This window comes from Oceanisphaera sp. W20_SRM_FM3 (assembly GCF_052119705.1).
Taxonomy (GTDB): domain Bacteria; phylum Pseudomonadota; class Gammaproteobacteria; order Enterobacterales; family Aeromonadaceae; genus Oceanimonas.
Window position 1 is genome coordinate 1 of sequence record NZ_JBGQOP010000021.1, and the last position, 55,891, is coordinate 55,891.

The 55,891-nt window shown below is 51.7% G+C and carries 50 protein-coding genes, 1 rRNA gene and 1 riboswitch; of the genes, 41 read left to right on the top strand and 10 right to left on the bottom strand.

Annotation, left to right across the window (positions count from 1 at the left end):
- The first annotated feature begins 150 nt into the window (after window positions 1–150).
- The 10 genes from rrf (at window position 151) to ACEN2G_RS11155 (ending at window position 12,976) form a co-directional block, all read left to right on the top strand.
- Window positions 151–265: ribosomal RNA gene (gene rrf, locus ACEN2G_RS11110) — 5S ribosomal RNA — on the top strand.
- Between the two features lie 904 nt (window positions 266–1,169).
- Window positions 1,170–1,634 (top strand): bacterioferritin, encoded by a 465-nt coding sequence (bfr, locus tag ACEN2G_RS11115; RefSeq protein ID WP_442021554.1) that lies wholly within the window; start codon window positions 1,170–1,172, stop codon window positions 1,632–1,634.
- Between the two features lie 12 nt (window positions 1,635–1,646).
- Window positions 1,647–2,114 carry a bacterioferritin gene (gene bfr, locus ACEN2G_RS11120; RefSeq protein ID WP_442021555.1) on the top strand — a complete coding sequence of 156 codons (468 nt, stop codon included), beginning with the start codon at window positions 1,647–1,649 and terminating at the stop codon, window positions 2,112–2,114.
- Between the two features lie 480 nt (window positions 2,115–2,594).
- Window positions 2,595–3,719: an S-(hydroxymethyl)glutathione dehydrogenase/class III alcohol dehydrogenase gene (locus ACEN2G_RS11125; protein WP_442021556.1), complete on the top strand. Its 1,125-nt coding sequence runs from the start codon at window positions 2,595–2,597 to the stop codon at window positions 3,717–3,719.
- A 377-nt stretch (window positions 3,720–4,096) separates the two neighbouring features.
- The gene (fghA, locus tag ACEN2G_RS11130; RefSeq protein WP_442021557.1) at window positions 4,097–4,930 is read left to right on the top strand and encodes an S-formylglutathione hydrolase; all 834 of its coding nucleotides are present in this window, start codon (window positions 4,097–4,099) and stop codon (window positions 4,928–4,930) included.
- Window positions 4,931–5,158: 228 nt separating this feature from the next.
- Window positions 5,159–7,186 carry a UvrD-helicase domain-containing protein gene (locus ACEN2G_RS11135; protein WP_442021558.1) on the top strand — a complete coding sequence of 676 codons (2,028 nt, stop codon included), beginning with the start codon at window positions 5,159–5,161 and terminating at the stop codon, window positions 7,184–7,186.
- A 200-nt stretch (window positions 7,187–7,386) separates the two neighbouring features.
- Window positions 7,387–8,766, top strand: coding sequence for a sodium-dependent transporter (locus ACEN2G_RS11140; RefSeq protein WP_442021559.1), 1,380 nt, complete (start codon window positions 7,387–7,389; stop codon window positions 8,764–8,766).
- 444 nt (window positions 8,767–9,210) lie between these two features.
- Window positions 9,211–10,617 carry a cytochrome ubiquinol oxidase subunit I gene (locus ACEN2G_RS11145; protein WP_442021560.1) on the top strand — a complete coding sequence of 469 codons (1,407 nt, stop codon included), beginning with the start codon at window positions 9,211–9,213 and terminating at the stop codon, window positions 10,615–10,617.
- Window positions 10,598–11,608: a cytochrome d ubiquinol oxidase subunit II gene (cydB, locus tag ACEN2G_RS11150; RefSeq protein ID WP_442021561.1), complete on the top strand. Its 1,011-nt coding sequence runs from the start codon at window positions 10,598–10,600 to the stop codon at window positions 11,606–11,608. Before ACEN2G_RS11145 ends, cydB begins: the two co-directional genes overlap by 20 nt.
- A gap of 366 nt (window positions 11,609–11,974) precedes the next feature.
- Window positions 11,975–12,976, top strand: a complete 1,002-nt coding sequence (locus ACEN2G_RS11155) for an META domain-containing protein (protein ID WP_442021562.1) — start codon at window positions 11,975–11,977, stop codon at window positions 12,974–12,976.
- 88 nt (window positions 12,977–13,064) lie between these two features.
- Here ACEN2G_RS11155 and ACEN2G_RS11160 read toward each other — a convergent pair whose 3' ends face one another.
- From ACEN2G_RS11160 to ACEN2G_RS11170, 3 genes are all read right to left on the bottom strand, one after another.
- On the bottom strand, window positions 13,065–13,400 hold the full coding sequence (locus tag ACEN2G_RS11160) for a 4a-hydroxytetrahydrobiopterin dehydratase (RefSeq protein WP_442021563.1): 336 nt from the start codon (window positions 13,398–13,400) through the stop codon (window positions 13,065–13,067).
- A 479-nt stretch (window positions 13,401–13,879) separates the two neighbouring features.
- Window positions 13,880–15,076, bottom strand: coding sequence for a nicotinate phosphoribosyltransferase (gene pncB, locus ACEN2G_RS11165; RefSeq protein WP_442021564.1), 1,197 nt, complete (start codon window positions 15,074–15,076; stop codon window positions 13,880–13,882).
- Window positions 15,076–15,729 (bottom strand): isochorismatase family protein, encoded by a 654-nt coding sequence (locus ACEN2G_RS11170; RefSeq protein ID WP_442021565.1) that lies wholly within the window; start codon window positions 15,727–15,729, stop codon window positions 15,076–15,078. Before ACEN2G_RS11170 ends, pncB begins: the two co-directional genes overlap by 1 nt.
- A 325-nt stretch (window positions 15,730–16,054) precedes the next feature.
- On the opposite strand from ACEN2G_RS11170, the gene ACEN2G_RS11175 reads away from it, so the two are divergent.
- Complete coding sequence (locus ACEN2G_RS11175) at window positions 16,055–16,396, top strand: DUF2750 domain-containing protein (RefSeq protein WP_442021566.1); 342 nt, start codon at window positions 16,055–16,057, stop codon at window positions 16,394–16,396.
- A gap of 593 nt (window positions 16,397–16,989) precedes the next feature.
- Here ACEN2G_RS11175 and ACEN2G_RS11180 read toward each other — a convergent pair.
- Window positions 16,990–17,346 carry a hypothetical protein gene (locus ACEN2G_RS11180; protein ID WP_442021567.1) on the bottom strand — a complete coding sequence of 119 codons (357 nt, stop codon included), beginning with the start codon at window positions 17,344–17,346 and terminating at the stop codon, window positions 16,990–16,992.
- Window positions 17,347–17,390: 44 nt separating this feature from the next.
- Window positions 17,391–17,864, bottom strand: coding sequence for a DeoR family transcriptional regulator (locus tag ACEN2G_RS11185; RefSeq protein ID WP_442021568.1), 474 nt, complete (start codon window positions 17,862–17,864; stop codon window positions 17,391–17,393).
- A gap of 200 nt (window positions 17,865–18,064) precedes the next feature.
- On the opposite strand from ACEN2G_RS11185, the gene ACEN2G_RS11190 reads away from it, so the two are divergent.
- The 8 genes from ACEN2G_RS11190 to ACEN2G_RS11225 all read left to right on the top strand — a co-directional run bounded on the left by ACEN2G_RS11190 (window position 18,065) and on the right by ACEN2G_RS11225 (window position 26,079).
- Window positions 18,065–18,655: an anthranilate synthase component II gene (locus ACEN2G_RS11190; RefSeq protein WP_442021569.1), complete on the top strand. Its 591-nt coding sequence runs from the start codon at window positions 18,065–18,067 to the stop codon at window positions 18,653–18,655.
- Window positions 18,656–19,037: 382 nt separating this feature from the next.
- Window positions 19,038–20,252 carry an aspartate aminotransferase family protein gene (locus ACEN2G_RS11195; RefSeq protein WP_442021570.1) on the top strand — a complete coding sequence of 405 codons (1,215 nt, stop codon included), beginning with the start codon at window positions 19,038–19,040 and terminating at the stop codon, window positions 20,250–20,252.
- Window positions 20,253–20,405: 153 nt separating this feature from the next.
- The gene (gene astA, locus ACEN2G_RS11200) at window positions 20,406–21,440 is read left to right on the top strand and encodes an arginine N-succinyltransferase (RefSeq protein ID WP_442021571.1); all 1,035 of its coding nucleotides are present in this window, start codon (window positions 20,406–20,408) and stop codon (window positions 21,438–21,440) included.
- A gap of 286 nt (window positions 21,441–21,726) precedes the next feature.
- The gene (gene astD / locus ACEN2G_RS11205; protein ID WP_442021572.1) at window positions 21,727–23,214 is read left to right on the top strand and encodes a succinylglutamate-semialdehyde dehydrogenase; all 1,488 of its coding nucleotides are present in this window, start codon (window positions 21,727–21,729) and stop codon (window positions 23,212–23,214) included.
- A 268-nt stretch (window positions 23,215–23,482) separates the two neighbouring features.
- Window positions 23,483–24,355: an NAD(P)-dependent oxidoreductase gene (locus ACEN2G_RS11210; RefSeq protein ID WP_442021573.1), complete on the top strand. Its 873-nt coding sequence runs from the start codon at window positions 23,483–23,485 to the stop codon at window positions 24,353–24,355.
- Window positions 24,356–24,834: 479 nt separating this feature from the next.
- On the top strand, window positions 24,835–25,107 hold the full coding sequence (hupA, locus tag ACEN2G_RS11215; protein WP_086965131.1) for a nucleoid-associated protein HU-alpha: 273 nt from the start codon (window positions 24,835–24,837) through the stop codon (window positions 25,105–25,107).
- A gap of 126 nt (window positions 25,108–25,233) precedes the next feature.
- The gene (locus ACEN2G_RS11220) at window positions 25,234–25,662 is read left to right on the top strand and encodes a hypothetical protein (protein WP_442021574.1); all 429 of its coding nucleotides are present in this window, start codon (window positions 25,234–25,236) and stop codon (window positions 25,660–25,662) included.
- Window positions 25,663–25,722: 60 nt separating this feature from the next.
- Window positions 25,723–26,079, top strand: coding sequence for a sirohydrochlorin chelatase (locus ACEN2G_RS11225; RefSeq protein WP_442021575.1), 357 nt, complete (start codon window positions 25,723–25,725; stop codon window positions 26,077–26,079).
- A 182-nt stretch (window positions 26,080–26,261) separates the two neighbouring features.
- On the opposite strand, the gene ACEN2G_RS11230 is transcribed toward ACEN2G_RS11225, so the two are convergent.
- The 4 genes from ACEN2G_RS11230 to ACEN2G_RS11245 form a co-directional block, all read right to left on the bottom strand.
- Window positions 26,262–26,645, bottom strand: a complete 384-nt coding sequence (locus ACEN2G_RS11230) for a COG4315 family predicted lipoprotein (RefSeq protein ID WP_442021576.1) — start codon at window positions 26,643–26,645, stop codon at window positions 26,262–26,264.
- 270 nt (window positions 26,646–26,915) lie between these two features.
- Window positions 26,916–28,202 carry a phosphoribosylamine--glycine ligase gene (purD, locus tag ACEN2G_RS11235; protein WP_442021577.1) on the bottom strand — a complete coding sequence of 429 codons (1,287 nt, stop codon included), beginning with the start codon at window positions 28,200–28,202 and terminating at the stop codon, window positions 26,916–26,918.
- Between the two features lie 237 nt (window positions 28,203–28,439).
- Window positions 28,440–30,023, bottom strand: a complete 1,584-nt coding sequence (purH, locus tag ACEN2G_RS11240) for a bifunctional phosphoribosylaminoimidazolecarboxamide formyltransferase/IMP cyclohydrolase (RefSeq protein ID WP_442021578.1) — start codon at window positions 30,021–30,023, stop codon at window positions 28,440–28,442.
- A gap of 252 nt (window positions 30,024–30,275) precedes the next feature.
- Complete coding sequence (locus tag ACEN2G_RS11245) at window positions 30,276–31,235, bottom strand: LysR substrate-binding domain-containing protein (RefSeq protein WP_442021579.1); 960 nt, start codon at window positions 31,233–31,235, stop codon at window positions 30,276–30,278.
- Window positions 31,236–31,397: 162 nt separating this feature from the next.
- Here ACEN2G_RS11245 and ACEN2G_RS11250 point away from each other — a divergent pair, with 162 nt between their 5' ends.
- The 6 genes from ACEN2G_RS11250 (at window position 31,398) to ACEN2G_RS11275 (ending at window position 37,566) form a co-directional block, all read left to right on the top strand.
- Complete coding sequence (locus ACEN2G_RS11250; protein ID WP_442021580.1) at window positions 31,398–31,859, top strand: DoxX family protein; 462 nt, start codon at window positions 31,398–31,400, stop codon at window positions 31,857–31,859.
- Between the two features lie 22 nt (window positions 31,860–31,881).
- Window positions 31,882–32,712 (top strand): DODA-type extradiol aromatic ring-opening family dioxygenase, encoded by an 831-nt coding sequence (locus ACEN2G_RS11255; protein ID WP_442021581.1) that lies wholly within the window; start codon window positions 31,882–31,884, stop codon window positions 32,710–32,712.
- Window positions 32,713–32,853: 141 nt separating this feature from the next.
- Window positions 32,854–34,137 (top strand): purine/pyrimidine permease, encoded by a 1,284-nt coding sequence (locus ACEN2G_RS11260; protein ID WP_442021582.1) that lies wholly within the window; start codon window positions 32,854–32,856, stop codon window positions 34,135–34,137.
- Between the two features lie 109 nt (window positions 34,138–34,246).
- The gene (locus tag ACEN2G_RS11265) at window positions 34,247–34,450 is read left to right on the top strand and encodes a heavy-metal-associated domain-containing protein (RefSeq protein ID WP_442021583.1); all 204 of its coding nucleotides are present in this window, start codon (window positions 34,247–34,249) and stop codon (window positions 34,448–34,450) included.
- Window positions 34,451–34,578: 128 nt separating this feature from the next.
- Entirely contained in the window at window positions 34,579–34,977 is a 399-nt protein-coding gene (cueR, locus tag ACEN2G_RS11270; RefSeq protein WP_442021584.1) for a Cu(I)-responsive transcriptional regulator, read from the top strand.
- Between the two features lie 114 nt (window positions 34,978–35,091).
- Complete coding sequence (locus ACEN2G_RS11275; protein ID WP_442021585.1) at window positions 35,092–37,566, top strand: heavy metal translocating P-type ATPase; 2,475 nt, start codon at window positions 35,092–35,094, stop codon at window positions 37,564–37,566.
- Between the two features lie 89 nt (window positions 37,567–37,655).
- Here ACEN2G_RS11275 and chrA read toward each other — a convergent pair whose 3' ends face one another.
- Window positions 37,656–38,813 carry a chromate efflux transporter gene (gene chrA / locus ACEN2G_RS11280; RefSeq protein WP_442021602.1) on the bottom strand — a complete coding sequence of 386 codons (1,158 nt, stop codon included), beginning with the start codon at window positions 38,811–38,813 and terminating at the stop codon, window positions 37,656–37,658.
- Between the two features lie 269 nt (window positions 38,814–39,082).
- Here chrA and ACEN2G_RS11285 point away from each other — a divergent pair, with 269 nt between their 5' ends.
- The 16 genes from ACEN2G_RS11285 (at window position 39,083) to ACEN2G_RS11360 (ending at window position 55,613) form a co-directional block, all read left to right on the top strand.
- The gene (locus ACEN2G_RS11285; protein ID WP_442021586.1) at window positions 39,083–40,066 is read left to right on the top strand and encodes a FliM/FliN family flagellar motor switch protein; all 984 of its coding nucleotides are present in this window, start codon (window positions 39,083–39,085) and stop codon (window positions 40,064–40,066) included.
- A gap of 112 nt (window positions 40,067–40,178) precedes the next feature.
- The gene (gene fliN, locus ACEN2G_RS11290; protein WP_442021587.1) at window positions 40,179–40,553 is read left to right on the top strand and encodes a flagellar motor switch protein FliN; all 375 of its coding nucleotides are present in this window, start codon (window positions 40,179–40,181) and stop codon (window positions 40,551–40,553) included.
- Window positions 40,543–41,289 carry a flagellar type III secretion system pore protein FliP gene (gene fliP / locus ACEN2G_RS11295; RefSeq protein WP_442021588.1) on the top strand — a complete coding sequence of 249 codons (747 nt, stop codon included), beginning with the start codon at window positions 40,543–40,545 and terminating at the stop codon, window positions 41,287–41,289. The genes fliN and fliP overlap by 11 nt, the downstream gene beginning before the upstream one ends.
- Window positions 41,290–41,559: a flagellar biosynthetic protein FliQ gene (locus ACEN2G_RS11300; RefSeq protein WP_442021589.1), complete on the top strand. Its 270-nt coding sequence runs from the start codon at window positions 41,290–41,292 to the stop codon at window positions 41,557–41,559.
- Window positions 41,556–42,335 carry a flagellar biosynthetic protein FliR gene (fliR, locus tag ACEN2G_RS11305; protein ID WP_442021590.1) on the top strand — a complete coding sequence of 260 codons (780 nt, stop codon included), beginning with the start codon at window positions 41,556–41,558 and terminating at the stop codon, window positions 42,333–42,335. The genes ACEN2G_RS11300 and fliR overlap by 4 nt, the downstream gene beginning before the upstream one ends.
- A 36-nt stretch (window positions 42,336–42,371) precedes the next feature.
- Window positions 42,372–43,505, top strand: coding sequence for a flagellar biosynthesis protein FlhB (gene flhB, locus ACEN2G_RS11310; RefSeq protein WP_442021591.1), 1,134 nt, complete (start codon window positions 42,372–42,374; stop codon window positions 43,503–43,505).
- Complete coding sequence (gene flhA, locus ACEN2G_RS11315) at window positions 43,502–45,592, top strand: flagellar biosynthesis protein FlhA (RefSeq protein ID WP_442021592.1); 2,091 nt, start codon at window positions 43,502–43,504, stop codon at window positions 45,590–45,592. Before flhB ends, flhA begins: the two co-directional genes overlap by 4 nt.
- A gap of 575 nt (window positions 45,593–46,167) precedes the next feature.
- A riboswitch (cyclic di-GMP riboswitch) is annotated at window positions 46,168–46,255 on the top strand.
- Window positions 46,256–46,371: 116 nt separating this feature from the next.
- The gene (locus tag ACEN2G_RS11320; protein WP_442021593.1) at window positions 46,372–47,235 is read left to right on the top strand and encodes an OmpA family protein; all 864 of its coding nucleotides are present in this window, start codon (window positions 46,372–46,374) and stop codon (window positions 47,233–47,235) included.
- Window positions 47,232–48,662: a sigma 54-interacting transcriptional regulator gene (locus tag ACEN2G_RS11325; protein WP_442021594.1), complete on the top strand. Its 1,431-nt coding sequence runs from the start codon at window positions 47,232–47,234 to the stop codon at window positions 48,660–48,662. Before ACEN2G_RS11320 ends, ACEN2G_RS11325 begins: the two co-directional genes overlap by 4 nt.
- A 1-nt stretch (window position 48,663) precedes the next feature.
- A complete protein-coding gene (fliE, locus tag ACEN2G_RS11330; protein ID WP_442021595.1) occupies window positions 48,664–48,984 on the top strand; it encodes a flagellar hook-basal body complex protein FliE in 321 nt (106 codons plus the stop codon).
- Window positions 48,985–48,993: 9 nt separating this feature from the next.
- The gene (gene fliF, locus ACEN2G_RS11335; RefSeq protein ID WP_442021596.1) at window positions 48,994–50,754 is read left to right on the top strand and encodes a flagellar basal-body MS-ring/collar protein FliF; all 1,761 of its coding nucleotides are present in this window, start codon (window positions 48,994–48,996) and stop codon (window positions 50,752–50,754) included.
- Window positions 50,747–51,775 (top strand): FliG C-terminal domain-containing protein, encoded by a 1,029-nt coding sequence (locus tag ACEN2G_RS11340; RefSeq protein ID WP_442021597.1) that lies wholly within the window; start codon window positions 50,747–50,749, stop codon window positions 51,773–51,775. Before fliF ends, ACEN2G_RS11340 begins: the two co-directional genes overlap by 8 nt.
- A complete protein-coding gene (locus ACEN2G_RS11345) occupies window positions 51,775–52,581 on the top strand; it encodes a FliH/SctL family protein (protein WP_442021598.1) in 807 nt (268 codons plus the stop codon). Before ACEN2G_RS11340 ends, ACEN2G_RS11345 begins: the two co-directional genes overlap by 1 nt.
- Window positions 52,578–53,960: a FliI/YscN family ATPase gene (locus tag ACEN2G_RS11350; RefSeq protein ID WP_442021599.1), complete on the top strand. Its 1,383-nt coding sequence runs from the start codon at window positions 52,578–52,580 to the stop codon at window positions 53,958–53,960. The genes ACEN2G_RS11345 and ACEN2G_RS11350 overlap by 4 nt, the downstream gene beginning before the upstream one ends.
- Before the next feature lie 549 nt (window positions 53,961–54,509).
- Window positions 54,510–55,076: a hypothetical protein gene (locus ACEN2G_RS11355; protein ID WP_442021600.1), complete on the top strand. Its 567-nt coding sequence runs from the start codon at window positions 54,510–54,512 to the stop codon at window positions 55,074–55,076.
- A gap of 129 nt (window positions 55,077–55,205) precedes the next feature.
- Window positions 55,206–55,613 carry a hypothetical protein gene (locus tag ACEN2G_RS11360; protein WP_442021601.1) on the top strand — a complete coding sequence of 136 codons (408 nt, stop codon included), beginning with the start codon at window positions 55,206–55,208 and terminating at the stop codon, window positions 55,611–55,613.
- The last annotated feature ends 278 nt before the right edge of the window (window positions 55,614–55,891 follow it).

Consider the following 55,891-nt stretch of genomic DNA (forward strand, 5'->3'; position numbering starts at 1 on the left):
GCTTAACCATACAACACCCAAGAAGTGTGAGACCTTGCGTAACAAGGCAACTACAAAATTATTTCAGAAGACATCAGGCAGAAAAATTGCTCCATGCATTTTCTGCACTTCCGCCCTCCATGGCGGTCGCTTTCCAGATTACAATTTATGCCTGGCGGCCATAGCGCTGTGGAACCACCTGAACCCATGCCGAACTCAGAAGTGAAACGCAGCCGCGCCGATGATAGTGTGGCAGATGCCATGTGAAAGTAGGTCACTGCCAGGCAACCAATTCAAAAAGCCCGATTCGAAAGAGTCGGGTTTTTTTTCGTCTGGTTGTTTATGGGTTTTACAGCGGACTTTGGCTTATTTATACCAATCTAATACCAATCTGGAAAACTAACTGATCTATTTAGCTATCTTGTAAAAGTCGAACGAAGGGGCTACTCCACCGACACGCCTTAATAATGCCACTCATCATTTCAGCCTACTGCGAACATTCACTGAATGTTCGCTCAGACTGAAATGGTTCGTCTCGGCGAGGCTAGCTCGCCCCCTGCACGCTCAGCACATGACGTCCGACCGCTAAGGATGGCGGGAGTGTCAGCATTGCAGGAGCCTTTGCTGACCTGTCATGTGCTGGTCGCTTGAGTAGAACCCTTCATCCGCCCCTGTGCTGCGGCGTCGCCTGTGGAAACGCTCTGCAGACAACTCGGTGCTTAAGGAGAGGCAACAGAATTCGGCTCCCACGACCGTGAAATGCCAAGGAAGGCATTTCCCGAGCCCCCATGGATGGTTTATGGCGTGTCGCGGGAGGTGATTCTGTTGCCTTTCGTTCCGAGCTTTAAAATCGATCATATTTTTACTTAGATTGGTATTAGTGGTCATTACTTTAGCTGGAGTTAATTAAGCTGATAGAGACTGCATATTAAAGGATGAAGATCTTAAAGTTCGAGAGAAAAAATTAGGTAACCTATTCATCCAAATCGAATTTTACGGGTAGCTAAAAGCGGGAACTATTCAAGATGATAAGTTAATCTTACGCATAGCGAATGGTTTGTACTTGATAAGTCTAGTTGTTCTCATTTTCACTACGTTACTCAAGTTAAATCAAAGGCTTACATTAAAAGTGATTTGTAAAGCCGATGCTTAACGACTATGCTTACCTCACAATTTAAGGGGAGGGTGTTATGAAAGGCGATAAAAAAGTCATTGAGTACCTGAATCAGGTGCTGGGCATAGAGCTCACCTCCATTAATCAGTATTTTTTGCATGCTCGCATGTTTAAAAACTGGGGCTTACACCAGCTAGATGAACGCGAATACAAAAAATCTATCAAAGACATGAAACAAGCCGATAAATTAATCGAGCGAGTGTTGTTTCTTGAAGGCCTGCCAAATCTACAGCATCTTAATCGCCTGCGTATCGGCGAGAACGCCCAAGAGATGCTGCAGTGTGACAAGTTGCAGGTTGAAGAGCAGTTGGTCGTGCTAAAAGACGCTATCGCCTACTGTGAGTCGATTCAAGAATACGTGTCGCGGGCGCTATTGTGCGAAATTGAAGAGTATGAAGAAGAGCATCTGGACTGGATTGATACCCAACTGGATTTGATTGTGAGTGTAGGGCTTGAAAACTACCTACAATCACAAATGTAAGGGGAGACGAATATGAAAGGTAATGCCAAGGTAATAGATGCGCTAAACGATTTGTTAGCCGGTGAGCTGAGCTCAATGGATCAGTATTTTATTCACTCTCGCATGTACGAAGACTGGGGCTTTCAAAAGCTGTTTGAGCGCATCGATCATGAATTTGATGATGAAAAGGGCCATGCGTCTTTGATCATTCAACGCATCCTGTTTTTAGGCGGCACACCTAACATGGTGAATCGTGCTCCGCTAAACATTGGTAAAGATGTATTGAGCATGCTGCAAAGCGATCTTGATTTGGAATTAAAGGTGATTGTTGATTTGCGTAATGTCATGGCCTTGTGTGAGCAAGTGCGCGACTACCAAACTCGCGACATGCTGCAAGTGTTGTTAGACGATACCGAAAACGATCACACCCACTGGTTAGAGCAGCAAGTGGGCTTAATCGGCAAAATTGGCCTGCAGAATTACTTACAATCGCAGATGTAAATCATCAACGCTAAGCGCCCAGCACCAAGCTTAAAAAACCGCTTTCGCGGTTTTTTTATACCTTGGTAATACTTGTAGGCGCTGCTTCAGCTGCGCAATGTGGCGCAGCCACATCCCAACACCGATATTCCATATGCCGCCGTATTATTTCAAAACCATTCACCGCTCGGGGGAGATTGCATGCACCAGATCCTGCTACGCAGGATTTCGCGGCTAAAGCGCGCGACTACATTCGTGCCATCTGTAAATATCGATACCATTGTTACGTACTAGTAAAAATCATTTCCATTTTAAGTCGTTGTTCCTATACCGTGATGTAATACAATGGCAACAGCAAAATAGTCGATGTGCGGTTAGCCTTGGTTGAGCTTATCTTTAAGCCAATCGGGCTAAACAGAATGCCGCTACTATTACCTACACTTACTAGCCATTATTTCTCTTACTCACCATCTACTACCTGTTAACAATCGGAGCAAATTCATGGACATGATCAAAACACGTGCCGCCGTTGCTTGGGCTGCTGGCCAACCGCTGTCTATCGAAGAAGTTGATCTTATGCCGCCGCAAAAAGGCGAAGTGCTGGTGCGCATTGTCGCCACGGGTGTCTGCCACACTGACGCTTTTACGCTGTCGGGGGATGATCCTGAAGGTATTTTTCCCGCGATCCTAGGTCACGAAGGCGGTGGTATCGTCGAAGCCGTAGGCGAGGGCGTGACAACGCTTGCAGTAGGCGACCATGTGATCCCGCTGTATACAGCCGAATGTGGTGTCTGTAAGTTTTGTACCTCTGGCAAAACTAACCTTTGCCAAGCGGTGCGGGCCACTCAAGGTCAAGGGCTGATGCCCGATGGCACCACGCGCTTTTATAAAGACGGCAAACCGATTTTCCATTATATGGGCTGCTCCACCTTTGCCGAGCGCACCGTAGTACCAGAAATCGCATTGGCTAAAATTAACAAAGAAGCGCCGCTTGAAAAAGTGTGCTTGCTGGGTTGTGGCGTGACCACCGGCATGGGCGCCGTTAAGTACACCGCCAAAGTACAGCCTGGCGATACGGTTGCAGTCTTTGGTTTAGGTGGTATTGGCTTAGCGGTAATTATTGGTGCCGTGATGGCCAAAGCCAGCCGCATTATTGCCATCGATATCAATGAAGATAAGTTTGAAGTGGCCAAGCAATTGGGGGCCACCGACTGCATCAACCCTAATAACTTCGATAAACCCATCCAAGATGTGATCGTTGAGATGACAGACGGCGGCGTCGACTTCTCTTTTGAATGTATCGGCAACGTTAAGGTGATGCGCTCGGCACTGGAAGCCTGTCATAAAGGTTGGGGTGAGTCGGTGATCATAGGTGTAGCCGGTGCTGGCCAAGAAATTTCTACCCGTCCGTTCCAGTTAGTCACCGGTCGAGTCTGGAAAGGTTCTGCCTTTGGTGGCGTAAAAGGTCGCTCACAATTGCCGGGTATCGTTGAACAATACATGAACGGTGAGTTCGAGTTGGATACTTTTATTACCCACACTATGGGCTTAGAAGACATCAACAAAGCCTTTGACTTGATGCATGAAGGCAAGTCGATCCGCACCGTGATCCACTTCGATAAATAAAATCCAGCACTAAGCGCCGAGCACCAAGCTCAACAAAGAGCGCTGTTTATCTTTAAGCCGTCTTCCTGACGAAAGTCAGGATCTCGGTTTGGATTTTAGTGACTAAACCCATTTGCCACACTTTTTTGTTGCGAGAGTCACGGAAGAACACGGAAAAATAGTGATCAGATCCGAAAAGACTTAAATGGTAAGGGCCAACCCCCGAGCCATCCAAGGGAGGGCTCTTACTATGAGAAATCTCTTATCTTTTGTCGCCAGTGAACTGCGTCCGTGAGTTCTGCTCTTTTCCGTGGCAAAAATAGGTTTAGTGTTTGGCTATTAAATTAAACATTCAGCATTCAAAACTCAACATTCCCGCTTTGCGGGCTGGAGCTTCCATGCAAATTGTTCAACAACAAGTCTGTTTTGGTGGTCGTCAAATTCGCTACCAGCATCACTCCAATGTGCTCAAATGCGATATGCAGTTTTCGGTTTTTTTACCACCACAGGCCGAATTGGGTCCTGTGCCAGCTGTGTATTGGCTATCGGGTTTAACCTGTAGTGATGAAAATTTCTCTAGCAAAGCCGGTGCTCAGCGCGTGGCAGCAGAGTTAGGGCTGGCATTGATTATTCCAGATACCAGCCCCAGAGGCGAAGGTGTGGCTGATGATGAACACGGCGCCTACGACTTAGGTTTAGGTGCCGGCTTTTATGTGAATGCCACCCAAGCCCCTTGGAGCAAACATTACCAGATGTATGACTATGTGCTGAGCGAGCTGCCTGCATTAGTCGAAGCTCAGTTGCCGTTATCAAACAAGCGCGCCATCAGTGGCCATTCTATGGGTGGCCACGGCGCCTTAGTGCTAGCACTGCGCAACCCTGAGCGTTTCGTCTCTGTGTCGGCATTTGCCCCTATTTGTAACCCCAGTGACTGCCCTTGGGGCGAAAAAGCCTTAACCGCTTATTTAGGAGAAGACCGTCAAATGTGGTCACATTATGACGCAAGTTTGCTGCTGATGAACAAAGGCTGCAGCTTGCCGATTTTGGTGGATCAAGGTGAGGCAGATAACTTCTTGGCCGAGCAGCTAAAGCCGCAAGCGTTAGTACAAGCGGCCAAGCAAGCCAACGCCGACTTAACGTTGCGCATGCAGCCCGGTTACGATCACAGTTACTACTTTATCGCCAGCTTCATCGAAGATCACCTGCGCTTCCATGCCAAGCACCTTAGCTAAGTCTGTTTAATTAAGCATTAAGCTCAATCCTGTTAATCAAAGCCGCTTTGCGGCTTTGTTATTTTTTAAAATCCAAATCTAAAACTGAATAGTTAGGTGTTATTTTGAGCATTTAACGTCTCTGCTAGGTAATTCTGATATATTAGTCCGCATTAAAATCCCTTTAAAAATGCCTTATGATCTCGCCCTAAACGTGAGTGATGTAAGCAAAACACCATTGAGGCTGTTATGCAGATGTTTCGGGCGCATTGGTTGGCCCCTTGGTTTAATCACCCGTTTTTAGGCTGCGAGCTGACCGCCAATGGGCTGGTGTTACATCTTAAACGAGAGCGCCATACGTTGGCATGGCATGAGATCATAGCGCCACCTAAGTTGGCGCAAGGCCGGCGTTTGTATCGCATGCATTTAAGCTGTGGGCAGGGTGATATTGAGCTGGGCTGGTTGCCAAAAACCGTGGCTGAGCCTTTATATGAAGCCGTTAATCTAGCTTGGTTTCGTTTTCAAGCGGCGCGTGTTTTGCCCTTGGCGGAATCTTGTTTAAGCCTTTTAGAGCAGGGCTATTTACGCCAATCCCGCTGGCAGCGGCTGAAAAAATTATTAGCAAAAGCGCGTAAAGCTCATGGCAATCTTGATTGGTCTACATTAACGCCGCCTGCGGGTTTAAATGACAAGGAGGCTGCGACCTTAGAGTTAATGGCCAGCTTAATGGTGGCCGATGATACGTGGCGTGAGCAATGTTGCGAGGATTATTGCCAGCAAATGTTGGTCAGTTTTAGTGCGTTATTTGATTCAATCGAGGCGCACCCGCTTACCGATGCCCAGCGTCTTGCGTGTGTGGTGGATGAAGACCATAACCTAGTGCTCGCGGGCGCGGGCTGTGGCAAAACCAGTGTTATGACGGCGCGCGCCGCTTTTTTAGTGGCCTCACAACAGGCCGAGCCAGATGAATTATTGATGTTGGCATTTGGTAATGAGGCGGCCTGCGAAATGGCCGGTCGTTTGGCTGAGCGGCCAAGTACCGCTCAGGTTAAAACCAGCACTTTTCATGCATTGGGGCTCATGATCTTAAAACAGGCTCAAGGCGTGATGCCAGAGCTAAGTCCACTGGCGAGCCACGAACACGCGCGTGTTCAGGCGTTGGCGCAGTGGTTAGCGCAGTTATGCACAGACGACCAAGCCTACGCGTTACAGGTGCACAATTGGTTGCGTCGCCATCGTTTTCAAGTGTTACCTCAGCCTGACTATCAGCGAGTGGCGCGAGAGTGGGCGCCGCTCGTTGCGGCACTTAAACTCTACGGCGAACCAGATGCTCGCGAATTGGCTCCCGCCTTGGCCGAGCAGCTGACGTTAGTGTTACCGCTGTTGCATCGTTATCAGCAAGAGTTAACCCAACAGGCCCATATTGATTTTGACGACATGATAGAGCAGGCCACGGATCTGGTACGCCAAGGGCGATTCGTGGTGCCGTGGCGTTATATTTTGATAGACGAGTTTCAAGATATTTCGGCCCCCCGAGCGGCACTCTTGCAAGCGCTGCGCGACGCCGCACCTGAGTTGTCGTTATTTTGTGTGGGTGATGACTGGCAGGCCATTTATCGCTTTAGTGGTGCGGATGTGAGCTTAACGACCCGCTTTGCCGAGACTTTTGGTGCCAGTCGTATTACTAAATTGGATAAAACCTTTCGTTTTAATAATCAGATTGAGCAAGTGGCCAGTCGCTTTGTGCAGCAAAATCCTGAGCAATTACCGAAAAAGCTCAATACCCATGTGCGCAGTCAGACGCCGAGTGTGCATGTGTTACCCACCGACAGTAATAGTCAAATGGACGCTATTAGTCGCCTATTAAGCCAAGTGGCGGCCGAACAACCCCAAGCCTCGCTTTATATATTGTCGCGCTTTCGCTTTAGTTTGCCCGATGAGTCCCAGCTAACCGTTTGGCGCAAGCGCTTTCCTACTCTTAATATCGCCGCACAAACCTTGCATGGTGCTAAAGGCAAAGAAGCGGACCATGTGATCTTGCTGGGATTAAGCCGAGGCAAATACGGCTTTCCGCCGGAGCAAAATGCCACTGCCTTGTTGGACTTATTACTCCCTCAAGTGGAAAACTTCCCTTATGCAGAAGAGCGGCGCTTATTCTATGTGGGATTGACCCGCGCCCGCCAGCAGGTGTTCTTATTAGCCGATCTGCAGATCCCCTCCGCATTTGTTAAAGAGTTAACCGGTGGTGGTTATCCCGGCGTGAGTAAGTGGGAGTAGGGCGCGCCAAGCAATGTTGAATGCTCAATTTTGAATGTTTAATGAAGGTCTTAATTAAAAACTCACCATTCAAAATTCAACATTACCCGAAGGGGCTTTACCTTTCGTATGCTGTTAAACTGCGAACTTTTTGAGGCTAGGCTGTTAGCCCCTGCCAAGCCAACTTATTAGTCTAGCCCCGCAACAGGAGTGGCCACCCAGTGTCCGATAGTCAGCCAATCGCTTCAAGCTCAGCATCTAAACCCGTGTTATGGTCCAGCCGTTTTGCCTTTATTATGGCGGCGGTGGGCTCGGCCGTGGGCTTGGGTAATATTTGGAAATTCCCTTATATTACCGGCGAAAATGGCGGCGGCGCCTTCGTATTAGTCTATTTGGCATGTATCGCCATTATCGGTTTGCCGCTGATGATGTCAGAAGTCATGCTCGGCCGACGTGGTCGTAAAAGCCCGATTGGTACCATGGAAGTGGTGGCGGCGGCTGAAAAAGGCAGCAAAAACTGGATTGGCGTAGGCCTAATGGCCACCTTGGCGGCCTTTATTATCTTGTCGTTTTACAGCGTGATTGCCGGCTGGACCATGCCTTATATTATTTCGGCGGTGACTGGCGATTTTAACGATATTGATGCCGAACGCTCGGGCGACTTGTTTGGGCAGCTATTGGCCTCTCCCGGCCAGCTATTATTGTGGCACAGCATTTTTATGGGCTTAACCGTGTGGGTATCTGCTGGGGGCGTGCGCCATGGGGTAGAGCGTGCCGTGACCAAACTCATGCCAGCTTTGTTTGTATTGCTTATTATTTTGGTTGGTTATGCCAGTACTACCGGCCACTTTGGTGAGGCGCTGGGTTTTTTATTTAAACCAGATTTTTCAGCACTCACGGCGGAGAGCGTATTGATCGCCTTGGGCCACGCCTTTTTTACCCTGAGTTTGGCCAGTGGCGCCATGATGGCCTACGGCGCTTATTTGCCGCAAAAGGTGTCGATTGCGCGCACCGCAATGGTGGTGGCTGTGATGGACACAGGCGTGGCATTGTTAGCGGGTTTGGCTATTTTTCCTGTGGTGTTTGCCCATGGTTTAGCGGCCAGCGAAGGGCCGGGCTTAATCTTTGTGACCTTGCCCGTGGCCTTTGGCCAGATGCCGGGCGGTGGCTTTTTTGCCGCGCTGTTCTTCGTGTTGTTATTATTTGCCGCCTGGACCTCATCTATCTCTATGTTGGAGTCATTAGTCAGCTATTTAAACGAGAAAGGCGTAAGCCGCGTTAAGGCGGCAATAGGGGGGGGCTTCGCTGCTTGGTTACTGGGAATTACGACTGTGCTGTCGCTTAATCTGTGGTCTGATTTTACTCCGTTAGATAGCTTGGCCCGCTTTGAAGGTAAGACGCTGTTCGACTTATACGACTACTTAACCGCCAATATTATGATGCCGCTGGGTGCCTTGCTGATTGCACTGTTTGTGGGTTGGAAGATGAAACCTGAGCACTCACAAGCTGAGCTGGGAGCTTGGCATAAGGTGTGGTTTCCCATAGTGCGCTACGTCACCCCTCTCGCCTTGTTAATTGTGTTTGCGTTTAACCTGCGCTAGAGAAGTTTAGCGTTGGGCTATGTTCTCGTTCCCATGCTCCGCGTGGGAATGTAATCAGTGGCCGCTCCGTGGCCAGATCTAACAGCCCGTATAAATCTGCAGGTAGGCTGTTAGCCGCGCAAAACCGACCGCGGAGCGGCCAACTGGCATATCCACGCGGAGCATGGAGACAAGACACAAGACACAAGGTGCCATCTTTGATACACCAGAATCTGCGCTGCAGGTTTTTGCGGCTAAAGCACGCGACTACAGGGTAGTTGTGTTTGTCGGTATGCTTTGGTTGTGCAATATGGCTTGCTGCGCCAGAGCACATTTATGACTAGGCTCACATTTAGGTTGTAATTTTCTGCCATCTTTATTGTTCTATTATTAGCTAGTCTGCCCGCGCGGTTATAAATTAGACAAGCGGCCTCTCACTGCTTTATTGCCCTCCAAGGAGACATTATGGACTTAGATGCTGCCATGCTGTCGCGTATCCAGTTCGCCTTTACCATCAGCTTCCACATTATTTTTCCGGCCATCACCATCGGCTTAGCCACGGCTATCGCAATTTGGGAGGGCTTATGGCTAAAAACGCGTAATCCAGTTTACTTTCAATTGGCCAAGTTTTGGATCAAACCCTTCGCCATCACCTTTGGTATGGGCGTGGTCAGCGGCATCGTCTTGTCGTACCAATTTGGGACTAACTTTTCTAAGTTTTCCGAACTGGTAGGCCCAGTATTAGGCCCGCTGCTGGCTTATGAAGTGCTGACGGCGTTTTTCTTAGAAGCGGGCTTTCTGGGCATTATGCTTTTTGGTTGGCAGCGCGTGGGCGAAAAGCTGCATTACTTTGCCACTTGCGTCGTAGCTGTCGGCACGTGGATTTCGTCATTTTGGATTATTGCCGCCAACTCTTGGATGCAAACGCCGGCCGGGCACAAGATAGTGGAGGGGCGTTATGAAGTTGAAAGCTGGATGGAGGTGATTTTTAACCCCTCCATGCCGTTTCGCCTCACGCATATGTTGTTGGCCGCTATGTTGACCGGGACTTTCTTGATTGGTGGTGTGAGTGCTTGGTACTTACGCAAAGGTCGTGATGTGGCATTTGCACGCAAAGGCTTATCGATGGCGCTGTGGGCGGCGTTAATCTTGGCGCCCTTGCAGTTGGTGGTTGGGGATTTTCATGGCTTGAATACCAAAGAGCATCAGCCGATTAAGGTGGCGGCCATGGAGGGGATTTGGCCCGAAACCGAAGCCGGTGCGCCCTTATTGTTATTCGCCATTCCTGATATGAAAAACGAAACCAATCACTTTGAAGTAAAAGTACCTAAGGTAGCCTCGCTGATTTTAACTCACTCGTTAGACGGTGAAGTGCAAGGTTTGAAATCCGTGGCGGCAGCAGACAGACCCTATGTGCCGTTAATTTTCTTCTCATTTCGGATTATGGTCGGCTTAGGTTTCTTGATGATACTCGCCGCCGTGTGGGGCCTGTGGTTAAGGCGCAAGCATCCCCAATTTGAAAATAAAGCCTTTTTATTGCTGATGAATATGCTGATCCCGGCCGGCGTAATTTGTACCTTGGCCGGTTGGTATGTAACCGAAGTGGGGCGTCAGCCTTGGTTGGTTTATGGTTTGGTGCGCACCATGGAGGTGGTGACTCCTTTGCCTGCTGAGCGGGTATTATTTTCGCTTACTTTATTTGTGGTCACCTACAGTACCTTGTTGCTGGTCTATTTGTATTTCATGGCCAAATTAATACGCAAAGGGCCGCCGGATTTAGCGCGATTAGAGCAACAGATGGTCGATGTTAATGCCCCTAGCTTTGCGCTGGAGTGGGTGAAGAAACTGCAACATGAAGTGGTGGAGGATTAATATGGAGCTGGCGCTGTTTTACTATTTATTATTGGGCTTTGCCGTGCTCATGTATGTGGTGCTGGACGGCTTCGATCTCGGCCTTGGCATCTTGTACCCTTGGTTTAAAAGCGAAGGCGAGCGTGACCATATGATGCGCTCTATTTCCCATGTGTGGGACGGTAACGAAACTTGGTTAGTGTTTGGTGGTGTGGTGCTGTTTGCGGCGTTTCCCGCCGCCTACGCGGGTATTTTATCCACCATGTATACCCCCATTTTTCTGATGCTTATTGGGCTTATCTTTCGCGGTGTGGCTTTTGAATATCGCTTTAAGTCCGAGCGATCTAAGCCGCTGTGGGACAATGCCTTCTTCTTGGGCTCAGGGCTTGCTACTTTCTGCCAAGGCACCATTTTAGGCGCCATAGTACAAGGCGTGGAGGCCGGTGAGCAGGGCGCGCTAGACTGGCTGACACCCTTTAGTGTATTTACCGGTTTTGCCTTGATGGCGGCCTATGCGCTGTTGGCCTGTTGTTACTTGGTGATGAAAAGCCGAGGCGACATTATGGCGCGCGCCGCTCATTTAGGCCGCACGTTAGTGGTGACTGTGATGGTGATCTTCGCCATCGTCAGTCTTTGGACCTTGCTCGATAACGTGCAAGTGCGAGCGCGCTGGTTAGGCGGTATGAACTTCTTCTATCTATTACCGCTGCCGCTGCTGAGCGCCTTATTTGGCTGGTTATTGTATCGAGACTTGGACGGTGAGCCTCATGAGACGCGCCCGTTTTGGTTGGCGGTGGGCTTATTTATTTTAGGTTTCGCCGGGTTAGTGGTGGGCCTGTTTCCCTATCTTATCCCACACCAGCTAACGCTGTGGCAGGCCAGCGCGCCTAATTCTAGCTTGACGTTTTTACTGCCGGGCATCTTTATCTTCTTGCCGTTAATTTGTGCTTATACCTTATGGGGCTATCGTATTTTCTCCGGCAAGGTTGAAGACTTTGAGGATGGCTATTAATTTAGGATGCTTAATTTATGAGTTTTCGTTTATGAATAAGCAGAAAAGCTGGCTGTGGTTTGCCGCGCTCTATTTAGGTGGCGTGCTGATCCTTACCCTGGTGGGCGGTGTGCTTAAGTGGCTGCTCTCTGGCTTATAGCTCTTTCATCAATTATCTAAAGACCCCTACTGGGGTCTTTTTTATGGATGAGGGACATTGGGTGGCAGATTATGTCGCGATATCAGCGCTTTGTGGTGTTGCTTGCAGGGTTTTGCGCTTGCTTAAGGTGCTTAAAGGCAAAAAAGAGTACAGTCAAAGCACATTAACGTCGCAGTGATGCGTTTGTTGCTCAAGGACGAATATTATTATCCGATTGAGGTATTTTAATGAAAGCATTCACATCTTTGGCATTAAGCTCAGCGGTCGCCATGGTATTGCTGAGCGGCTGTGCTAATAGTGGTCCCAGTGAACAGCATCAGCTAACGGGCAGTTTGTCCTATTTATCACGTATTGCCTTAGCGCCCAATAGCATAGCTGAAGTCACTATCCGTGATACCAGTGAGGCAGATGGCAAAATTATCGCAGAGCAACGTATTGAGTTAGAGGGACAAGAGTTACCGATTCCCTTTACGCTTGAGTTGAACAATCAAAAACTCGATGCGGGCACTTACAGTTTGAGTGCCTTGATTAAAGAGCAGAGCCGCCTGAGCTGGCGCAGTGCGCCCGTGGGTGTATCTGGCAAGCTGAGCGACATGGCGCTGGGCAATTTACAGCTGCAGCAAGTGACGGATTATGAATTTAATAGTTTGATGCAATGCGGTGAGCAGCGCATTCATGTGGCTTTTGCCGATGAGCTGGCGTTGTTACGCATCAAGGACCAAACGCTGACTTTAGAGCAAGTAATAGCGGCTTCCGGCGCGCGTTATCAGTTAGCGAACGACCCCAGTACCGAGCTGTGGAACAAGGGCGACAAAGCCCAGCTTAAGGTAAAAGGCAAGGCGTATCCTGAGTGCGTCTCTGGTGCTGACGCTTCTGATACTACAGCCATACTACAAGGCGGTGAATGGCAGGTGACGAATCTGAATGGCGAAGATGTGTCTATGCCTGCGGATGCCGAAGAGCCGAGCGAAGGCAGCCTTAACTTTAACGATGAAGGTCGTTTATTTGGTCGCGCATTTTGTAACAATGTGATGGGCAACTATCAGTTAAATGGCGATAAGCTGAGTACAGATCAGTTAGCCGGCACCATGATGATGTGCACAGCGGCGCAAATGAAACACGAGCGCACCATGTTAGATGTGCTGGGCCATGCTAAGCGTATTGAGTTTACCGCCGAGGGTGAGCTAGTTATCTTTGCCGCAGACGGTAAAACCCTAACCGCACGCTGAGTTTTAGGTTCTAAAGAAGAAAATGGCCAGCAGCAGCTGGCCATTTTTTTGCAGATTCCCCCTCACTTTTCACGCCTTACATTCACGTTTACAGCAATAAATCCGTGCGGGCGGCCATGATGAAGTCATTTTTATGCAAGCCCTTAATGGCATGGGTCCACCAAGTAACGGTCACTTTGCCCCATTCCAAGGTAATGGCCGGGTGATGAAATTCACTCTCCGCCAATTCGGCTACCTTATTGCTAAACGCCCACGCCTGTTTAAAGTTTTTAAAATGAAAAATGCGTTCTAATTGCAGCTCGCCTTCGCGAGATAGGCACGCCCAGTCGGGTAGGGACGGCATAAGTTCTACTAATTGCTCTTCTGTCACCTGTAGTGCATCAGGTTTACAGGCCGTGCAGCTTTGTTGGGCAAGGTCAGTCATATTGGCTCCTTGGAGAGTAGGGATAAATGGTAGCGGTTTACATATAGCACGGATGTAGGCGCTGCTTTAGCTGCGCAATCCGGCAACGCCGGAACTTATGCACAAATATTTACCTGATGACCCATAATGATCAGCCACACCTCAATAATTTATCATTAATAAATTCAATCAGTTATATAGTGGCGCACGTCTATTCTCTTGTAGGAGCCAATTTATTCGGCTCGGTTTTATGTTTTGGTTTAAATCTAAACCTCAGTAACAGCCAGCAAAGCTGGCCAGCCGAATGAATTGGCTGCTACAAAACCTAGGCCTAACCTTGGAGCCAGACCGGCAGCTACAAAAGGGCGAACCGAAACAGGGCGCATAATGGCTGAGGTTCATAAGTAATCACAAATATTTAAGTGCCGCTCTGCGCCACCAGCCAGCTAAAGCAGGCTTCTACAAAATAAATCTGGCACCGCCGGTTGTGATGCTCCACTTTATTGCACCACGACATCAAACACCTGCGCCAAATAAGCCATGTAGCCTTCATCATCGCTCATGGCTTTGCCGGGGCTGTCGGATAATTTAGCCACAGCTTGACCATTACAGCTGGTCATTTTTAGCACTATATTGATTGGCGTTTGGCTCATGATGTCGTTAGTTAAATGGGTGCCAATACCAAAGGCTGGCTTGCACTGCTCGCGAAAGCGCACATGTAAATCCAATGCGCTGTGCATGGTTAAGCCATCACTGTAGACGAAGGTTTTACTGCGCGGGTCTATGTTTAATTTTCGATAGTGAGCCAGGGCTTTCTCGGTCCATTCCACCGGATCCCCAGAGTCTTGGCGTAGGCCGTCAAATAGCTTGGCAAAGTAGAGATCAAAGTCGCGCAAAAAGGCATCCATGCCCACCACATCGGTGAGCGCTATGCCGAGTTGGCCGCGATACTCGTGCACCCAAGCTTCGAGTGCCATTTTTTGGCTGTCGATAAGCCTTGGGCCCAGCGCTTGAAACGCCTGCATAAATTCATGAGCCAGAGTGCCAACCGGTTTTAAGTTAAGGCGCCGCGCTAAGTCCAGATTACTGGTGCCAGAAAACTGCTCCGGCAATTGCTTGGCTAATTCCTCCACCACTTCTTGCTGCCAAGCCCTAGAATAACGGCGGCGGGTGCCAAAGTCGGAAAAGCGAAAGTCTTCATATTCAGGCTCGCTTTTGACCAGTTCAATCTTGTCTTGCAAGCGCGCCCGCGCGCCGATCAAATCTGGGTTGGGATTATATCGGCGGCAATACACTTCGCTGATGATCGCTAACAAGGGCACTTCAAATAAAATGGTGTGCAGCCAAGGGCCGTGGATTTTTAATCGCAGCTCGCCCTCTTGGCAACTAACGTGCACGAAACGCTGGTCGAGCCGAAACAGGCGCAAGAAGTGTATAAAATCGGGCTTGATATAGTCGAGCTGGCCCAAGTAGGCCAATTCATCTTCTGATAAACGCAACTGACACAAATGAGCAATTTCCGCCTCTATGTCTGCAATACAGTCGCTAAAATCCAGCTGCTTATTGCGGCTGCGAAAATGATATTCCACCTCGGCGGCGGGATGTTGATGCAGCACGGTTTGCATCATAGTGAACTTATATAAGTCCGTATCGAGCAAGGACTGGATCACATAATCGTGAGTATTAGTGTCAGTCATTAATGTGCTTCCTTTGTTTGTTGCAACTCTGCAGCATTGGCTATTAAGTGTGCGCCCGCTTGTTGCAGTTCTTGCAGTGCGTGAGCCGTTGACTCTTCGGCTACGCCTCGGGTGGCAGCAAGATTAATGATGACCTTAAAGCCCGATCTTAGTAACTGTAATGCGGTGTGGCGCACGCAATAGTCGGTTGCTAAGCCGCCAATTAATACGGTAGTGACGTGCTTAGCCTGCAAATATTCGATAATGCCGGTGCTTTGGCGTTCGGCTAAGTCGTGGTAACAGGCGCCGTACGGATGCATATCTGGCTCCACTCCTTTCCATACAAAAAAGTCATAGTCCGCCGGATGGGGCAACTCGGTTAACAGCTCAAAGCCTTTAGTGCCGGGCACCGCATGTATGGGCCAGCGAATGTCCATATTGGTGCCTGAGACTTTGCTAAAAGGTGGCGCCTGCGGGCTGCTGACCCAGAGCGCGTGGGGCGAGTGGGCATCTTTGGAGCCTAAACGATATGCAGCAAACTGGGCTTGGGCGTTAAGCTCAGGCCCTATGGTATCGCCGCCCATCACTGGGAGTTCATTGGAGCACACAGGCGTAAAAGTATATTGCGCATCTACATCGACACTGGCGACGGCTTCTTTAGCAGGCAGTTGCATTCCCTATCTCCTATGATTGCTAGCTATATTTTAGGCTATGATTGAAAGTTGAAAAACGCAGGCCAGAACTTAAAACCAAAGTTTAAAGCCAAGGTTGAAAGCCAAAGTTGAGAATCAATGTTGAAAGCAAAAGCTTAAAGCCAAGGTTTATAGCGCGACTAACGCTATGTTGAAACCAGAGTGTTAGTCCGTCGGTTAGCCCAACGCTGAGCCGAGTTTACTATTGTTTTGATTGAGTCTAGGGAGGATTTGGTTCAATATCGCCCCATCTGGGGTATCTTCCCCGTTATCAGCTTTCCCCGTTATCAGCCAAAAGGTGAACAACATGAGCGATATCCACCAGCAAAATTATCAGCGTTTTCTCGACGAAGTCACCGCTAACAATGTGATGTGGGGCGTGCGCTTCGGCGAAGAGTGGGTCGTTTGTGACTCGTCTGAGTTTGAAGATACCGAAGTGATGCCAGTTTGGTCTACCGAAAGTGCAGCTCAAGCACAGTGTATCGACGAATGGGCGGAATATGTACCTTTCGAAATCACGCTGGCTGAATTTTTAGAAGTGTGGGTAGAAGACATGTCTGAAGACGGCGTGCGTATCGGTCCTAACTGGGACGAAGAGTTAGACGGCGTTGAATTAGATGTGTTGGAGCTGGTAAAAGCCTTGGCTTAATCGCTCTCGCTTTTGAAAAACGGCCTGTGTGAGCAATCGCACAGGCCGTTTTTGTTGGTGTTAGTCGGAGCAACATAAAACCACCTAATTACCCACAAAGTTCAGCCATGTTTCAGTAACTTTAGTGTCAATAGATTTAATGGGTTACAACGTAGGTGGCCGTCTCTTCGGCGAAGAGGACTTCGCCACGGTTTTATGTTTTCCTGATTACCCACAAAGCTCAGCCATATATCAGTGAGTTCAGTATCAATAAATTCAATAGGTTACAGGGATGTGCCGCCTCTTCGGTAAAGAATATGAGGCTCAGTTTGGTGTTTTGACCTTGTAGGGGCCAATTTATTCGGCCCGGTTTGGTGTTTTGGTCTAAATCTAAACCTCAGTAACAGCCAGCAAAGCTGGCCAGCCGAAGTCCTCTTTATTAAAGAGACGGGCTGCTACAAGTGCTAGACCCTTGGCCTTGGAGCCAAACGGGCAGTGAGAAAAAACAAACCAAAACAACGCGCATCATGGCTGAAGTTCATACGTAATCAGGAAAGCTTTTCCCTAAATCGGGCAACAGCCGCAAGCTGGCGCGAAGCGAGCCTTTTAAGCCATTAGACAAGCGTGCCAAACGCGACAACTCTTGTATCGAATCTGCATGCTGCAACGCATCGAACGCGCCTTTGCTCCTGCCAATGGACGGCCAACACCACGCCTTGCTCATCGGCTAAGGTGAGCAGGGAGCGAGCCAGTTCGATATCTTGCTCAGCTAATGCTTGCGCAAGGTGGTGCTCATAATCATCCGCCGACAGCTTGGCTAAGCGAAAGTGAGTCAGCTGTGATGAGTCTTTAAACAGCAAAATATTGGCCGCGTCCCAGCCGCGCGGTATGACGGTGCTGGCCGTAGATACCATGCCGACCAGCATGGCGAGAAAAATGAGCCGCTGCAGTGCGCGTAAAAAACGTCTCATTAGTGAGTTGCTCGTCTGAGCGACAGTCTGCGCTGTTGCATATGTTATTCGCTGTGCTTGAGGAGTGATGCCTCGCGGCTGGCGGCTAAATAGGTGTCACCCAAGGCGGCGAGATATTGCAAGCTGGCTTCGGTCGAGTCAGACAAATTTGTGGCCGCTTTAGCGGTAACACTGAGCATACCTTGCTCGTCGCGCACCACTAGCCCCAGTGTTTCTAGTTTTTGAATTTTACGGCGCACGGTTTCGCGGGCGATGCCGCTGCATTCGGCCACCGACTGAATATTGATCGCCTGCACTTGCACCACGTCTTTGTCGTTGGCCATAAATTCTTGGTAAGTCATGGCGGTGCTTTGGCGAGCGGGCAGGGTGCGCGAGCCAATAATGGCCAAGATCAGCATTAGATCCAAATCACCAAAAAACTGTTTGCGTAATACGATTAGCAGCTCACACAGCTCCTCCACATGAGCGGGATAAATATGACCAAAATGGGTAGTGACTTGCTGGTAATTAAAAGGCATGAGTGGGTTTGTATCCATAACAATGAGGCGGCGCCCATTTTGGGTGTGCAAGGAGTAGAGTGCAAGTTATGCAGGAGAAATAGCCCAGCGCTGTGCTTTATGTGGGTTGTGCTTTAGTTGCGAGCGCATGGGCAGTATTATGGCAAGCTCTCAGGTGGGCAAACTCAGGCTTTGAACTTTATTAAACGGAAACTGCACTCATGTTGCTGATGATAGATAACTATGACTCTTTCACTTATAACCTAGTGCAGTATTTTGGTGAGCTGGGCCAAGCGGTTGTGGTGCGGCGCAATGACGACATTACCTTGGCCGAGATAGCCCAGTTGCAGCCCACGGGCTTGGTGATTTCTCCTGGGCCTTGTACGCCAAACGAGGCTGGCATTTCACTGGCGGCTATTAAAGAGTTTGCCGGTTTGCTGCCGATCTTGGGCGTGTGTTTAGGTCATCAGGCCATAGCGCAGGCCTTTGGCGGCAAAGTGGTGCGGGCGCGGCAAGTGATGCACGGCAAAACATCCCGCATTTGCCACACTCATCAAGGCCTGTTTGACGGCTTGCCGAGTCCGCTTACCGTTACCCGTTATCACTCATTAATTGTGGAAGCCGCCAGTTTACCAAACTGTTTTAGCGTCACCGCGTGGAGCGAAACGGCAGGCGGCGCGCGCGATGAAATCATGGGTATGCAGCACAATAGTTTACCTATTCACAGCGTGCAGTTTCATCCTGAAAGCATCATGACCGAGTGTGGCCACCAGCTATTGGGCAATTTTTTGCGCTTGCTGGCGCACTCATAGCCGGGCTCATAGTTAAACTCATAGTTAAACTCATAGTTGTACTCTCAGCCGCACTCTCAGTCGAACTCTCAGCCGCACTCAGCGCTGGGCTAATCAGCAACGCATTGAGCTGCTGATGGCGGCGGATAATATTTTCTTCGTAAATGGTCTTTTATTACTGCACTCGCGGCTAATTTTATGCAGTATATAACGACGCCAAAGCCTTTATTTGGGTTTTTGTGTGATAATTTATGCAATATTTTTGATTAATTTTTCTGGTTGGCAACGCCGCCAGCCTAGGGTAATTTATCGAGCGGGCTCACAGGTTGTTGGTCATAATATCTGTATATTCACCTATATTTAACATTTACCGCTAAAGAGTGGCGGTATTCAAGGAGTAAGCATGTCTGATATGGCAGTCACCCGCGAATTGTTCGACCAAGTTATGGTGCCTAACTACGCTCCGGCCAAAATGATCCCGGTGCGTGGTTTGGGTGCGCGCGTGTGGGACCAAGACAGTCGAGAGTATATCGACTTCGCCGGTGGTATTGCGGTCAGCTGCTTAGGCCACTGCCACCCGGCTTTAGTAGGCGCGCTTCGTGAGCAAAGTGAAAAGTTATGGCATGTGAGCAACGTGCTGACCAACGAGCCGGCGCTGCGTTTAGCCAGCAAGATGGTGGCCGCGACCTTTGCCGAGAGAGCTTACTTTTGTAACTCAGGCGCCGAAGCGAACGAGGCGGCATTTAAGCTGGCCCGTCGGTACGCGCTTGAGCATTTTGGTGAGCAAAAATCACAGATCATTGCCTTTAACCAAGGCTTTCACGGCCGTACCTTCTTTACCGTAACCGTGGGTGGCCAAGCTGCCTATTCCGACGGTTTTGGTCCTAAGCCGGCCGACATCGACCACGTGAATTACAACGACATAGAGGCACTAAAAGCCATTATGTCTAACAACACCTGTGCCGTAGTGATGGAGCCGCTGCAAGGCGAGGGCGGCATTATCAGCCCAGATCTTGAGTACGTGAAAGCCGTACGCGAGCTGTGTGATCAACACAATGCGCTGTTGATTTTCGATGAAGTGCAAACGGGTGTGGGCCGTACCGGCGCGCTTTATGCCTATATGGACTTAGGCGTCACGCCGGATATCTTAACCAGCGCGAAATCCTTGGGTGGCGGTTTCCCCATTGGTGCCATGTTAACCACTAGCGCCATTGCGGCCTCGTTTAAACCCGGCACACACGGCTCCACCTATGGTGGAAATCCGCTGGCTTGTGCCGTGGCAGAAGCCGCTTTCGATACGGTAAATACCAACTCAGTATTAGCCGGTGTGAAAGAGCGCGAAACTTGGTATCGCCAAGGCTTGAACGCCATTAATGAGAAATATCATTGCTTTAGTGAAGTGCGCGGCAAGGGTTTATTACTGGGCTGCGTATTGAATGAGCAATATAAAGGCCGCGCTAAAGAGTTTTTAGATGCGGCCATGGCTGAGCAACTCATGGTGCTGATTGCCGGTGCTAACGTAGTGCGTTTTGCGCCATCATTAGTGATAAGCCATGAAGACGTGCTTGAGGGCTTGGCTCGCTTCGAGCGCGCCGTGGCCAAGGTCGTGCAAGCTTAAAGTTCAGTGGCTAGTGATCAGGGACTAGGGATAATCTTCTAGCTTCTAGCTTCTAGCTTCTAGCTTCTAGCTTCTAGCTTCTAGCTTTCGGCTTTAATACCAAAGCGAGGCATTCGCCTCGCTTTATCAACCAGCACCAATAAGGAGTCTGTCATGCTAGTGATACGTCCTATCGAGCAGAGAGACTTTCCTACCTTAAAGCAGTTCTCCATTGATTCTGGCCATGGCTTTACGTCTTTGCCGGTCAACGACGCCTTATTACAACAAAAGATTGACGACTCCAATGCAGCCTTTGCTAACCGGGGTACCGCCAAGAGCGAAAACTTATACTTTTTTGTTGCTGAAGATGGCGATAGTGGCGAGGTGCTCGGCACCTGTGCCCTTAATGCCGCCGTGGGGCTATCTTCTCCCTTCTATACCTACCTGCTCGGCAAACAAGTACACAGCTCACCCCAGCTGGGTATTTATAACGTGGTTGAAACCCTGACTCTGACCAACGATTACACGGGGGGCAGTGAATTGTGCTCGCTCTTCTTGCGTGAGTCCGCACGTCACGGCTTAAACGGCCGTTTGCTGTCGAAGAGCCGCTTTTTATTCTTGGCCGAGTTTCCTGAGTTATTCGATAATCGGGTGTTGGCAGAGATGCGCGGCGTGTCTGACGAACAAGGCCACAGTCCATTTTGGAGCTGGCTGCAAGAGCACTTTTTTAGCATGGATTTCCCCACCGTCGACTATCTGACCGGCATCGGCCAAAAAGGCTTTATTGCCGAGCTAATGCCCAAGTTTCCTATTTATGTAAACTTGCTGTCTAAGGCTGCTAAGTCGGTGATTGGCGTTACCCATAACAACACCAAACCCGCGCTGCGCTTTTTAGAATCAGAGGGCTTCACTTGGCGCGGTTATGTGGATATTTTTGATGGCGGCCCTACCGTAGAATGTGAGCTGTCACAGATTCATTCGGTACGTAATAGCCGACAATGCCGCATCAAGATGGGTGAGCCTCGCTCAGGTCGATCTTATCTGATCAGCAACGGCCAGTTTGCTGGCTTTCGCGCCTTAATTGCCGAGGCGGATTTGGCAAGCACCTCGCTCGATGAAGCTGACTTACCAGAGGTGACGCTAAGTGCAGACGCCGCCCGTTTGCTGATGGTGAGTGAGGGCGATACGCTCAGGTTAGTTGAGATATAGGCTCTGAGGGCTGCGCCCAGCAGCAAGGACCAAGCTAAAAATAAAAACTAGAGCTAAAAATTTTTGCCACGGGAGAACACCCTCTTTGTTTACGAGAGTCACGGACGCAGTTAACGTGCGACAAGTGAACAGAGCTTTTTGGGGGAGAAGACCTTAACCATTAAATATCTGATCAGTGGTTGTCAGATTTGCTCCCTCTTTTTCTGTGTTCTTCTGTGGATTCCGTGGCAAAAATAGCCCTAGTCTTTAAAATCTTTAAGCCCTTTTTTATAAGAGGAGATATTGAATGGTAGATACAGAAGATCCAGCAATAGCAGTTCAATATATCAATGGCCACTGGCTGCCCGGCGAGGGTGAAGCATTTAGCTCTGTGGATCCGGCTAAAGACGTCGAGGTCTGGCAAGGGGCAGCGGCCAGTTTGAGTCAGGTAAATGCGGCTGTAGCGGCGGCGCGTGCGGCCAGCCCCGATTGGGCGAGCCTAGCCGTAAGCGAACGGCTTACTATTATTAAGCGCTTTGCCGAATTAGTGGTGAAACACAAAGACTATTTAGCCCAGCTTATTGCTCAAGAAACCGGTAAGCCGCTATGGGAAAGCGCCACAGAGGCGGCGGCCATGGCGGGCAAAATTGCCTTGTCTGAAAAAGCCTATTTTGAGCGCACCGGTATGACTGAAACGCCGATGGCCGGCGGTAAAGCCGTGCTGCGCCATAAACCCCATGGTGTGGTGGCGGTGTTTGGCCCTTATAACTTTCCGGGGCACTTGCCCAATGGCCACATAGTGCCCGCTTTAATCGCCGGCAATACGGTAGTGTTTAAACCCTCGGAGCTCACGCCTAAGGTGGCCGAAGAGACGGTAAAGCTCTGGGCGCAGGCGGGCTTGCCTGCGGGTGTACTCAATCTAGTGCAAGGCGAGGTGCATACGGGGAAGGCTTTGGCAGCCCATGCAGATATCGATGGCTTATTTTTTACCGGCTCCTCAAATACCGGCCAGCTATTACATCGCCAGTGGGCAGAGCAGACGAGCAAAATATTAGCACTAGAAATGGGTGGCAATAATCCGCTGGTGGTGGGTGAGGTGGCCAACATAGACGCCGCCGTGCACACCATAGTGCAGTCTACTTTTATTAGTGCCGGCCAGCGTTGTACTTGTGCACGCCGCTTATTATTACCTAAAGGCGAAGCAGGCGATGCTATTTTGGCGCGCCTTATTACCGTGACCAAGGCCATCAAAGTCGGTGTGTATGATGACGAGCCGCAGCCCTTTATGGGCGCCTTAGTGTCGGTGCACGCGGCCAAGGCCATGATAGCTGCCCAAGCTAACCTGTTAGCATTGGGTGGCCATTCATTATTGATGCTGAAATCACTGCAAGCCAATACCGGGCTTGTCTCGCCGGGTATTATTGAGGTCAGTCATATCAGCGACTTGCCAGATGAAGAGTACTTTGGCCCGCTGTTGCAGGTTAGCCGCTATGAGGATCTGGCCCACGCCGTTGTGCTTGCCAATAACACGCGTTACGGCTTAGCGGCAGGTTTATTGTCAGATGTTCAGCAAGATTGGGATTACTTCTTACGCCATATTCGCGCCGGCATAGTGAACTGGAACAAGCCGATTACCGGTGCCTCCGGTGCCGCACCTTTTGGTGGGGTTGGCGACAGCGGCAACCACAGAGCCAGCGCTTATTATGCCGCCGATTACTGCGCCTATCCGGTCGCGTCCATGGAAGAAACTCAGGTTAGCATGCCTGATACTTTATCGCCGGGCTTACATTTTTAAGCGCTGGAGAACAAAGTACCAAGCTCAAATACAGCGCTTTTTCTGCCACGGACCCCACGGAATGCACGGAAAAATAAAAAATACTACCATAGATAGCAAAACTTAAAGGTTGTGAATTTACAAATCTTAAGTCTCTTGTTGCTTTTGATCTTGGCTGTGCGTTCCGTGTTCTTCCGTGGCAAAATTTTTTAGTTTTGGATCTTAAGTCTTTAAAACTAGGCGCTTAGCGCCGGACGCAGTTATAAATTTCCCTCAAGGAGTTAGCGTAATGAAATTGGCATTTATTGGTTTGGGCGTGATGGGCGGGCCTATGGCGGCGCATTTACAAAAAGCCGGTCATCAAGTGTGTGTCTATAACCGCAGCAGCGACAAAGCGGTGACGTGGGCCGAGGCTCACGGCGGTACTCATGCAACTACCCCGGCTCAAGCTGCCAAAGACGCAGACATAGTGATGGTGTGCGTGGGTAACGACGATGACGTACGCTCTGTGGTGTATGGCGAAGAGGGCGTGTTAGCCGGCATGAAGGCGGGCGCGCTGTTAGTGGATCACACCACTACCTCCGCCATTTTGGCCGAAGAGTTGTCTGCTGCCGCCGAAAAGTTAGGTCTGCGCTTTATCGATGCACCTGTCTCCGGTGGCCAATTGGGGGCCGAGAATGGCACCTTAACCATTATGGTGGGTGGGCGCGAAGCGGACGTCGCCGAAGCGGCACCGGTATTGGCCGCCTACGGTAAAAAAGTGACGCGCTTAGGGCCAGTCGGCGCAGGCCAGCGTTGCAAGATGGTGAATCAAATATTTGTGATTGGTGCTGTACAAGGCATTGCCGAAGGCTTGATGATCGCACAAAAAGCGGGCTTAGATATTCCAACCCTGATCGATGTATTAGGTGGCGGTGCGGCGCAAAGCTGGCAGTTACAAAATCGCGCGCAAACCATGAGTGAAGATAAGTTCGACTTTGGCTTTGCCGCGCAGTGGATGCACAAGGATTTAGGCATTTGTTTAGATGAAGCCGAGCAACAGGGCTTAACGTTACCGCTAACCGAGCACGTGCATAAGGTGTACGAAGCGTTGTTAGCCCAAGGTTTTGGCCGCTGTGACTCGACAGTAGTGATTAAAGACTTGGTGGCTAAGGCGAAATAACATCAGCGCCGAGCACCAAGCGCCCGGCGCCGAGCGAAACAAAATACGGCGGTGTCCTTGGTTGTGCGCGTCCCTTTGGCAAAGAGCATCGGCTACGCGCTTTACCTAAAAATAAGTACTGGGCTACAGGTTCAGTGTTTGGGGGGAGATCTGTGCTTGGCGCCGGGCGATCGGCGCTGCTTTAAGCTGTTTTAAGTCGAAAGTTGTCGGGTTTGAATGACCTAGCGCATAAATTTGCTGACTTGCACGCTCTGCCTCTAGTCGCGCCTGTCGGGCTCGGCTATGCTGGCCCCGATGCTAGTCGCAGTGCTTGTTTAACGAGCTAGGGTCGCGTTTGAGTAGAATTATGTGACACTTTTAGCAATATCTGAACAAAACAACGGCACTTGATGTTAGCCCTTGATACAAAGGCTTTGCTTGAGGCCTAAATTTGAATAGAGTGGGCAACCACTTAATGCCAAGTGAGAAAGGATCCCATTATGAATAAGACTCAGCTTGTTGAAGCAATTGCCGCTAAGGCAGATTTGAATAAAGCGCAGGCTAAGGCCGCGTTGGAAGAAGTGCTCAGTGGTATTACCCAAAGCCTGAAAGAAGGCGACCCAGTACAACTGGTGGGTTTCGGTACCTTTAAAGTTAACCACCGCGCTGCACGCACCGGTCGTAACCCACAGACAGGTGCAGAAATTCAGATTGCTGCTGCCAATGTGCCTGCTTTTGTAGCTGGCAAGGCATTGAAAGACGCCATCAAGTAACACCTGCTAAACCCGACTTAGGTCGGGTTTTTTCTTGCTGCATTACCCATTCTCCAGTTACCGCTTGCCCCCTTCAACCTTCACTTGTTATAACTATCCTTGCCTGTTTCCTTTCTGGGAGGCGATATGGAAGCCAATACCGTTCGACAAATGACCACGCCTTGGTCTGGCGCCCGTGGCCTTACTACAGGATTAATGTTGACTGAGCTACATCAGGATGTGTGGACCGGAAAATTACAGTTGTCTATGGGCATGCCCACTCAAGCCGATATGCCGCCCAAAGTGATTTACCAGTTGCAGTTTGATCATGTGTTTGGCTATCGGATGCTGGAAGGCACAGATGTGTTGGATTATATGGACGATGGAGACGAAAGCGGCTCAGACATTCAAATTCATCTGATCACGCCGTCGCGGTTTTTAATCTGGTTTCATCGGCAAAGCCAAGGCTTGCATCTGGATGATGATATTCAACATTACCGCATCGCCAGCTGGGATTATTGTGTGGATGTACTGGCAGGCCAAGTGCCGCTGGTGATTGTTAAACAACCAATTTAAGCTGCCGTGAGCTAGATAAACAGCCATGAGCTAGGCATGTAGCAAAAGGATACAGATAAGATGAAAGGGTTTATTTTGGTGGCACACGGCAGCCGTCGTGAGGCTGCCAATCAAGAAATAGCAGACTTTGCAGCCGGTGTTCGTCACGCCATGACTGGGCGCTTTGAACTGATGGGCCATGCCTTTTGGGAGCTGGCCGAGCCGTCTCTCGAGCAGGCCATAGACCACCAAGTGGCGGCGGGTGCCACCGAGATAAAACTGTTCCCTTATTTTTTAGCCCAAGGCCGGCACGTAGTGGACGACTTACCCTCGGTATTGCACCAAAAGCGCGAGCAATATCCTGAGTTAACCTTGACCTTATTACCGCACCTAGGCGCTATGCCGGGCTTTGCCGATTGGATAGCTGAGCAGTTGTAAGCGTTGCTGGTTTTTCGCAGTAAGCGCACAGTAAAAGAGCCCAGCTAGGGCTCTTTTTTCTTTCCTGTGCACTGGGATGAATCGGTGCATGGGATGGCGCGTAGCGCCATTTCGCGGCTAAAGCGCGCGACTACCGCTCGGCGCTTGGTACTGTATGTTTGCCTCACCCCTCACCCCTCACCCTAAGGCTTAGCTAGGTGCCATACATCAAATTTGCCATCACCAAATACATCACCCTTGGCTTTGTCATCTTTCCATAAATACAAAGGCTGCTCTTTGTAGCTCCACTGCAAGCTGCCATCGGCGCGCTTGATAATGCCATAGTCGCCTTCGGCTTTATCGTCTTTGCTTGCCGCCAGCGGTGGCCAGTTTACTGCGCACTGATCATTACAATTGCTAACGCCTGCAGCGTCCTTCTCAAACACATACAAGCTCATGCCTGCCTCATTGGTGAGGATAGCGCCCTCTGTGCTATCTGCGGTTTGTATGGGGGCCGCCAGCAAGGGCAAGCTGACCGCTAGCGCTAATCCCAGTAGCCCTTTTTTGAACACTTTTTTACGAAACATAGGATACTCCTGTTGGCAAAAATAAAACCAATGCAAAGCTCGCCTTGCAGACTTGCATTAGCTTCAAGGATAGGCGAGGAATAGGGCTTGGGAGCACTGTGTGGCGTAAAAATTACCCGCTATGCTGGCCGGCGAATAAATTGCCGATTACAAGTGATAAAAAAGCCGCCATCAATGATGGCGGCTTATGCTTTCTCTAGCTTCTAGCTTCTAGCTTCTAGCTTCTAGCTTCTAGCTTCTAGCTTCTAGCTTCTAGCTTCTAGCTTCTAGCTATTTGTTTTCCCGCGCTATGGCGCGATAGGCGATGTCGTGACGATAAAACATGCCTTGCCATTTGATCTGCTCAGCCACCGCATAGGCATTGGCTTGCGCCTCGGTTACCGTGTTGCCCAGAGCGGTGGCGCATAATACGCGCCCGCCTGAGGTCACTAGCACGCCGTCTTTAAGGGTGCTGCCGGCGTGGAATGTTTTGCTGATCGGTGTTGCTGCCGGAATATCGGTGATGGCATCAAATTTGCGATAATCATCGGCCGGATAACCACCCGCCGCCAATACCACACCCACGGCGGCGCGTGGGTCAAATTCGGCGGTGACTGTGTTCAGCTTGCCGTTACAACCGGCTAAGCACAGTTCAACCAAGTCAGACTGCAAGCGCATTAAAATGGGCTGGGTTTCTGGGTCACCAAAACGACAGTTAAACTCAATCACCTTTGGCTGGCCGGCTTTATCTATCATCAGGCCTGCGTATAAGAAGCCGGTGTAGACATTACCTTCAGCTGCCATGCCACGCACGGTCGGCATGATCACCTGACTCATGATGCGATCATGTATTTCCGGCGTCACTACCGGTGCTGGGCTATAGGCGCCCATGCCGCCGGTGTTGGGGCCGGTATCGCCGTCGCCAACGCGCTTGTGATCTTGGCTGGTGGCCATGGCCAACACATTTTCACCGTCGACCATGACGATGAAAGACGCTTCTTCGCCATCCAAGAATTCTTCAATCACCACACGGCTGCCGGCATCGCCAAAGGCATTGCCAGACAACATGTCGCGTACGGCGTTTTCAGCCTCTGCCAAGGTCATGGCCACGATCACGCCTTTACCGGCTGCCAGACCGTCGGCTTTCACCACGATAGGGGCGCCTTTCTCGCGTAAATACGCGAGAGCAGGTTCAACTTCCGTGAAGTTCTGGTAATCGGCGCTCGGGATGTTTTGGCGGGCTAAAAAGTCTTTGGTGAACGCTTTAGAACCTTCTAACTGAGCGGCGGCGGCAGTCGGGCCAAAGATAGCCAAGTTGTCGGCGCTAAAGGCGTCAACCACACCGGCCACTAATGGCGCTTCTGGGCCGACTATGGTCAGACCAATCTGTTCTTGTTTGGCAAAGGCCAACAAGCCTTGCACGTCTGTGGCGCTAATGTCCACGTTGGTCAGGTTAGATTCAAGGGCCGTGCCCGCATTGCCGGGTGCCACGAATACTTGGCTGACTTGAGGCGACTGCGCCGCCTTCCAAGCCAGCGCATGCTCACGACCACCACCACCAATGATTAATACTTTCATCAATTTTGTTCCTCAAAATTAGTAAAGCACTTGATAGCAGCTAGATCTCTGTAACCAATCACCTGCAACAAGCCACTCGGTCGACTATAGAGGGATAGGGCATATCTCTAAACCGACCATCACATAACATGGACGTTATGTGTTTGAGCGTTACAGGGAGGTACTTGAAGCGTGTCGGTGTGAGATACCGCTATCCCGATAACTAACACCTCCAACTAACTCCGATCTAGCTACTGATCAATGGCGAAAGTGGCGCATGCCGGTAAAGACCATGGTCATGCCATGCTCGTCGGCGGCTTGAATGACTTCATCGTCACGCATAGAGCCACCTGGCTGGATCACACAGCTGATACCGGCGGCCGCCGCGGCGTCTATGCCGTCGCGGAACGGGAAGAAAGCATCGGAGGCCATGACCGAGCCTGCAACTTGCAAGCCTTCGTCTTCGGCTTTAATGCCGGCCACTTTAGCGGAATACACACGGCTCATTTGGCCGGCGCCTACACCGATAGTCCGAGCGCCTTTGGCGTAAACGATGGCATTGGATTTCACGTACTTGGCTACTTTCCAGCAGAATAACAAGTCTTGCAACTCGGCGTCGGTCGGCTGGCGTTTGCTGACCACTTTTAGGTCGGCTAAGCCAATATTACCTTGGTCGCGGTCTTGTACTAAGATGCCGCCGTTCACACGCTTGATGTCCAAGGTGTTAGTTTTAGTGGTCCACTGGCCGGACACCAATAAACGCACGTTTTTCTTCTCGGCAACGATAGCTTGCGCCGCATCAGACACGCTAGGCGCGATGATCACTTCCACAAACTGACGATCCACAATCGCTTTCGCGGTGTCGGCATCTAATTCGCGGTTAAAGGCGATGATGCCGCCAAAGGCTGAAGTAGGATCAGTTTGATAAGCGAGATCGTAAGCTTCAAGCAGGTTCTCGCCTAATGCCACACCACAGGGGTTGGCGTGCTTAACAATCACACAAGCTGGGGTATCAAATTCTTTTACGCACTCGAGTGCGGCATCGGTGTCGGCTATGTTATTGAACGACAACTCTTTGCCTTGCAGTTGAGTGGCGGTCGCCACAGACGCTTCATCGATAGTATTTTCTACATAAAAAGCGGCGCTCTGATGGCTGTTTTCGCCGTAGCGCAAGTCTTGCTTCTTAGTAAACTGATAGTTGATGGTGCGCGGGAAGGCTGAGCCTTCGGTCGCATCATGATAGGCCGGCACCATGGTGCCAAAGTAGTTGGCAATCATGCCGTCATACTGCGCCGTGTGCTCAAAGGCGGCGATGGCTAAATCGAAGCGAGTCGCTTGAGTCAGGCTGTTGTTGCCGGCATCCATTTCGCTGAGCAGACGATCGTAATCGCTAGCGTTCACCACTATGGCCACGTCGTTGTGGTTTTTAGCGGCGGCACGCACCATGGTTGGGCCGCCGATATCGATGTTTTCGATGGCATCTTCGAGGCTGCAATCGGCATTAGCAACGGTATTGGCAAACGGATACAGGTTGACCACTACCATGTCGATAGCTGCAATGCCGTGCTCGGCCATAATGGCGTCATCGGTACCACGACGGCCCAAAATGCCACCGTGTACCTTAGGGTGTAAGGTTTTAACACGGCCATCCATCATTTCAGGAAAACCGGTATAATCAGACACTTCGGTGACGGGAATGCCTTGGTCGGCCAGCAAGCGGGCGGTGCCACCGGTAGACAGCAATTCAACGCCGCGAGCGTGTAAACCTTGGGCGAAATTGATGATGCCGTCTTTATCAGACACACTCAGCAGAGCACGGCGAATGGGTCGAGCAGTTTCCATGGGTTCTCGTTCCTTTACGATCGATCGGGGGGTTTGGTAAAAACGACTCATAGCGTCGACTTTACCAAACCGCCTGGCGTGCTGTGCTGGCATGGCGGTACAGCGAGATCTGCTACCAAGCTGGTTCTGCTATTTAGTGCTGCTAGCGGCGGCGGCATATTCTACTGTATTTTGCCAACCCTTGCCCCCCTATTTTGTTTTGGTGTCAAGAGACTTTCGTGCGTTAACTTGCGCGGCAGACGGCGCAATCTTTTACTCTGTTTGCTCGTCATTTTGATCAAAACAATCCCAGTAAGGTGGCTCGCCGAAGTATCCGGCCATAAAGTCGATAAAGCATCTGACCTTACTCGCCAGCAGTTTGCGGTGCGCATAAACGGCGTATAGGCCCATGGGCTCGGGTTCGTATGCGGGGAGTAATACCTGAAGTTTGCCTTCGGCAATGGCAGCACCGCAAATAAAAGTGGGCTGAATGACGATACCGGCGCCTTCAATAGCGGCTTTTACTAGCACTTCGCCATTATTAATAACCATGTCACCTCTCGTCTCTGGCCCTCGCCACCCTTGCCCAGCTAACTCAGGCGCGCTCGGCGTTAGCCATTCATGGGTGGGAAAACGGGTGCTTTCTTCCATATAGCTGTAGCGCAGATAACGGTGGTTTTTCAGGTCTTCCAGCCGTTCAGGAATGCCGTGCTCGGCCAGATAAGCCGGTGCGGCGCACATCACCAATCTTATCGGCGCCATAAATTTGGCAATCATAGAGGAGCTTTTTAGGTGGCCGATGCGCAGCGCTATGTCGAACCCTTCTTCTACTATGTCGACCTTACGGTCGTTCAGCTGTAGGTCGATACTCACGCCCGGATGAGCCTGCTGAAAGCGATATAGCAAGGGTGCCAGATGCAGGCTGGCAAACGAGACAGGCGCGCTGATGCGCAGTTGCCCTTGGGCGTTTTCCTGCAGGTCATTGAGCTGACTGTCCATGTCGTCTAGGTCAGCCAGCAGCTGTTGTGCGCGTTGCGCATAACGACTACCGGCTTCGGTAATATGTACCTTGCGGGTGGTGCGATTGAGCAGGCGGGTGCCTAGCCGTTGCTCTAGCTGAGACACATATTTGCTAACCAACTGTGGCGACATGGCTAGCCGCTCGGAGGCCCGAGTAAAACTGCCCTCGCTTACTACGGTAACAAAGGCACGCATGGCATCGATACGGTCCATGGGAGTTCCTCATGATAATAAAATGGCATTATCAATGTAGTGTTTATAAATAGGCAATAAGTTTGGTCTTAATCTTTCAAATTGATGATAGTAAAGTGAGTGTACGCATTGAATATCTGTCTTTAGATACACTCAAACATGACCCTATCAGAGGAAAATCCCATGAAAACGCAATTGGCCCGAATCTTATTGAGCAGCAGCGGCGGTTACGCGGCACTGGTGTTACGACTGCCGATTGGCCTGATATTGGCCGCTCACGGGGCACAAAAATTATTTGGCTGGTTTGGTGGCTATGGCCTAGAAGGTACGGGCCAATGGATGGCGAGCATTGGCTTAATCCCCGGTGAGCTGATGGCATTATTGGCGGGCAGCGCCGAATTCTTTGGTGGCCTTGCTCTGGTGTTGGGGCTGCTGACGCGCCCAGCCGCCTTGGTTGCGTCGTTCACTCTGCTGGTGGCTATTTTTAGTGTGCACATCGGCAACGGCTTGTTTATGTCCAACAACGGTTACGAATACGCATTGGCACTGCTGGCCGGCACTGTTTCCTTGCTGATCCAAGGGGCGGGGCGGCTGTCACTGGATTTACTGTTGCTAGATCGTGTGGCTCGCCACCGTTCGGCGTAAATATTTGACTGGAGATACCGTCATGAACAAGACCACCGACATCCTTTTTCTTTCGCACGGCGGTGGTCCTATGCCGCTGCTAGGCGATCCTGCACACCGAGAAATGGTGGCGTGTTTACAGCAGATGGCCGCCAAGTTACCCCGCCCTAAGGCTATTTTGATTATCAGTGCCCACTGGGAGGAAGCGGTGCCCACCATTACCGCGAATGCCCATCCTAGCCTTATTTATGATTATTATGGATTTCCAGCCGCAGCCTATGACATTCAGTATCCCTGCGCTGGCGAGCCTGTTCTGGCTCAGCAGGTGCAGCAGGCGCTGACCAATGCCGTCATTACCGCACGACTCGATACCGAGCGCGGTATCGACCACGGTGTATTTGTGCCCCTTAAGTTGATGTATCCGACAGCGGATATTCCTTGCGTGCAGCTCTCGCTGATTAACAGCCTGAGTGCTGAGGCACATCTGGAAATCGGCCGTGCGCTACAGGCCTTGGATTACGATAACCTGCTGGTAATCGGATCTGGTTTTTCGTTTCATAATTTGCCGGCATTTTTTGCCGTGAATACGCCAGATGTGCAGGAGAAGAATGAGGCGTTCGAAGCTTGGCTCCAAGATGCCTGCTCCAACCCTTTGCTTGACGAAGTCCAACGTCGCCGCCGACTCGTTGACTGGACGGCCGCGCCTTATGCCCGTTTTTGCCATCCTAGAGAAGAACATTTGTTGCCGCTACACGTGTGTTATGGACTGGCGGCGCAGGCGTGTGACGAGCATGTGGCCGTGACTATATTGGGGCAAAAATCCAGCTTGTTTTATTGGTCAAAACAAAGAGCATTTGACGAGCCAAGTTGCTAAGCCCATACCGCTAAAAAGAGCATTAGCGCGTTCCTTCTTCTGTCTTTGACACACAGCGCTGGGTTTTTATGTTATGTGCCTTAAGTGCGGGTACAATCAAGGCGCTTTGTTTGTCTTAGATAGTATTAACAGGAGTGAGTTATGCAATCTCGTTTTGGCTGGGGCTTGAGTGTCAGCCAGTGGTTTATTTTCTTGTTAGCCAATGCGCTGGCGCTACCCATCATCTTGGGGCAGGCGTTTGGCCTTGAAGGCAGTGACATTACCGGCTTAATGCAGCGCACCCTGATGCTGGTGGGATTAAGTTCCTTGGTACAGGTCCTCATTGGCCATCGTTACCCGGTTGCCGACGGGCCTGCGGGCTCTTGGGCCATCGTCTTTATTGTGATGGCCTATATAGGTCGCGCCCAAGGCTTTGCGGGCGGCGAGATATTACAGCTGTTGGCGGGGGGGGTATTAGTGGCCGGTGCCATCATGCTGTTGTTAGGTCTAGCCAAGCAAACTCATCGGTTGCTGTTCTTGTTTACGCCGCTGGTGACCGGCTGCTTTATGTTGCTATTAGTGGTGCAGCTGTCAGGCGTATTTGTGCGCGGTATGGTCACGGATCCACAAAGTGGCGTGATGACCATGCCGGTGGCGAGTATCGGCTTATTGGTGTTTATCGGCGTATTAATGTGCTCCTTTAGCCGTCACGCCATAGTGCGCACTTATGCGGTGTTAGTCGGCATAGTGGGCGGTTGGGGCGCCTTTGTGCTGTTTGGCTTAAGCGCCACCGCGATACCGAGCAACGCTTCTGGCATACAGTTGCCCGATTTGTTTGCTTTTGGCTGGCCCAAGTTAGACCTCGGCATGCTGGTGGTGGCGGTATTGTTTTCGCTGCTGTTGGTCTCTAACCAAGTGGCGGCCATTACTGCCATTTCCAGCGTAGTGCAGGGCCCACAACCGACCATGAAAGATGCCCTTAATCGCAGTAGTCTCGCCTCGGGCATTAGTCACATGATGGCGGGCGGCTTATCGACGATTGCGGTGGTGCCTTTACCCGTGACGGCCGGTTTTATTCAGATCACAGGTGACCAAAGACGTGGGCCTTTTATACTGGCGTGTGTGCTATTGGCCGGCATTAGCTTATTCCCTGCGGCCGTGGGCTTTTTATCTTTATTGCCCGCCCCCGTGGCTAATGCAGCCTTGTTAGCCGCCTTTATTAAGCTGGTGATGTTGGCGTTTCAGTTACTGACTAAATATCCGCTGGATCACAGAGCCGGCACTATCTTGGGCGTGACCGTATTGTTAGGCGTAGGCTGTATGTTCTTACCGCCGGATCTGTATCGTCATTGGCCAGGATTGGCGCAATATTTACTCGGCAACGGTTTGCTCACCGGTACCTTAATCGCACTGGTGATGGAGCAGTTGTGGCGTAAAAGCGCTTGACCTTGCCCCTATGACAAGCCCAATAATTCGCGGGCTGTAGCGCTCGTTTCTCTGGGCGCTCATTATTTAACTAGTTAGGCGTAAACCGCGCCTTAATAAGGAAATGAACATGACTGAATTTACCATACCTGATATGACCTGCGGCCATTGCGTGGGAGTGATCACAGATGCCTTAACCGCAGTCGATGAAAATTGCGAAATCGATTTTGACCTGCTTAATCATCAGATTACCGTGCACAGCAACCGCACCCCACAACAATTGGTGAATGCGCTAACTGCCGCCGGTTATCCGCCTACTATCAGCGACAACTAAAATTAGCGATAATTAATTAGTTGTGAAGGGTGAAGCGTACGACTGCACTGAACGTAAGCCCTTTATTTAACTGTTTGTTTAACTGATCGCATACGGCTACCAGCTAACGGCTCTTTGCAGGAGTAATCATGAACATAGGTGAGGCTGCACGCTTAAGCGGTTTGTCGGCCAAGATGATCCGCCACTACGAACAAATTAAATTGCTAAAGCCTGCCGTGCGCAGTGAGGCTGGTTATCGGCAATACGATGCGCAAAATATTACCGTGCTGAAGTTTATTCGCCAAGCTCGAGTGTTAGGCTTTTCCATCGCGCAAATTGATGAGCTGCTCAGTCTGTGGCAAGACCCTGCGCGATCCAGCCGAGCGGTTAAACAAGTAGCCCAGCAACATCTGGCCGCCGTTGAGCATAAGATGCAGGAGCTTGCCGCTATGCAGGCCACCTTACAAAACATGATTTCCGCCTGCTCTGGCGATGAAGACTCCCACTGCGCCATCCTCGAACAGCTATCTCAACAGAGTGAAGCGTAAGGTTTAATTCAACATTAAGAATTAACCATTCAACATTGCGTACCGCGCCTGCTTGACCTTACCCCAGTGGTAAGCCTTAAGCTAAGGTCATGATCTCTATCGAGGAACTCATTCATGACTACCACTCAGACTCATAACGCCTCTACCGATGAGCAACGGCTACAGCTGCCGATTACCGGCATGAGCTGTGCCTCTTGCGTGCGCCGCGTAGAGCAGGCCTTGCTAAACACGCCGGGCGTCATCGAGGCTAGCGTTAATTTGGCCAGTGAGAAGGCACAAGTCAGTCTGGCGGCGGATGCCTCGCTCAGCATTTTAGTGGATGCCATCACCAAGGCGGGTTATCAAACGGCTACCGAACAGTTTGAGCTTACCATTATTGGCATGAGCTGCGCGTCTTGCGTGGGGCGAGTCGAAAAGGCGTTACAACGCTTGCCGGGGGTGCTGTCGGCCAGCGTTAACTTGGCCGCAGAAAGTGCGCAAGTCAGCGCCTTGGCTGGCAATGTGGATGAGGCGCAGTTGGTGGACGCCATTAACAAAGCCGGTTATCAGGCTCAGCCGGTATCGAGTGATAGAGCAGACGATAACGCCCGCCGTGCCGTCGAGCAGCAGTGCTTGAAGCGTGCCTTTGCTTGGTCGCTGGCGCTGACCTTGCCGGTGTTTATTTTAGAAATGGGTAGCCATGTGATCCCCGGCATGGCGGCTTGGGTTGAAGCCACGCTTGGCCAACCTCTGAATTGGGGCATTCAATTTGTGCTCACTACTCTCGTTTTGCTGGGGCCGGGGCTGCGTTTCTTACGCCAAGGGATACCGGCTTTGCTGCGCGGCGCACCGGACATGAATTCCTTAGTGGCATTGGGTAGCTTATCGGCGTGGGGCTTTTCGGTGGTGGTGCTGTTTGCTGGCCATCTATTGCCTGCAGGCAGTCAACATGTCTATTTTGAAGCGGCAGCTGTGATCGTCACCTTGATTTTATTGGGCCGTTTTCTGGAAGCCAGAGCCAAGGGGCGCACCGGCGAGGCCATTCAGCAGTTGCTGAAACTGCAAGTGAACACGGCGCGGGTACAAAAAGACGGCGAGAGCCAAGAAGTCCCCTTAAACCAAGTGCAAGTAGGCGATTGCTTACTGGTGCGCCCGGGTGAGCGTATTCCCTTAGACGGCACCGTCTTGTCTGGCAGCTCTTATGTGGATGAATCCATGCTTACCGGCGAGCCAGTGCCAGTCGAAAAAAAACAAGGCGACGAGGTAGTGGGTGGCACCATCAATAAAAATGGCGCCTTAACCATTAACACTACCAAGGTCGGTAAAGACACCTTATTGGCGCAAATTATTCGCATGGTGGAGCAGGCTCAGGGCGCCAAGCTACCCATTCAAGCCTTGGTTGATAAAGTCACCGGCGTGTTTGTACCCGTGGTGATGGCCATCGCCTTACTCACCTTTATCGCTTGGCTATGGTTTGGGCCTACCCCAGCCTTAAGTTTTGCCCTCATTAATGCGGTGGCCGTGCTGATCATCGCTTGCCCCTGCGCCATGGGGTTGGCCACACCGACTTCCATCATGGTGGGCACGGGGCGGGCGGCGGCGCTCGGCGTGTTATTTCGTAAAGGCCAAGCCCTACAAACGCTGCGCGAGACTAAAGTAGTGGCGCTAGATAAAACCGGTACTTTAACCAAAGGTCAGCCTGAGTTAACCGATTTGCAGTTGTTGCCGGGTGTTGAGGAAGATGCAGCGCTGGCACTGATTGCCGCGGTCGAGCAGCATTCCGAGCACCCGATTGCCGAGGCCATAGTGGCGGCGGCCAAGGCGCGCGGCTTAACGCTATTGATGCCGGAAGACTTTCAATCTTTGTCCGGCTTAGGCGTGGCAGCTAAGGTAAATGGTCAAACAATAGAAGTGGGTGCCGACCGTTATCTGACCCAATTGGGGTATGACTTGGCGGCGTTCGGTGACACGGCGCAACAACTGGCCAAGGAAGGCAAGAGCCCACTGTATGCGGCTATCGACGGCAAGCTGGCGGCCATTATTGCGGTGGCGGATCCCATTAAAGAGGGCACACCCGCCGCCATTAACGCCTTGCATGCCTTGGGGCTAAAAGTCGCCATGATCACAGGTGACAACCGTCACACCGCCGAGGCCATAGCGCGCCAGCTAGGCATAGATGAAGTAAAAGCTGAGGTGATGCCAGACGGCAAAGTGGCGGCGTTAATCGCGCTGCGTGAGCAATATGGGCCAGTGGCCTTTGTGGGCGATGGCATTAACGATGCGCCAGCGCTGGCCGAAGCGGATGTGGGCTTGGCAATAGGTACCGGCACCGATATTGCCATAGAGGCGGCAGAAGTGGTGCTGATGGGCGGCGACCTGCGCGCCGTGCCTAATGCCTTGGCCATTAGTCACGCCACCTTGCGCAATATTCGCCAAAACTTATTTTGGGCCTTCGCCTATAACGCCTGTTTAATACCGGTAGCAGCCGGCGTCTTATATCCGGCGTTCGGCATCTTGCTCTCGCCCATGCTCGCCGCCGGTGCCATGGCGCTATCGAGCGTATTTGTGGTGAGCAACGCTCTTCGATTGAAGCGGTTTAAACCCAGTTAGGGGTTAAGGGTGAAGAGTGAGGTGTAATACCTAAGATCTGAATATTCGGTTTATTGCCCCTCACGCCTCACCATTTTCGCCTCACTCGCCTACAACCAAAACCCCAGCAGCATAAACACCGGGATCAACACCAATATCGGACAGCGTAAGGTACGCAGCGCGAGTAAGCCAACGGCAGCGGCCGCTAATGCGGCGGCTCCGTTATGGCTGGCGCTTATGCTGCTCACAAACACCGGCTGATATAAGGCCGAGAGCAATAAACCCACCACGGCGGCGTTAATGCCGCGTGCGGCGCCCGCCATTAACGGGCGCGCCGCCAGTACCTGCCAGCTGTTTTGCAAGGCCAATACCAGTAAAAATCCCGGTAAGAAAATGCCAAAGGTCGCCGCTAAGGCGCCTAATACAGGCGCATTTGGGTGCAGCTCGGCGCCTAAGAAACTGGCTAAACTGAACATGGGGCCGGGCATAGCTTGGGCGGCACCGTAACCGGTGAGAAAGGTATTTGTCGATAAGGTCTCGGGCAGGGTGCCTTGTACTAATACCCCTTCCAACAAAGGCAGCACCACGTGGCCACCACCAAACACCAAGCTGCCGGCTCGGTAGAAATCAGCAAAAATAGCGGCGGTGTCGGTCAGACTCAATAATGGCAGCAGCAATAACAAACCCAAAAATACCACCATAAAGGGCCAGTTGATGCCCAGTGGCTGAGTTGATTCTTTGGCTTCGGCCTTCAACAGCCCCGCGCCCACTAAGGCGGCGGCCACTAACACCACAAACTGAGTGCTAAAGCTGGGCACCAGCCATAATAGCGCCGCACTCAACACGGCTATAACGAGTGTGCTTTGTTGACGACAAAATTGCTTGGCCATGGTTAATACGGCATCGGCCACCACCACCAGCGCGAACAGCTTAAGGCCGGTGACGATAGCCAAGGCCGCCGGTTGATTAGCCCAAGCACTGCCTGCCAAGCTTAAGCCCAGCATCAATAAAAATGAGGGCAGGGTGAAGCCAATAAAAGCGGCGATGGCACCAAATAAGCCAGCACGCTGATAACCCAAGGCAAAACCTAATTGGCTAGAGGCAGGTCCGGGTAAAAACTGGCATAAGGCTAAGGTAGAAGCGAATCTGTCTTGAGGCATCCAACCCAGCTTGTGTACGAAGTGGCGCTGAAAATAACCAATGTGCGCCGCGGGCCCGCCAAAGCTTATCCAACCTAATTTAAAAAACTGCCAAAACACTTCTAACATCATCTGCCCCTTAGCTCTATTCATCTGGCCCCATCATAACCGCGCTTTAAGGCAATGTTGAATCTTGCATGATGAATGTTTAATTAAAATCAGTATCAACAGGCTCGCGGACATTTACATAGTGAACTAAAGCTATTGCTTTGCGGTAGTCGCGGCTTTAGCCGCAAAATCCGACCTTTACAAATAGGCATGATGTTTGCAAAGAGCTGCCTCAGTCGCGTTTTATTGATAACGAATTTTTAGGTTAATCCCTAGCGGAGAGGTAACGGGTGGCAGTAAATAAGCAACCGCAGCGGGCCATGGGTCTTTTAAGCGGAAAAGTGCATCCGGTGGGGGCGGAAGTTGAATTTCCTCGTTATGATTTTTTTCAGCAAGAAGACCTGCTGTTGCGCCAAAGCCAACAACTGGCGGCGAGTTTAGAAACCAACCTGCGCAACTGGCAGGCACGCCTTGAGTCGATGTTTTACCGCGCCGAATTAACGCTAACTTGCGAATTAGTGGAATCAAACACGGCGGCTGAGGGCCGCCTGTGCTTTGTGCTGGAAGGTAATGATTTATCGGGCGCTCTGTTAGCAGACAAGCAGCCATTGGCGTGGCTGTTTATCGAACAAGCCAGTTTGTATCAGTTAGCGGAAATGTCCTTTGGCGGTGAGCCAAATCCGGCGCGCACTTTAGGCCAGCGCACACTGTCAGAAACCGAGCGCCGCTTAGGCGCTAACTTACTGACCCTATTAGCCAATGAGCTGCTGGCACAGCTTTTGCTTAGCTCTAGCGCAAGTCGTGGCTTAAGCACTGATCTGAGCGCTCACTTGAGCACAGACCAGAGCATAAATCTGGCGAGCAGTAGGCGGGTGCTATTAGCACCGGCACCACCCAACTTAACGACCGTTACTTGGCTGTCCTTTAATTTAAGTTGTGGCGAGCACCACTTAAATTGGCAGTTAGCCATGCCGGTGCTGTTACAAACACCGGCGCCTGCGATAGTTGAAGCACAGCTTAGTGCGGCGTTAAGCCAAGCACTCAATCAGGCCTTAAAGGCGCGCTTGCCGCAGCTAAGCACTCGCTTAACCGTGCCGTTGGCGGAGTTTGATTTGCCATTAGGCCAGCTAGCCCTGCTACAAGTAGGCGATATTTTACCGATTCACTTGCTACAAGAAACTCGCGCTCGCGTGGGTCAGCAGCCGGTGCTAAAAGGCCGCGTGGCCGAGCAGCAAGGCCGATTGGTGTTCGCCAGCCACGGCTTTGTCGAATAAATAGGTCGAATGAACATGTCGAATGAACGTGTCGAATGAATGCGTTGAATGAATAAATTGAATAAATTTTTCGCTTAGATTTTTTTGCTTAAGTATTTTTATGAGGTAATGCATGGCCGAACAAGACATAGACAGCAGCCTGTTATTGGGCGAAGGCCTAGATAGCCTGTTTCAAGAGGCGGCCGTTGAGCCTGAAGATAGCGAATCAAATCAAAGCAGCAGTCGGGGCTTGGATTATTTTCAGCAGCTGCCGGTGCGCGTCTCGCTCGAAGTGGCCAGTGCCGAAATTAGCCTAGGTGAGCTGATGCAAGCCGGTGAGGGCGCCGTGATTGAGCTAGATAGAATGGCCGGCGAGCCGCTGGATGTGAAAGTAAATGGCACCTTGCTCGCGCAAGGCGAAGTGGTGTTGGCCAACGGCCGTTACGGCGTGCGCTTAACCCGAGTGTTTAATCAAGCGGCGAGCAAAGAAGCGGTCAATGAAGCCTAGTATTAAGCGCCAACTGTGGCTGTTGCTGGGATTGGGGCTGTTAATGCCTAATCTCGCCTGGGCGGACATCCCCTTGCTGTCGGTATTAGGGCCCGACGGCGAAAGCGAATACAGCGTTAAGCTGCAAATTTTGCTGCTGATGACGGCGCTCGGCATGCTGCCCTCGTTCTTGCTGATGCTAACCAGTTTTACGCGCATTATCGTGGTGCTGGCGGTGCTGCGCCAAGCGTTGGGCTTGCAACAAAGCCCGCCTAATCGAGTGTTAATTGGCATCGCCTTGGCGCTGACCATGTTGATTATGCGCCCCGTTTGGCAAGACATTTATCACAATGCCTTCGTGCCTTATGACCAAGACGAAATAGGACTCGAGCAAGCGCTGCTTACCGCCAAGGCGCCGCTACAAACGTTTATGTTGAGCCAAACTCGCGAAACGGATCTGGAGCAAATTTTAAACATCGCCCAAGAAGACACCACAATGGCGCCAGAAAATGTGCCATTCGACATCTTGATCCCCTCGTTTGTGCTGAGTGAGCTAAAAACCGCCTTTCAAATTGGCTTTATGCTGTTTATTCCCTTCTTAGTCATAGATCTGGTGGTGGCCAGTGTGCTGATGGCCATGGGCATGATGATGCTCTCGCCCTTGGTGATCTCCTTACCCTTTAAGCTGATGATCTTTGTGTTGGTGGATGGCTGGGGCATGACGGTCGGCACCCTAGCGCGCAGTTTTGGAGGCTAGGTGAGTCCAGAGCAAAGCGTAGATTTCATCGGTAATGCGGTGCTAACCATTATTATCATGGTCAGCGTGCTGATCGTGCCCGGTATGTTGGTGGGCTTAGTGGTGAGCATTATTCAGTCGGCCACCCAAATTCAAGAGCAAACCTTAAGCTTCTTCCCGCGCTTATTAGTGACCTTGCTGATGCTAATTTTTGCTGGCCATTGGTTGATCCGCACCCTCACTGAGTTGTTCGACCAGTTATTCCTGATCATTCCCGGCAGCCTAGGTTGACCGCATTAGGCAGCATCACCGCGCCCGAGTTGATGGCGTGGCTGGGCAAAGGTTGGTGGCCATTTTGTCGGCTGGCGGCGTTTTTTTGGGTGCTGCCCTTGTTTGGCGATGGTTACCTGCAGCCGCAAATTCGGCTGCTGTTTGCCTTTGTGCTGAGCCTAATGCTGATGCCTATCTTGCCCATGGGGCCGGCGGTGGATCCGTTTTCGTTGACCAGCGCCGTGCTGTCACTGGAGCAAGTTTTGTTTGGCGCCTTCTTGGCGCTAATGCTGCAAATGCTGTTCACCACAGTGACCATGGCTGGGCAAATATTATCGATGCAAATGGGCTTGTCGATGGCGGTGATGAACGATCCGGTGAACGGCGGCTCGGCCCCCTTGTTGAGCCAGCTATTGTGGCTGTTTGTGGCCATGCTGTTTTTATCGTGGAATGGCCATTTGTTGGCACTGGATATTATCGTCGAAAGCTTTCGCACTTGGCCTGCGGGTCACAGCTTGTATCAGTTGGATTTTAACGTCTTTCTTCAGTTGTTTGGCTGGATGTTTGGTGCCGCCTTATTGCTGGCGCTGCCAGCGGTGATCGCCATGTTGCTGGTGAACATTACCTTCGGTGTGATGAACCGCAGCGCGCCCTCACTGAATATTTTTGCCTTGGGTTTCCCCATGACCATGATGCTGGGCTTATTGTCCTTGTTGCTGATGCTGGCCAATATTCCCGGCCGTTATCTGGAATTTAGCCAAGACGTGTTTACGCTCATGCGCGACTGGATCCAGTAACTATGGCTGAACACCACATAGGGCGGAGCAGTCAGCATGGCTGAGCAAAGCAGCTCCCAAGATAAGAGCGAACAACCTACCGAGCAAAAAAAGCGCAAGGCCAGGCGCGAGGGCCAAATTGCCCGCTCTAAAGATCTCAACAGTGCCGTGCTCTTACTGTTGGGTGGCATGATGATCTGGTGGCAGGTCAGTGCCCTCAGCCAATTTTTCAAGCAAATATTTATTTTAAACATGGAGCTGCCGGTGGCCGCCACCCGCGAGCCGGAATTCATGCAGCGCTATTTAGAGCAATCGCTGCTGGCGGCCATGTGGGCCTTAATGCCGTTATTTTTAACCTTGTCGCTGTTGCTGCTGGCCTCGGGCTTGCTGCCGGGCGGGCTTATTTTGTCGCTTGGTAATCTGCAGTTTAAGGCCTCACGCCTAAATCCCTTGTCGGGCTTAAAGCGCATGTTCTCCAAACAAACCTTGGTCGAACTGCTGAAATCCATGCTGAAAGTCGGTTTGCTGGGCGGCGCGCTGGCCGGCATTTTAAGCAGCCAATGGGAGCGACTGGTGTTCTTGGGCCGCCAAGCTTTGTATACCGGTTTTAGCCAAGGGTTAGGCATGTTGGTGCTGGCAATTTTAGTGTTGGCCGGCGTCTTGGCATTGGTGGCCGCCATAGACGTGCCGTTTCAGCGTTGGTCCATGCTGCAAAAGCTAAAGATGACCAAGCAAGAAGTAAAAGAAGAACATAAAAACAGCGAAGGTCGCCCCGAGATCAAACAGCGCATTCGCCAAATTCAATTTCAAATGGCCCAAAGTCGTATCGAGCAAAGAGTGCCTGAGGCGGACGTAATCATCCTAAATCCGACCCACTATGCGGTGGCCATTAAATACGATGCCAACCGTGCCGAGGCGCCGTTTGTGGTGGCCAAAGGCTGTGATGCCTTGGCGCTGCGCATTCGCGACTTAGGCTATCAGCACGGTTGCGAAGTGATCACGCTGCCCGCACTCACCCGTGCCATTTATTATTCGACTCGGGTCGATCAGCAAGTGCCAGCTGGCCTCTACAGCGCCGTGGCTTACGTGCTGACCCACGTCTTGCAACTGCGGGCCTATCGCGATGGCCGAGGCCGCGCACCCGGCGACTTGCCCGAATTTACTATTCCTAAAAAATACCAACATGAATGAGGTTCACAGTGAATTTTAAAAGCCTTAGCCGACCTTATCTAGCGGTGCCGCTGCTGCTGCTAGCGGTGCTGGCCATGGTGATCTTGCCGCTGCCGCCTTGGCTGCTCGATGGCCTGTTTACCTTCAATATAGTGTTGGCAATTTTAGTGTTGCTGGTGGCGGTATCGGCCCGCCGGCCACTGGATTTCTCGGTGTTCCCCACAGTGTTGCTGATTGCCACCTTAATGCGTTTAACGCTGAACGTGGCCTCGACACGAGTGGTGTTATTACACGGCCACGAAGGCTCGGGTGCGGCAGGTAAGGTCATAGAGTCGTTCGGTGAAGTGGTGATCGGCGGCAACTATGTCGTGGGCATGGTGGTGTTTGTGATCTTGATGATCATCAACTTCGTGGTGATCACCAAAGGCGGCGAACGCATCTCGGAAGTGGGCGCACGCTTTACGCTGGATGCGCTGCCCGGCAAGCAAATGGCCATTGATGCGGACTTAAACGCCGGCGCCTTAACCCAAGAGCAAGCGCGGCTGCGCCGCCAAGAAGTGGCCAGCGAAGCCGACTTTTATGGCTCCATGGACGGTGCCTCTAAGTTTGTGCGCGGCGATGCCATCGCCGGCCTGTTGATCTTGTTTATCAACCTGATCGGCGGCTTTAGCATAGGGTTATTCCAATATGACTTGAGTGCCGGTGAGGCCTTTCAGCGCTATGCCTTGCTCACCATAGGTGATGGCTTAGTCGCTCAAATCCCCTCTTTATTGTTGGCCACCGCCGCCGCCATTATCGTGACTCGGGTAAACGACGCCAACGACATGTCGACGCAAGTGGGGCAGCAGTTATTGGCTTCGCCGCGGGTGGTGTATACCGGCGCCGCCGTGATGCTGATCCTAGGCTTAGTGCCTGGCATGCCGACTTTGGTGTTCTTATTATTTGCCGCGGTATTGGGCTACGTGGCGTGGCGATTAAAGCCCAGTGAGGGCACGCCAGACACGGCGCTCGAACAGGCCGAACTGCTGCTTGCAGAAGATAAGGCGGCTGAATCCACTTTAAGTTGGCAAGACTTACCCTATGTGGATTTACTGACGGTAGAGTTGGGTTATCGCTTGGTGAGTTTGGTGGACGAACTGCAAGGCGCGCCTTTGTTAGGCCGTATTCGCGGGGTGCGCAAGAGTCTGTCGGAGCAGGCGGGTTTCTTACTGCCCGAGGTGCGAGTGCGGGATAATTTACAGCTGGCACCGCAAGAGTATCGGGTGAAACTTGCCGGCGTAGTGATGGCCTCGGGCCAAGCCGACAGCGAGCGCATGCTGGCCATCAACAAAGGCCAAACTTACGGCGTGATTGACGGTGAACTCACCCAAGACCCTGCCTATGGTATGCCGGCGGTGTGGATTGCCACCACCAATAAACCTAAGGCACTGAACCTCGGCTATGCGGTGGTGGATGCGGCCACGGTAATGGCCACTCATGTTAGTAAATTAATGCGTGAGCACTTGGCCGAACTGCTGGTATTAGATGATGTGTCTCAGCTTAGCGAACGCTTACACAGCCAAGCCCCCAAGCTGGCCGAAGCCTTGAGTGGTGCCGTGCCGAGTGTGTTGCAGCTGAAAATTTATCGCTATTTATTGAAAGAACAAATCAGCTTGTCCGATGTGCAAACCATCGCCACCGCCTTAGTGGAAGGTGCCGAAATTACTCAAGACCCGGTGTTACTGGCGGCAGACGTACGCTGTGCGTTGAAACGGGTAATAGTGCGCCAAATCATGGGCGAACGCGGCGTGCTCAGTGCCTTTACGCTGGTGGATACCCTAGAGCAAACCCTGCTCAACGCCTTAAACCAAGCCCAGCAGCAAAACCCGAAAACCAGCATCGACAGCTTCCCCGTAGAACCGACTTTATTGTCGCAACTACAGCAAAAAATGCCTTCTGTGGTTGAGAATTTACAAGAGCAGGGGTTACCGGCTGTGCTGTTGGTGATGCCGCAATTAAGGCCGTTATTAGCTCGCTATGGCGCCGTGTTTGCTAAGGGTTTAAAAGTGCTGTCTTACAATGAGATCCCCGAGCATATTCAAATCGACGTGGTCGGCACGCTTGGTTAGGCATTGGGAAAGAAGCGCCGAGCCTTAAGCTTAAGGATTAAAGCCGACGGCCATGTCTGCAACGACGCTTTGTTACGAGAGGCACAGAAGAGTAAAGCTAAAATATGCAGAGTAAAATCGGCCAAATAAATTGACTGCTATCTATAGATATCCGGTAGCGCCGGATCTCGGCACTTGCCATCTTTTGTCGGTGGCAACTTGTGCGCTGCGATTTTTTTTTAGTTTTGCTAAAGGTAGAAACCAAGGTTAAGGGCATATTTTAAATGGCAGAACACAACTCTTTATTTACGAGCGGCACGGAAAAATAAAGATCAAAATCTGCAAAGCAAAACCGGCCGCATGAATTAGCCAAGCACACGCAAATATTTTTTTGTGCGCTTGGCGCTAAATTTATAGTGTGTAAATTAATTTTCACTTGGAACTAGTCATACACTTATTCAAGTGCTTTATGCTAATAAAACAGGGTTTTATGGTGGTTATTTAAACGCTTAAACAAATAACCATTATAAATGTATGTTTATAGTTGAAACTGGCACGTTTTTTTAGTCAAATGCTGTCGCACTAAATATTATTGCTGATGACAAGGGCAAACTGAGTGAAAATTCAGGACGCAAAGCTTCCGGTCTAAGGGATGAATTATCCTACGACAGCGGGGCCGCCAAAGCAGGTAATCCCTCCGGCTTACGCCACCTGTACATCCTTTCTCAGCGTTACCCAAATTGCTTGGCCTTGAGCCGAGCCGGCATAGCTTTGCCGAGTTTTTGAATTTAAGTTGAAACATGATGTTGTTTACAAAATTCCGCGCGGGTTTGGCGATAGGGATATTTTTAGTCAGCCAACTTTTCGTCAATCAACAAGTATATGCCACCACCATGACGGCTATCGATGCCGCTAAGTGGCAGTTCCACCAAGCGCAAAACTTATGTGTGCTTGAACATAAGGTGGTCGAATTAGCCCTAGCGCGTTTTAGTAGCGCCAAAGGTGGCCGCTTGGTCTTTGAGCTTAAGTGGCTAACGGCCAGCCCCCAAGGTGGCCAAGCCGTGTTGAACTCACGCAGCGCGCCGTGGCGAGACGTCGAAGCCGTACGTTTAGCTCAAGGGGCTTGGCAGCAGCAAATGCTGCGTTTTAATGGCGCCGCAGAGGCGGCGCTTAATGCGTTAGTAACAGGCCGCTGGCTAGATGTGACCGAGCTTGGCGGTGGCCGCCAATTAGTGCTGCCCAGCGTTTATCTTCAGCAGCCTTATCAAGACTTTCGTTTGTGCCGCGGCGAAGTCGGCGTTGAGCGCTCGGCAGACGGCACTCAGCTCACACTACATTTTCAAACCGGCGCCAAACAGCTCACCCATAACCAAATTCAGCAGTTAAACCAATTGGCCAAGCAAGTCAGTCACCAGCCGCAGGTTCGTCGGCTGCAGATTGACGCCTACACAGATAACAGCGGTGGTGCTGAGCTCAATTTGCGAGTGTCGCAAAGCCGCGCCCTGCAAGTGGTCAATCAACTGCGCCGCACCCTTTCAGTATTGCCGATGGACATGCATGCCCACGGTCAAGCTTTGCCCTCAAGCGATAACAACACCTCTGCCGGGCGTTATCAGAATCGACGGGTCACCATTACGTTACTTCAAGTGGAACAAGCATTATGAAAACTGATCCCCAGGCTCCCCAGCTATGGTTGATATCCCGTGATGGCGTATCGGATCTTTGTCACGGCGCCTTATTGGCTGCCGGCTATCAGCTAAAACAAATGGCCGCGTTCACCGCCGTTGAGCAAGGCTTGCCCCGCGTTATTTTAATAGATAGCGACCTCGGCTCGAGCTTTCTTGAATCCATTCGTCATGCGATCAGTCGTTTCCCTAAGGCGGTGGTGATAGCCATAGTGGATCACGGTGAAAGCGCTCTCACTAGTGAGGCGCTGCGAGCGGGTGCTTGTGATTACGTGCTGAAACCTTATCAACCCCGTCAATTACTGCGCATCTTAGGCCAAAGTCTGGCGCTCACCCAAAGCACCGGCAACATGGTGGTGCGCTCGCGCGCCGGTTTGCAAGTGCTGCAACTGGCGTACCGCGCGGCACAAACCAATGCCGCGGTATTAATTGGTGGCGAGTCTGGCACCGGCAAAGAATGCTTGGCGAAATATATTCATCAGGTATCAGACCGAGCGCAGGGTCCGTTTGTAGCCGTTAACTGCGCGGCCATTCCAGAAAGCATGCTGGAAGCCGTGCTCTTTGGTTACAACAAGGGCGCCTTTACCGGTGCCAACCAAGGCCAGCCCGGCAAGTTTGAGTTAGCCAATGGCGGCACCTTATTGCTCGACGAAATCGCCGAAATGCCGCTGAACTTGCAAGCCAAGCTGTTACGGGTGTTGCAAGAAAAAGAAGTGGAGCGCTTAGGCAGCCACCAAAAAATAGCGTTAAACGTGCGCATAGTGGCGGCTAGCAATAAAGACTTGCGTGAAGCCGTGAATGTCGGTGAGTTTCGTGAAGATCTGTTTTATCGCCTCGATGTACTGCCGTTAAACTGGCCGCCGTTGCGTGAGCGGTTAGAAGATATCTTGCCGCTGGCGCAGCATTTTTTAACCCGCTATGGCCAAGGCGAGCAGTTTCACCTGAGCACGCACGCCGAGCGCAGCCTGCTGGCTTACGCTTGGCCGGGTAATATTCGCGAGCTAGAAAACGTCATCCAGCGGGCGCTGATTTTAGCCCGTGGCGCCATTATCGATGTGGTGGATCTCATGCTGCCGGCGGCCGCGCCCTGTGCCATAGGCACGCCTTTGGTGTCGGCGCCCACTCTTACCGCGCATAGCGCTACTCCACACCCTGCTACTACACACCCTGCTACTACACAGCCTACTACTCCACAGCCTACTGCTGCACCAGTACCAGCTGGCCAAGGCTTGCAAGCCAGCCGCCAGCGCGCCGAATTTGATTATGTGTTGCACATTTTACAACAACATCAAGGCCACAGAACCCGTACCGCCGAAGCGCTAGGCGTGACCACCCGTGCCCTGCGTTACAAACTAGCGACCATGCGTGAGCAGGGTATCGACATCGACCGAGTAATAGGAAACTGATATGACCGCCTCTATCGCACACCAACAACAGGCAATGTTGGTCAAGCTAAACCAACTGCAACAACAAGCCAGCAGTGGCGACATAGCGCCGGCCGCCGATCAAGGCTCGTTTGGCGATCTCATGAAAACCACGGTGCAAAGCATTAACACCGAGCAGGTGCAGGCCTCAAATTTAATGGCGGCGGTAGAAACCGGTGCCAGCGAGGATTTAGTGGGTGCCATGTTGGCCAGTCAAAAAGCGGGGTTAAGCTTTTCCGCGCTGGTACAGGTGCGCAATAAGTTGGCCAGTGCCTTCGATGACATAATGCGCATGCCGCTGTAAGGAACCCAGATGGCTGAAATAAATAAGATGGCTGAAGTAAATGCGATAAGTACGGCAAGTTTGCCACTGCGTGCAGGGCTAAATCAGAGCAAAGCCCGTTGGCAGAGTTTGTCGGCACACCATAAGCAATTGATCGTGCTCAGCAGCTTAGCCGTGGTGATCGCCTTAGTGGTGGTCAATCTGTTGTGGCAAAGCGGGCGCAGCTATGTGCCTTTATATGGCAAGCAAGAGGTGTATGACCAAGGTCAAATAGTGGCGGCATTGGAGCAGGGTGAAGTGGCCTTTCGCTTAGATCCCCACAGCGGTCAAATATTGGTGGAGCAAGAGCAGTTAGGCGCGGTGCGCATGATGATGGCGGCCCGCGGCGTTAAGGCCCAGCTGCCGTCTGGCTTAGCAGATTTGAGCCTAAATACCGGCATGGGCACCAGCCAGTTTATGGAAACTCGCCGTTATCGCCATGCATTAGAAGGCGAGCTGGCGCGTACCATAATGGCCTTGAACTGGGTGCGCCAAGCTCGGGTGCATTTGGCTATGCCAGAGCGCACCTTATTTATTGGCCGCGCCGAGCAAACCCCGACCGCATCTGTGATGTTGGACGTCGCTGTGGGCCATGATCCGGACTTAGCGCAAGTGGAAGGCATAGTGAATTTGGTGGCCGGCAGCGTGCCCGGCATGACCAACGACAAGGTGTCGGTTATCGACCAAAATGGCCAACTGCTCAGCGATCAATTATCCAGCAGCGGCATGAGCAAAGGCCTAAGCCAGCGCCAAGTTGAATATGGCCGTCAGCTTGAGCAGCAATTAGCTCAACGTGCCAAAGACATGCTGCATCCCATTTTAGGCGCTAATAACTTTCGAGTGCAGGTCACCGCCGATCTGGACTTTAATGCGGTGGAAGAGACCCGCGAAAGCCTAGATCAAACCCCGACCTTGTTGCGTGAAACCGGCAGTGAGCGCAACAGCAGCGACAACTTAGGGCTAGGCATTCCCGGCGCCCTAACTAATGCGCCGCCGCAAGCCAATGCCAATGGCGAGCCCGAACAAAACGCCCCGACTAATAAAAATAACCGTGAGCAACACGAATTTCAGCGCCAGTATGAAAGCGGCCGCTCTGTGGTGCATACCCGTTATCAAACCGGTCGAGTTAGCCAATTAAGCGTGTCTGTGCTGCTCAACAATGCCATGGCGCCGGAAGGCGGCTGGCCAGAAGCGCAATTAACCAATATGGGCCAAATGGTACAAGGTGCGGTGGGCTTTAACGGTGAGCGAGGTGATCAGTTCTCGCTCACCAGTTTTGATTTTAGCCCGCAAGCCCTGCCCAGCGAATTTGCCAGTGAGCTGGCCTGGTGGCAGTTACCTGAATGGCAGGCTTATGCCCGCTATCTGCTGGGTGCACTTATGGTGCTGGCGCTACTTATTTTTGGCGTACGCCCGCTTATTCGCCACTTAAATACTAATCAAAAAGCCGCCGCCTTGCGTGAACTGCAGGCTGCGGGTATTGCCGTGAGCGGCGCTCTTGGCAACCCCCTAAGTGGTCAGGCTCTTGGCGACAAGGCCGCGCCGTTAGATAACGCCGCTCAGGCACTGAAAGCCCCAGAGCGAGTAGGCCCGCATACGGTATTGCCCTGGGATCAAGATGAACAAGAATGGCAACTGCCCCCACCTGGCAGTGAGCTAAAAGTGCAAGTTACCCATCTGCAATTGTTGGCCGAGCGGGAAACCGAGCGGGTAGCGGAAGTTATTAAACACTGGATTAAAGACCATGACTGAGTCCTCTACGGCGCCCACAAGCAGCGCCCTTACCTTAGCGCAAACTGAAAAAGCCGCCGTTGTGCTCTTAAGCATGGGCGAAGGGGCGGCGGCGCAAGTATTGCAACGCCTAGACCGCGACGACGTGCGCAAGGTCACCAGCGCCATGGCCGCACTGGCTGGGGTGTCGGCAGACGCGGCGCGCGGCACCTTACAGGAGTTCTTTGAACTGTATCGCCAGCAAAGCGGCATACATTCCGCCTCTCGCGAATACCTAGAGCGTACGCTGGACTTAGCACTGGGCGATAAGCTCGCTCGTGGTCTTCTGGATTCCATGTATGGCGATGTGGTGCGCCGCGAAATTCAGCGTCTGCAGTGGGTACAACCCGAGATCTTGGCGCGTTTCTTACAACAAGAGCACCCGCAGATGCAGGCGGTGATCTTGGCTTTCTTGCCCGCCGACTCGGCCGCCGCCGTGTTGTCGCTGCTGCCGAACGATAGCCACGATGAGCTCTTGTTACGGGTCGCCAACCTCAGTGAGGTCAGCGAGTTTGTGGTGGTGGAATTAAAAGCCGCGCTCACCCGCTGCCTTGAATTTGTGGCCCATAATTCGGGCGCTAAAGTGGATGGCGTACGCCAAGTGGCAGATATCGTTAACCGTTATCAGGGTAATCGTGGCCAGCTGATGGAGCTGCTGAAAATGCACAACGCCCACACCGCCGGTGAAATTGAGCGCAACATGTATGACTTCACAAGCCTTGCTCGCCAGAGCGAAGAAACCCTGCAGCGCATAGTACAAGAGCTGCCAATTGAAGTATTAGGGTTGGCGCTAAAAGGTGCCGAAAGCCAAGTGCGGCGCGTGATGCTGGAAGCCATGCCCAAGCGCATGGCCCAGCAGATGGAGCAAGACATGCTGCGCCAAGGCGCGGTGGCGGTGAGTAAGGTGGAAAATGCCCGCCTCGAGGTGATGACCTTAGTGCGCGAGCTGGTCGAGCAGGGCGAGCTGGAATTCCAGCTTTATGAAGAACAGGTGGTGAGCTAATGAAGCCGGATCTCACTCGCAATGGCCCCGTCGCCAGTCGTTCCACCGCTAATCGACCCGCAACAACTAACGTACGTCGTTATCGTTTTCCGTCTTTATATGGTGAAGAGGGCGCCCCTGAGTCACCCAGTGATGAGCTGCAAGAGCAGCAATATCAGCACAATCTAGAGCAAGGCTTTCAAGAAGGCCTAGAGCAAGGGCGCGAAGCCGGTTTTCAACAAGGTCTCGAACAAGGTCGTCAGCAAGGCTTGAACGAGGGCTTAGAGCAAGGACGAAAGCAAGGCCAAGCCCAGCTGCGTGAGCTGCAAAGCAGTTTGGCCGACGAATTACGCCACTGGCAAGCCAGCGCCGAGCAACAATGGCAGCAGTTGTCTATGTCGGCACTCAATCAGCAACAACAGCACATTTGCCAGCTGGTTGAGCAAGTGGCGCGCCGCGTGATTCGCTCCGAGCTAACCATGAATCCCCAGCAAGTGTTGGCCATAGTCGAAGAGGCGCTGCAAGGCATAGATGCCCGCGTCAGCGAGCTACAGCTATTTATTAACCCTGAGGATAAGCAGCGCTTGGCCGACATTGGTATCACCGAATGTCGGGGTTGGGCTTTGCACCTCGATGCCAAGCTCGCCCCCGGTGATTGCCGAATTGAAACCGAAACCTTAACGCTGGAGGCACTCACCGAAGAGCGGCTGCAAAAGGGTATCAATAAGGTGAGCCAGAGCTTAAGTGAGCCAGAGCTTAAACCAGAATTTAAGCCAGAATTTAAACCAGAGCTTGAGCCTGAGCCAGAGCTTAAGCAAACGCCATGAGCCAGCTTGAGCGGCGCTTACAGCAGGCGGGAGCGGCACTGAGTGAAGAGCCAGAGTCCGGCTTTGGTCAGATTTATGGTCGCTTGTTAAAAGTCACCGGCAGTCTGCTCGAAGTCTCGGGTTGTCGGCTTGGCATGGGGCAGCGCTGTTTTATCGAAACCGTCGAGGGTAGCGATCACGGCCAAAGCGGCGCAAAGCGCGGTGAGCTGGAAGCCGAAGTGGTGGCGCTGGATCGCGAGCAAGCACTGTTATTACCGCTCACCACGGCGCAGGGGTTATTTACCGGCGCTCGGGTGCGACCTTGCTTAAATGGCTCGCAACTTAAGGTTTCGGATCAACTGTTGGGCCGCATCGTCGATGGCTTATTACGCCCGCTCGATGGCGGCCCCATGCCAGATGGCCAGCCGTTACCTTGGCATTCGCCTATTCCCAATCCCTTGTATCGCCGCCGCGTGAATGAACCGTTAGACGTAGGCGTACGCGCCATTAATGCCCTGCTCACGCCGGGTAAAGGCCAGCGCTTAGGCCTGTTTGCCGGGCCCGGTGTGGGCAAGAGTGTGCTGCTCGGCATGATGGCCCGTTACACCCAAGCGGACGTCGTGGTGGTGGGCTTAATTGGCGAGCGGGGCCGCGAGGTACGCGAATTTATCGACGACTGCTTAGGCGAAGCGGGGCGGGCTAAGGCGGTGGTGATAGCCGCACCGGCGGATCAAAGTCCACTGCTGCGTGCCCGCGCCGCCCAAGCTTGCCACCGAGTGGCGGAACATTTTCGAGACCAAGGTAAAGACGTACTGTTACTGATGGACTCACTTACCCGCTTCGTGCAAGCGCGGCGCGAAATAGGCCTAGCGGTCGGCGAGCCACCGGTGGCGCGCGGCTATCCGCCGTCGGCCTTTAGTGCCTTAACCGAATTGGTGGAGCGTGCCGGTAATGGCGAGCAAACACAGGGCAGCTTAACCGCTTTTTATACGGTATTAGCGGAAGGCGATGATCAACAAGATCCGGTGGCCGATGCGGCGCGTGCCATTCTCGATGGCCACGTGGTATTAAGCCGCCAGCTTGCTGAGCAGGGCCATTATCCGGCCATCGATATCGGCGCTTCTATTAGTCGCGTCATGAGCAAGGTCACCAGCCCCGAGCATTTAGCCCAAGCGGGGGTGTGTAAACGCTGGTTTAGCCACTATCAACAAGTGCGCGAGCTGTTACCGCTGGGCGGTATTCAGTCCGGTAAGAGTGCGGACACTGACGAAGCCATCGCCCGCTACCCAGACTTACAGCTTTTTTTACAGCAATCAGAACACCAGCCCGTGAGCTTTGAGCAGAGCTTGGCCGATTTAGCAGCCGTAACCGGAAGCCCTTTGAGCAGCGGTAAGCTTTAAGCCGTAAGCCTGTCTCTTAGTCACATCTTTTTGTTGTGCTTAATGGCGATATCAGGCAGCGCGCACCGCTCCTCCGACTCGCCGTAAACCCATCCATGGGGGCTCAAGCCGCGCCATCCTTGGCGCGGATGGTCGGCTGAGCAGACGCACTCTACCTTCCTGTCGGCATAAGAGCTGGCTGTCGCGCTAACAATAGGCTCCAAATCACCGGAAGAGGCAGTGGGCATTGCCGGAGCCAACCGTCAAATGCCATGGTCAACAAAGGCTCCTGCAATGTTGACACTCGCGCCGTCCATGGCGCTCAACGGCATTTGCCGAGCGTCGTAAGGATACGGTTTAGCACGTTGGCGGAGGTAAGCCTACGACCTCTTAGTGTCTTACATACTTGTGACGAAGAGACAGGCCGTAGCTGTCAGCTAAAGACGAAAGATTTATTTGCCACGGAAGAACACGGAACCCACGGAAAATAAAGATAAGAGCGAAAAGAGCCAAAGCTCTCAGAGTGTAAGGTCTTAACCCAATAAAAATTGTTATAGAAGGCGGAGTTAATTGAGTCCGATTGAGGATATTAACCGTATGGTCGTAGACGCGGCCAAGTCGTTAGAAATGAGCTTGCATAAATACTGGCCGGTGGTGAACCCGAACAATAATGGTTTGCAGGAGGCCAATCTCACGATCCATTTGGCAAGTCAGGCGATGAATCATGGCTTCTTTGCCTATCCAGAAGCATCTAATGCTGATACCTGTCACGGCCATAGCCGCTTAGACCTGCTTCTTATCTCACCTAAGGTCGCCGTGTTGGTAGAGGCGAAAAAGCTTTATTCAGCAGAAAAGGCGGGAGAGATGGTGGACGATTTTGGAAAGATCAAAAGGTTCAGCTTTCTTGATGATGACAAAAAGGGTTTCATGCTGGCGACAATTCCCAAATATGGTCTATTCCTCGCCATTACTGACGATAAGAAAAAAATGGAGTGGTGGAATGAGCCATATGATTGGGTTTCGGGATCATCCTGGGATAAGTTGAAAACAGTACTGGAAACGGCGGTGTTGCGTACGTCTATTGAGCTGTCGGCAAAAAGACCTCAGTATGTTCTTTACGCAGTGTTTGAAATATAAACATGACACGTCGCCGGTCGGCTGAGTTTGGCGTTCACTTGTCGCCTTTGAACTTGCTCTTGTCCGTGCTCTTCCGTGGCAAAAATATTGTTAAGTTTTGCTCTATTTTTTTACTTCATCGGAGCCTGCATGCGTAAGCACTTGATCAAATTGCAACATCAGCAGCTGCAAGGCTTGATTGGCCAGCGCGATAAGTTGCAGATTAAAACCGATGAGCTGCGCCGCCAACAATCGGCATTAGAGCAGGCGCGCGCGCAACTCATAGCCCCGCCGCAGCATATCTCGGCCATGAACCTACTCAACCAAGGCCATATCCGCCAGCAACTGGACCGCGTCTTGGTGGGGCATCGCCAACAAGTCGTGGTCGCCGAGCAGGATCAGGCCCGCCTCACTCGTTTAAGCCAAGTACAAGCCGGCAAGGTGAAAGGCTTGGAGTTGCTGGAGCTAAAACGCCAACAAGAAGCCCGCCACAAGCAACAGCGCCAAGAATGGGAACAACAATTGGAATGGTGCTTGAATTCGAGCCGTAAGCGGTAGGCACTGCTTCAGCTGTGCAATATCGCGTAGCGATATCTTTACTCCAAGGCTCCATATACCGCAACACACAACATTACCTAAAAGGCCTGTGCACCAGATCCTGCGTTGCAGGATTTAGCAGCTAAAGCAGCTACTACAGGTGCCTTGGGTTTGCTTGTCCTCTTTAACTTCTAGCTTCTAGCTTCTAGCTTCTAGCTTCTAGCTTCTAGCTTCTAGCTTCTAGCTTCTAGCTTCTAGCTTCTAGCTTCTAGCTTCTAGCTTCTAGCTTCTAGCTTCTA

Excerpts from the sequence above, each read along its gene's own strand:
- bfr (WP_442021554.1), top strand. The coding sequence starts at position 1,170 with ATGAAAGGCGATAAAAAAGTCATTGAGTACCTGAATCAGGTGCTGGGC.
- bfr (WP_442021555.1), top strand. The coding sequence starts at position 1,647 with ATGAAAGGTAATGCCAAGGTAATAGATGCGCTAAACGATTTGTTAGCC.
- ACEN2G_RS11125 (WP_442021556.1), top strand. The coding sequence starts at position 2,595 with ATGGACATGATCAAAACACGTGCCGCCGTTGCTTGGGCTGCTGGCCAA.
- fghA (WP_442021557.1), top strand. The coding sequence starts at position 4,097 with ATGCAAATTGTTCAACAACAAGTCTGTTTTGGTGGTCGTCAAATTCGC.
- ACEN2G_RS11135 (WP_442021558.1), top strand. The coding sequence starts at position 5,159 with ATGCAGATGTTTCGGGCGCATTGGTTGGCCCCTTGGTTTAATCACCCG.
- ACEN2G_RS11145 (WP_442021560.1), top strand. The coding sequence starts at position 9,211 with ATGGACTTAGATGCTGCCATGCTGTCGCGTATCCAGTTCGCCTTTACC.
- cydB (WP_442021561.1), top strand. The coding sequence starts at position 10,598 with ATGAAGTGGTGGAGGATTAATATGGAGCTGGCGCTGTTTTACTATTTA.
- ACEN2G_RS11155 (WP_442021562.1), top strand. The coding sequence starts at position 11,975 with ATGAAAGCATTCACATCTTTGGCATTAAGCTCAGCGGTCGCCATGGTA.
- ACEN2G_RS11160 (WP_442021563.1), bottom strand. The coding sequence starts at position 13,400 with ATGACTGACCTTGCCCAACAAAGCTGCACGGCCTGTAAACCTGATGCA.
- pncB (WP_442021564.1), bottom strand. The coding sequence starts at position 15,076 with ATGACTGACACTAATACTCACGATTATGTGATCCAGTCCTTGCTCGAT.
- ACEN2G_RS11170 (WP_442021565.1), bottom strand. The coding sequence starts at position 15,729 with ATGCAACTGCCTGCTAAAGAAGCCGTCGCCAGTGTCGATGTAGATGCG.
- ACEN2G_RS11175 (WP_442021566.1), top strand. The coding sequence starts at position 16,055 with ATGAGCGATATCCACCAGCAAAATTATCAGCGTTTTCTCGACGAAGTC.
- ACEN2G_RS11180 (WP_442021567.1), bottom strand. The coding sequence starts at position 17,346 with ATGAGACGTTTTTTACGCGCACTGCAGCGGCTCATTTTTCTCGCCATG.
- ACEN2G_RS11185 (WP_442021568.1), bottom strand. The coding sequence starts at position 17,864 with ATGCCTTTTAATTACCAGCAAGTCACTACCCATTTTGGTCATATTTAT.
- ACEN2G_RS11190 (WP_442021569.1), top strand. The coding sequence starts at position 18,065 with ATGTTGCTGATGATAGATAACTATGACTCTTTCACTTATAACCTAGTG.
- ACEN2G_RS11195 (WP_442021570.1), top strand. The coding sequence starts at position 19,038 with ATGTCTGATATGGCAGTCACCCGCGAATTGTTCGACCAAGTTATGGTG.
- astA (WP_442021571.1), top strand. The coding sequence starts at position 20,406 with ATGCTAGTGATACGTCCTATCGAGCAGAGAGACTTTCCTACCTTAAAG.
- astD (WP_442021572.1), top strand. The coding sequence starts at position 21,727 with ATGGTAGATACAGAAGATCCAGCAATAGCAGTTCAATATATCAATGGC.
- ACEN2G_RS11210 (WP_442021573.1), top strand. The coding sequence starts at position 23,483 with ATGAAATTGGCATTTATTGGTTTGGGCGTGATGGGCGGGCCTATGGCG.
- hupA (WP_086965131.1), top strand. The coding sequence starts at position 24,835 with ATGAATAAGACTCAGCTTGTTGAAGCAATTGCCGCTAAGGCAGATTTG.
- ACEN2G_RS11220 (WP_442021574.1), top strand. The coding sequence starts at position 25,234 with ATGGAAGCCAATACCGTTCGACAAATGACCACGCCTTGGTCTGGCGCC.
- ACEN2G_RS11225 (WP_442021575.1), top strand. The coding sequence starts at position 25,723 with ATGAAAGGGTTTATTTTGGTGGCACACGGCAGCCGTCGTGAGGCTGCC.
- ACEN2G_RS11230 (WP_442021576.1), bottom strand. The coding sequence starts at position 26,645 with ATGTTTCGTAAAAAAGTGTTCAAAAAAGGGCTACTGGGATTAGCGCTA.
- purD (WP_442021577.1), bottom strand. The coding sequence starts at position 28,202 with ATGAAAGTATTAATCATTGGTGGTGGTGGTCGTGAGCATGCGCTGGCT.
- purH (WP_442021578.1), bottom strand. The coding sequence starts at position 30,023 with ATGGAAACTGCTCGACCCATTCGCCGTGCTCTGCTGAGTGTGTCTGAT.
- ACEN2G_RS11245 (WP_442021579.1), bottom strand. The coding sequence starts at position 31,235 with ATGGACCGTATCGATGCCATGCGTGCCTTTGTTACCGTAGTAAGCGAG.
- ACEN2G_RS11250 (WP_442021580.1), top strand. The coding sequence starts at position 31,398 with ATGAAAACGCAATTGGCCCGAATCTTATTGAGCAGCAGCGGCGGTTAC.
- ACEN2G_RS11255 (WP_442021581.1), top strand. The coding sequence starts at position 31,882 with ATGAACAAGACCACCGACATCCTTTTTCTTTCGCACGGCGGTGGTCCT.
- ACEN2G_RS11260 (WP_442021582.1), top strand. The coding sequence starts at position 32,854 with ATGCAATCTCGTTTTGGCTGGGGCTTGAGTGTCAGCCAGTGGTTTATT.
- ACEN2G_RS11265 (WP_442021583.1), top strand. The coding sequence starts at position 34,247 with ATGACTGAATTTACCATACCTGATATGACCTGCGGCCATTGCGTGGGA.
- cueR (WP_442021584.1), top strand. The coding sequence starts at position 34,579 with ATGAACATAGGTGAGGCTGCACGCTTAAGCGGTTTGTCGGCCAAGATG.
- ACEN2G_RS11275 (WP_442021585.1), top strand. The coding sequence starts at position 35,092 with ATGACTACCACTCAGACTCATAACGCCTCTACCGATGAGCAACGGCTA.
- chrA (WP_442021602.1), bottom strand. The coding sequence starts at position 38,813 with ATGTTAGAAGTGTTTTGGCAGTTTTTTAAATTAGGTTGGATAAGCTTT.
- fliN (WP_442021587.1), top strand. The coding sequence starts at position 40,179 with ATGGCCGAACAAGACATAGACAGCAGCCTGTTATTGGGCGAAGGCCTA.
- fliP (WP_442021588.1), top strand. The coding sequence starts at position 40,543 with ATGAAGCCTAGTATTAAGCGCCAACTGTGGCTGTTGCTGGGATTGGGG.
- flhB (WP_442021591.1), top strand. The coding sequence starts at position 42,372 with ATGGCTGAGCAAAGCAGCTCCCAAGATAAGAGCGAACAACCTACCGAG.
- flhA (WP_442021592.1), top strand. The coding sequence starts at position 43,502 with ATGAGGTTCACAGTGAATTTTAAAAGCCTTAGCCGACCTTATCTAGCG.
- ACEN2G_RS11320 (WP_442021593.1), top strand. The coding sequence starts at position 46,372 with ATGATGTTGTTTACAAAATTCCGCGCGGGTTTGGCGATAGGGATATTT.
- ACEN2G_RS11325 (WP_442021594.1), top strand. The coding sequence starts at position 47,232 with ATGAAAACTGATCCCCAGGCTCCCCAGCTATGGTTGATATCCCGTGAT.
- fliE (WP_442021595.1), top strand. The coding sequence starts at position 48,664 with ATGACCGCCTCTATCGCACACCAACAACAGGCAATGTTGGTCAAGCTA.
- fliF (WP_442021596.1), top strand. The coding sequence starts at position 48,994 with ATGGCTGAAATAAATAAGATGGCTGAAGTAAATGCGATAAGTACGGCA.
- ACEN2G_RS11340 (WP_442021597.1), top strand. The coding sequence starts at position 50,747 with ATGACTGAGTCCTCTACGGCGCCCACAAGCAGCGCCCTTACCTTAGCG.
- ACEN2G_RS11345 (WP_442021598.1), top strand. The coding sequence starts at position 51,775 with ATGAAGCCGGATCTCACTCGCAATGGCCCCGTCGCCAGTCGTTCCACC.
- ACEN2G_RS11350 (WP_442021599.1), top strand. The coding sequence starts at position 52,578 with ATGAGCCAGCTTGAGCGGCGCTTACAGCAGGCGGGAGCGGCACTGAGT.
- ACEN2G_RS11360 (WP_442021601.1), top strand. The coding sequence starts at position 55,206 with ATGCGTAAGCACTTGATCAAATTGCAACATCAGCAGCTGCAAGGCTTG.